The organism is Phreatobacter aquiterrae, assembly GCF_053471285.1.
This window is the reverse complement of record NZ_JBJPHW010000001.1, coordinates 450,071-505,428: the sequence shown is the minus strand read 5'-3', so window position 1 is coordinate 505,428 and position 55,358 is coordinate 450,071. Positions and strand designations below refer to the sequence as shown.

Genomic DNA, 55,358 nt, shown 5'->3' with positions numbered 1-55,358 from the left:
GAACAGTCCTGGCGCGAGCGGCCCGACCTGTGGATCGTCACCAACGGCGCGGAGAGCGTCGGCGGGCTTCAGAGCCTTTCCCTGCATCAGGCGCAAGTGCGTGGATTCGCACGCGTCGTGACATCCGAGCATGCGGAACTGAACACCCGCCTAGCGGATCTGAGCCCCGTGCCGGGTGCGACCGAACTCGCCGCCCTGGCGCGGCTCCTGATCGGCAGAGGCGCCGAGGACGATGTCGCGCTGCGCGGCGACCACATGTTCTTCAGCCGTGTCATTCCCCATCGCAACCGGCGCAGGACGGACGGAGAGACGACGGGCTTCCGGATCACCCGCGAAAGGCGAGCTCCGGATGGGTTGGTGTTCCGGGAAACGGCGGCCACCCCGCCTGGTCCCGGCCAGGTGCAGGTTCAGATGCGGGCTTCCGGCCTGAACTACAAGGACTTTGCGCGGCAGGTCGGCCTGCTTGAGGCCGGTTCCGACAGTCCCGGCCTGGAGGGTGCGGGCGTCGTCGTCGCGGTGGGACCGGGCGTGGACCGCCTGGCCCCTGGTGACAATTTTGTCGGGCTGATCGATGGTAGTCTGTCGAACCCCATCAATGCGGACGCACGGCTCCTTGTCCGCATGCCGGCGAACCTTTCGTTCGAGGATGCAGCGGGGCTCCCCGTCGTCTTCCTGACAGCCTATCAGGCACTGAAGCGGCAGGCACGGATCGCTCCCGGTGAGGCGGTGCTCGTGCACACGGCCGCGGGCGGCCTCGGACTGGCCGAAATCCAGGTCGCACGCGCCTTGGGCGCCAGAGTTTTCGCGACAGCAGGAAACGCCGAGAAGCGCGACTACCTCCACGCGCTCGGCATCGACTATGTCGGCGACTCCCGGACGACCCATTTCGCCGACGAGATTCTGGCGGCAACGGGTGGCCGCGGCGTTGATGTCATTCTCAACACGCTGTCAGCGGAGATGAACCGCGACAACCTCAGGCTGTTGCGGCCCGGCAGCGGACGCCTCGTCGATCTGAGGAACATGCATTATGGAGCGCAGCTGGATTATGCTGCCCTGCAGAGTGGTGTGATGTTCTCGGCCTTTGACCTCGGTGTGATGGCGGCCGCCGACCACGACTACATGACGGGACTGCTCGAAGAGATCGCGCCCCTGTTCGAAAACGATACGCTGCGGCCGGTTCCCTACCGCAGTGCGCCGGTGGAGCGGATCGGCGAAACCATTCGCAGCTTTCGCAAGGCCGCGCATATCGGGAAGTTCGTGGCGACCTTCACCGACAGCACGGTGGACATGGCTCCCGCGGCGGCGCCCGTCGCGCTGACGGATCAGGGAATCTATCTCATCTCGGGCGGACTTTCCGGATTCGGCCTGTCGACGGCGCGCTGGCTGGCTTCGAACGGCGCCAGGCATCTGGTTCTCGTTGGCCGCCGGGGCGCGGCGACCCCCGAAGCGCAGGACGCCCTCGCCGATCTGCGCGCGGCGGGCGTCCATGTCGAGACCGTGGCGGCCGACGTCTCGGATGCCGGACAGGTCGAGGCTCTCGTCCGCCGCTTCGGCAGCGAATGGCCGCGCCTGCATGGCATCGTCCATGCGGCGATGGTGCTGCGCGACGGCCCGATCCTGGGGATGACCTCCGAGCATATCCAGGCGGTCCTCAGGCCGAAGGTCGACGGGGCGTGGAACCTGCACCGGTTCACGCTCGACCAGCCACTGGACTTCTTCGTCTGCTACTCGTCGCTGTCGGCACTGGTCGGCAATCGCGACCAGGCGAACTACGCGGCTGCGAACGAATATCTTGAGGCTATCTGCCGCCATCGTCGCGCGAACGGGCTACCTGCTGTGTCGATCAGTTGGGGCGCCATCGCCGACATCGGCTACGTCGCCCGCGACGAAGGCGTACGGGACGTGCTCCGTCGCCAGGGCGCCTTCGACCTCAAGCTTGAGCAGGCCTGGATTGCCCTGTCGCACGGCTTGCGCGCGGGCGTGACCAATCTCTACGCCGCATCGATGGACTGGACGACGCTGAAGCAGTTCTCGCGGACGGTCTCGACATCGCCACGCTTCCAGTTCCTGGGGGCGAGCACGGCCAGCCCGGGCGTAGAGAAGGGCGCCACGAGCGAGTCCGAAAGCCGCCTCGACGGCAATGCGACGCCGGAAGAGCGGTACAGGCAGCTCCAGATCATCCTCGCGCGGGAGGTGTCCGGCGTCCTCGGAACGGATCCCGACACCCTCGACCTGAACCGGCCGTTGCAGAGCCTCGGCTTCGATTCGCTCATGGCCGTGGAACTCACGGTGGCCATCGAACGCGCCACCGGCTACGGCTTCTCGCGCATGTCGCTGCTGCGCGCCGACGCGACCACCGCCGAACTCGTGCGGGAGATCGCCGAGGTTCTGGGAGCGCGTGCGGGGGAGACCGCGCCGGAATCGGATGACGCCGAGGCGTCCCCTCAGCCGGCGAAGGCGCAGTCCGAACGGCGCAGCGTCGACGAACTGAACGACAACGAAGTCGACGCCCTGCTTCGGGAGCTCGTCACCGAAGAGATGGGCAATGGATGATCCCAGGAATGCGCTCGCTGCCCTCTCGGCGCAGCAGAAGCGTGCACTTCTCGAGAAGCTCCTGAGGGAGCGGAGCCAGGCGGGGTCGGCTACCCCGACGGGAAAATACGTCTTTCCGGCCGAGTACGATGCCCTCCGCCAGGTCTATGAGGCCGCCTCCGAAGAGGGGGTTGGAGACCTGATGTTCAGGAGCTTCGACGGCGTCAACAGCGCCATTGCGGAAGCGAACGGCGAAACGCTGACCAACTTCTGCAGCTACAACTACATCGGAATGTCCGGTGATCCCGCCGTCTCGCAAGCAGCGATCGACGCGATCCACACCTATGGAACCTCCGTGTCGGCGTCCCGCGTCGTTTCCGGCGAGCGACCGATCCACCGGCAGCTCGAGCAGGCGCTCGCCGAATGGGTCGGCGCGGAAGATTCCGTCGTCTTCGTGGGTGGCTTCACCTCGAACGTCGACACGATCGGTCACCTGTTCGGCAAGGACGATCTCATCGTCTACGATTCGCTGATCCATGCCAGCGTCCAGGAAGGCGCGAAGCTGTCGGGGGCGCTGACCGTGCCCTTTCCGCACAACAACCCGGATGCGCTCGACAACATCCTCCAGCGGCGGCGCAAGGACGCTCGACAGGCGCTGATCGTCGTCGAAGGCATCTACAGCATGGACGGCGACATCGCCGACCTTCCCCGCCTCATCGAGATCAAGAAGCGCCACAACGCCCTGCTGATGGTGGACGAAGCTCACTCGATCGGCGTCCTCGGGCCGAGCGGCCGCGGGATCGGCGAGCATTTCGGTACGCCGGGCAGCAGTGTCGACCTGTGGATGGGGACGCTGAGCAAGTCGTTCGCCAGTTGCGGCGGCTACATCGCCGGCGCGCGCGACCTGATCACCTATCTGCGGCGGACCGCTCCCGGTTTCGTCTACAGCGTCGGCATGACGCCGGCCAACGCGGGGGCCGCCCTGGGATCACTGCGGACTCTCCGGGACCGGCCCGAGCGCGTCGCCCTCCTCAGGGAGCGCACCCGGCTGTTCCACACGCTGGCGCAGGAACGCGGCCTCGATATCGGCGACGCACATCCGCACTCGGCGGTGATGCCGATCATCACGGGTGACGGGCGGCTGGCCGTCCAGCTGTCGAGGGCGCTGCTCGGCGAGGGGATTCTCGCCCTGCCCATCGGCTTCCCGGCCGTTCCCGAGAACAAGGCGCGGCTGCGCTTCTTCATCAGCAGCACGCATACGGAAGACCAGATCCGGCGGACGGTCGATGCGACCGCGCGCCATCTGGCGCACCTCACCCGGTCCTGACCCCCGGCAACGCCGGCCGCGGGCCGGCGCGTGTCAGCCGGCGCCCAGTTCCCGGTCGTAGAGACGCAGCGTCCGCGCGATCGAGAAGCCGTACTGCCGCAACAGCTTGCGCAGGGGCTCGTTGTTGTCGAGCACCCACCCCGCCTCGACCCACTTCAGATCGTTGTTGTAGTTGGTGAAGCGGGTGATGATCTCGTCCACCATGGCCATGGCGATCATGGCGCCTGTCACGCTCTGGCGGAACTCCGACAGCACGCCGAGCAGGATGATGCGACCGGTCGAGAACTTGTGGAAGAAGGTGCGATAGCCGAGCTTGGCCCAGCCGAGAACGCTCGGATCGGCGCCGAGGTCGGCGGTGATCTCGAAGAGATTGGGCAGGATCATCGCCACCGCCACCGTCTTGCCGGCCCGCTCGACGATCATGCCGAGTTCAGGCCGGACGAAGGGCTTCATGTCCCGGCTCAGGCCCGCGAGATCCTCGGGCTCGAGCGGCACGAAGCCCCAGTTGTCCTTCCAGGCGTCGTTGTAGACGAGACGCATGATCTCGATGTCGCCGGGAATGTCGCGCATGTTGAGCGGGCGGATGGTGATGGCGGCGGCGGTCATGGCACGGCGGCGCTCGTTCAGCGTGCGCAGGTGATCCTCGATGTGCTCCAGCCGCCAGTAGTGGAGATCGCGGCAGGCCGAAAAACCCGCAGCCAGGACGTGCCGCTCGAGATAGGGCGGATGCCAGGGCGCCATGATCAGGGGCGGCTGGTCGTGCCCGTCAACGAGTAGGCCGGGCTCCTCGTTCATCGACAGCAGGCAGGGGCCGACCGCCCGGGTCTTGCCCTGTTGCCGCAGCCAGTCGGTCGCGACCGCCAGCAGCGCCTCGACGACGGCCGGGTCATCGATCGCGTCGAGGCATCCGAACAGGCCGGCATCGCCGAAGGTCGCCGCCGGCTGGGCCTCGTCGATCTGGGCGGAGATGCGTCCGACGGCCGCGCCGCCGCGCCGGGCGATCCAGTACTGCGCCCGTCCATGCTTGAACAGCGGCGCCTTGGCCGGATCGAGGAACCCCTTCCGGTCCATCGTCAGGGGCGGCACATAGGCCGGAAAGTCGCGGTAGAGGCGGCCCGGAAGCCGGATGAACTCATTCAGGGCCGCCTTCGTGTTTACAGGCTCGATGACGACTGGCATTGTATTCGACTGCTGAGGGACCATGGGGCGGCAGACACGGCTCTGTTGTGCGCCCGCGGTTGACGGGCGACGATCGCCTGCGGTGTACAGCCCGGCGCGTCACCAGTCCACAAGGCGGCACGAACGGCATCTGCAAGGAAAGCCATGCAACATCCTGATACGGCCGGCGCGCGCACGCCGCAGGCGACCGAGCATGTGCTCATCACGGGCGCGACCAGTGGCCTGGGATGGGCTCTGGCGGAGCACTATGCGGCTCCCGGCATCCTGCTCTCGCTGGCCGGGCGCGACCCGGAACGGCTGGCTGCGATCCGGCAGCTCTGCGAGGCCAGGGGCGCGGTGGTCGAGGCGGGCCAGGTTGACGTCACCGATGCCGAAGCCATGGAGCAATGGCTGATCGCGCGCGACGATGCGCAGGAGGTCGACATCCTCATCGCCAATGCGGGAATGGGCGGCTCTGCCGTCGTTCCCGGAACTTCCGGCGAGGATGGTCCGCTCGCCCGCAGGATCGTCGCGGTCAATACGGTCGGGGTGATCAACTCCGTCACGCCGCTGCTGCCACGGATGACGGCGAGGAAGCGCGGCCGGATCGCGCTGATCGGCTCGATCTCCGGCGCCATCGGCCTGCCGCAGTCGCCGGTGTACTGCGCCTCGAAGGCGGCCGTGCAGATCTACGGCGACGCCCTGCGCCGCCTGGTGCGCCAGCACGGGGTCATGGTGACGAATGTCCTGCCCGGCTTCGTCGACACGCCGATGAGCCGGTCGCTGGACATGCCCCGGCCCTTCTGCTGGCCGGTGGAGAAGGCGGCCCGGCGCGTCGCCGGTGATATCGCCCGCGGCCGGCGCCAGTGCGTGTTCCCCTGGCAGTTGCGCCTGTCGATCGGCCTGCAGAACTACCTGCCGCTGGCGCTCACCGACTTCGTCATGGCCATGTCGAACCGGTCGGCGCGGTGACATCCTTCGCTGGGAGCCGGCGCGTTCTTGCGGGGGCGACGACCTGCGACGCGGGAGCCGGAGCCGCTCCATGCTGATGAAGGTCCGCAACGCCCTGATGCGGTTCAGGCGCATGACGCCGGCCCGCCTCTATCGCGACCACGCCCGCGCGCGTCAGCTGATCAACGGTGGCGGCAGCCCCCTCCGCCCGCCGTCTCCCCGGCCGGAGCGCATCGTCGTCTCCCTCACCACGGTGCCCGAGCGCATGGACCAGCTCGGCCCGGTCCTACGCAGCCTCTTGACTCAGACCGAGCCGGCCGACCGGATCGTCCTGGCGCGCCCGGAGGTGTCCTGGCGCTCCGGCAAGCCCTATCCCCCCTTCGCGCCGGCCATGCCCGGCATCGACGTGATCGCCGCGACCGACCAGGGTCCGGCGACCAAGCTGCTGCCCGCCCTGCTCGCCGAGCCCGATGCCGCCATTCTGGTGGTCGACGACGACGTCATCTATCCCGACGACTTCATCGCGCAGATGCTGGCCTGGCACAGACGGCTGCCGCATGCCGCGATCGGCTGGCGCGGGTGGAGGATCGTCGCCGACGCCCACCCCAAGGACTATCCGCACATCTTCGCAACGGCGCTGACCCGCCCGGAACCCGTCGACATCCTGCTCGGCACCTGGGGCTATCTGGTGCCGCCTGGAGCCTTCGATGCCGCCGTTCACGACTTTTCCGGCTTTCCGCCCTCGGTGCGTTTCGTCGACGACGTCTGGTTCTCGGGACATCTGGCACGGCGCGGCGTGCAGCGCCTCGTCATCCCGGGACGGGGGCTGCCGATCGAGACGCGCGCCTCGGGTCTGGCTGCTCTGACGTTCGGACCCAACAGTTCGGGCGCCAACGACCTCGAGGCCATCGCCGCGTTCCGCGAGTTCTGGTGACGCGCGGCGCGACGGGGTCGGGCCCTGTAGCCCTCCCCCTCGCCATGGAAATGCTCTAAGAGCACCGGCATGTCCGCTCCCTCCCCGCTGCGCGTCGCGCTCACCGTCGACATGGAACCCGACTGCCCGCCGTTCCTGTGGACCTGGCGGGGCGTGACGGAAGGCGCACCGCGCCTGCTCGAGCTGTTCGGGCGCGAGGCCATCCCGGTGACGTGGTTCACGACCGGCGAGACCGCCCGCCTGCACCCCGGTTCCGTCAGTTCCATCGTCGACGCGGGGCATGAACTGGCCTGCCACGGCGTCAGCCACCAGCGCTTCGACTGGATGTCGCGGGACAGCGCGCGCCGGGAGATCCAGGAATCGACCCGGCGTCTTCGCGACTTCGGCGAGATCACCTCGTTCCGCGCGCCATATCTGCGCTTTCCCGGACACTATCTCGATCTCTTGCAGGACGAGGGCTTCCTCCTTGATTCCTCCCAGGCCCTCTACAAGAAGGACGTGCCGGGCGAGGAGAATGCCCCCGGACTGATCCGCATTCCGGCCTCGATCACCTCCAGCGCCCTGCGCATTCCGCGCCTCTTGCGCGAGTACTTCCTCGGCCGCCTCGCCGATCCCGTCGTGCTGTTCGTCCATCCCTGGGAGTTCGTCGACTTCCGCCAGTCGACGCTGCGCTATGATTGCCGCTTTCGTACCGGCCAGCCGGCACTGGATGCGCTCGCCTCGGTGATCGGGTTCTTCAAGGCGCGCGGCGCCACCTTCATGACCATGCGCGAGATGGGCGCGCAGGCGCGAGGCAGCGGGGCATGACCTCGGCGGACACCTCGCCCACGCCGCCCCGACCGTCGCGCCGCATATGGTGGATCATCGGCTGGTCGGTCCTTGCCGCGTTTTTCGCCGTGGCCGCCTATGCGCTTCCCTGGACGGAGGTTCTCGCGGCGCTGGCCGGCGCGAAATGGCAATGGCTCGGGGTTGCGCTGATCGCCGCCGTCGCCGGCTGGCCGTTCTGGGTTCTGCAATGGTGGCTGCTCGCGCCCGCGGCGCACCGCCCCAGCCTCGACCGCATGGCCCAGGTCACCGCCCTGACGGGAACAGCCAACGTGTCACTTCCCATGGCCGGCGTCGTCGCCGCCGTCGGCTTTCTCATCATGCGCGGCGGCCTGCCGGCGACCGCCGCCGCATCGCTCTACACCGTCGACCAGCTGCTGACCGGCATCGCCAAGGTCGGCATTCTGGCCCTAGCCTCGGTCCTGGTGCCGGTTCCCGACTGGCTACGCACCGGGCTCCTGTCACTCTCCGGCGTCATGGTTCTCTTCACGTTGGCCCTTCTCGCTGCTGCTCATGGTGGCGCGCGTCTGAGGCGACTGGCCATCGGGCTGGGGGAGAAGCCCGCCCGGATCGTCCGGCTCCTCGCCGATTTCGTCGATCACCTGGAGCCGATGCGCCGTCCCTGGCTCGGCCTCGCCGTCGTCCTGCTGGCCTTCGCCAAGAAGGCGTCGGAAGTCGCCGTCGCATTGAGCGTTCAGATCGCCGTCGGGATGGAGCCGAGCCTGGCGGGTGCGGTTCTGGTCGTGGCGGCCCTGAGCCTTGCGACGCTTGCGCCGATCTCGCCGGGCAATCTCGGCGTGTTCGAGGCGACGGTGATTCTCTCCTATCAGTATCTCGGCGTACCGCTCCCTATCGCCGCAGCCGCCGCTTTCCTGCAGCATGGCGTGGCTTTCCTCACATCGCTGCTGATCGCCCTCTACCCGGCATGGGCCATACCGCGCGAGACCAGGTCCCCGGCGGCGCCCTGACGTCGGCGCCTCAGCCGACAGCCGTGATCGCAGACCGGTATTCCGCCTCGAAAAGGGGCGCTATATCCGTCCAGCCGACGCCCGGAAGGGGCCTTGATGCCGCCTCGGACAGTCTGCGGCGCAGGGGAACGTCGAGGATCACCCGCCGCAGATGATCGGCGAGTTCGCGATCATCCGAGGCCAGCAGCGCATCCTCTCCGGCGGTGAGAAAATCGCGCGCCCCCGACTGGACCATGGTGATGACCGGAAGTCCGGCTGCCCGCGCCTCGAGCGCGGCGATGCCGAAGGCTTCCAGCCGTGACGCGAGGACGAAGACGTCCGAGCGGTGCAACAGACCGCGAATGGCCTCGCGCGATTGCCGGCCGGCGAGCTTGACCTGACCGGCGAGCCCGGCGCGCCGGATAATGCCTGCGATCGCGCTCATCTCATCGCCGTCGCCGACAATGGTCAGCCGCGCGGCATCGGCCGGCAGGCCCTCGACCGCCCGGGCGAAGGCCTTCACCAGCCACCGGGCACGCTTCCGCTTCTGCAGGCGGGTCACCGAGATGAATTCGACCGGACCGGACGACGCCCCAGGGGCAGGCCCATCCTTTCGCCACCACGACAGATCGACACCGTTGGCGATCACCGTGACGGGCTTGTCCTTGACCAGCGGACGCAGCGCAGCCGCGGCGACCGTCGATACGGCGCCGAAGCAGATCGCCGACCGGCTGTAGCCGTGAAGCGCGTCGAGCAGCATGAGCGGGACGTCGTAGTATTTCAGAACCGAATGAAAGCTCGCCACACAGGCAATCCGCCGCCGGATGCAATGCTGCATGGCATGGTGGGCAATGGGCGCGACATTGCCGGCATGGACATGAACGACATCGTAGCCGCCCTCATCGATCGCGCGGCGAAGCGCGGCGAAGACGCCGGGCGTCACCGCGATGCCGAACCCCGGCAGCCGGAAGCCGCCCAGCCGGTGCACCGGCAGGCCGTCCACGACCGAATCGCCCGGAACCCCGCAGACGATGTGCACCTCATGCCCGCGGTCGGTCAGTACGCGCGCCAGATCGCGCATCTGCAATTCGATGCCGCCAAGGCGCGGCAGAAACCAGTCGCTGACAAAGGCGATCTTCACGGTGACGGTTCACTCCCGGAGGTCCGCGGCCCACAGCCATAGCCGCGCCGGCGCCGGCATGTCCACGCGCCCCGCTTGCCGTCCACCGACTCACCGCTCAATCCCCGCAAAGTGGACCAGACAGGCCTCGACCGATCGACCTGACGGCTCCGTCGCGCCCGCTCGCCCGCCCGGTTTTCGCTTGCAGGCCAGCTCTGCCGGAAAGGCCGGTTTTGCCTGTCATGATTCTGACGGAAACGCTTCAAATGGCGCGACAATGCAGTATAAGGAGCCGCGCTCGGCCGGACCCATCGGCGAGAGCTCTTGGAGATCGTTCGTGTCACAGTCCGCCATTCGTGTTGCCATCGTCGGTGTCGGAAATTGCGCATCAGCTCTGGTTCAGGGTCTTCACTTTTACCGGGATGCCGGGCGTGACGAGGTGGTTCCCGGCCTCATGAACGTGGTGGTCGGTCCCTATCATGTCCGTGACGTCGAGATCGTCGCCGCTTTCGATATCGATGACCGCAAGGTCGGTCAGGACGTGGCCGATGCGATCCTGGCGAAGCCCAACAACACCATCCAGTTCGCCAGGGTGCCGAAGACCGGGGTCACCGTGCAGCGCGGGCCGACGCTCGACGGAATCGGCAAGCACCTCATCGACGTCGTGATCGAATCCAGCACCAAGCCGGTCGACGTCACGGCCGCGCTGAAGGCGGCGAAGGCCGAGGTTATCATCTCCTACCTGCCGGTCGGCTCGCAGCAGGCCAGCGAGTTCTATGCCGAGAGGGCGCTCGAGGCCGGCTGCGGATACATCAACTGCGTGCCGGTGTTCATCGCTTCGGACCCGGACTGGGCGAAGCGCTTCGAGGACAAGGGCCTGCCGATCGTCGGCGACGACATCAAGAGCCAGGTCGGCGCGACCATCGTCCACCGGGTTCTGGCCCGTCTGTACGAGGATCGGGGCGTCAAGATCGATCGCACCTATCAGCTCAACGTCGGCGGCAATACCGACTTCCTCAACATGCTCGAGCGCGAGCGCCTGACATCGAAGAAGAAATCGAAGACGCAGGCTGTCTCCAGCCAGATCGATGTCCCGCTGCCCGCGGACTGCATCCACATCGGCCCGAGCGATTTCGTTCCGTTCCTCCACGACCGCAAGATCGCCTATATCCGCCTCGAGGGGACCGGCTTCGGCGGTGTCCCGCTCAACATGGAACTGAAGCTCGAGGTCTGGGATTCCCCCAATTCGGCCGGCGTGGTGATCGACGCCATCCGCTGCTGCCGGATCGCGCTGGACCGGAAGATCGGCGGGCCTATCGGTGGCCCCTCGAGCTATTTCATGAAATCGCCGCCCGAGCAGTTCACCGATCCGGAAGCCCGCGACCGCACCATCGCCTTCATCGAGGGCCGGACCTGAGGGGTCCTTCCGGAGCGGGTAGCCCATCGGCCCTTCGGAACCGAGATCGATGCTGATCGCCCGCCGGCTTGCCAAGGCACATGATGGCCGCCCGGTCGTCCGGGGTGTCGATCTTGCGCTGCGCCGCGGCGAGGTGGTGGGCCTGCTCGGCCCCAACGGCGCCGGCAAGACCACGACCTTCTCGATGATCGTCGGCATGCAGACGCCCGACAGCGGCGTCGTCCTGCTCGACGGCGAGAACATCACGCACCTGCCGCTGTTCATGCGCGCCAGACTGGGGCTCAGCTATCTGCCCCAGGAAGCCTCGATCTTCCGCGGCATGACGGTGGAGGACAACATCCTCATCGTCCTGGAATCGCTCATCTCTGGTCGCGGCGCCATCAAGGCGCGGCTCGATGCCCTGCTGGAGGAGTTCGGAATCGGTCACGTGCGACGGTCCCGGGCCGGCGCGCTGTCGGGAGGCGAGCGCCGGCGGCTGGAAATCGCCCGGACCCTTGCCAGCGCACCGTCCTTCGTCCTGCTGGATGAGCCCTTTGCGGGCGTTGACCCGATCGCGGTGACGGAAATCCGGCTCCTCGTCCGCAAGCTCTCCGCGGGGGGCATCGGCGTCCTCGTCACGGATCACAACGTGCGCGAGACGCTCAGCCTTGTCGACAGGGCCTATATCCTCGACGGAGGCCTCGTCCTCGCCTCGGGCAGCGTCGACGGCATCGTTTCCGATCCGCGCGTCAAGGCCGTCTATCTCGGCACCGATTTCGTGCTCTGAGCCGATGACGCGGCTCGGGCCGTGGCATCACCGCAACACCCCGTCGCCGGCCTCACCTTGCCTCCTGTCCGACACCTTCCTGCAACCGTCACGCCCCGATCGCGACATGCTTCCTTAACCATCTGGTGCGACGCTACCGGCTGAACCAGGAAGGTTTCGGGTCATGCAGCTCCTCGATGGAATGGGCATCGGATTCGCACTGGCCTGCGGTCTTCTCGCCATGCGCGCCCTGGTCGGCACATGAACCGCTAGAGCCAGCCAAAACGGGCCAGCGCCGCGACGGACGCCAGGGCGAAGACGGCCGCAACCGCATCATCCAGCATGATACCGAACCCGTGCCCGACCTTCCGGTCGATCAGGCCGATGGGCCAGGGTTTTGCGATGTCGAAAAAGCGGAAGGCCAGGAAGCCGGCCAGCACCGCAGTCATCCCGGCCGGCGCGAATGCGACGACCGTGGCCATCGCCCAGGTCTCGTCGAACACGATGGCGGGATGGTCGTGTACGCCGGCCTGACGGGCTGTGACCCCGCAGGCCCAGACGCCCGCCGCGAAGCCGGCTGCCAGCACCGCCAGCGCCGCAACCGGTGGGATCGTCGCCAGCCAGAGCCCCAGGGGAATGCCGGCGATCGCGCCCCATGTTCCCGGCGCGAGGGGAAGAAGTCCGACACCTCCGGTCAGGGCCACGACGGCGGCCGGGTGACGGACAAGGAATGCGGCGTTCACGGTCGCCTGCGGGGCATGGCCGGGTTCCGGACTCATCCGCCTGCGACCCCGAAACCAGGGGCCGGACGGGAGGGCGACGCCTGCAGGTGCGGTCTTCGACTTCCGGCAGCGCGACGCAGCCGACGAGCGGACACGCCCGCATGGGACCCTCGCGGTGCGCCGCCGAAGCGGTTAGGGTCGCCAGATGACCTTGCCTTTGCAGTCTTCAATCCAGCTTGCCTTTGACAGTGCGGAACGGACCGCTGTCCGCCGCTGTGAACGGGTAGCTGTCTACACCGATCCCCGTCCCCGGGCCAGCGCGAGCCCGATCAGGTGACCCGCCTGTCCAACCTGTTCCAGCGGCTCGCCGTGTCGTTCGATGCCAATGGACGATCGCGACGCTTCCCGGGCCAGCAGGCACGGCGCATCTCTCGCGACGTGGCTCTCCAGGTTGCCCTGGTGCTGCTGCTGATCGAGAGCATCTTCGTCATGGAACAGCTGATTTCGGGGCTCCTCGAACACCTCTTGAGCACCCGCGCCTCCCTTCCCAAGGCGCTCGGCCTGATGGCGGCCCAGCTTCCGCAGGTCTTCGAACTGGCTCTGCCGACAGCGATCCTCATCGCCGTCTATCGCGTCGCGCTCGGCCTCAGGGAGGATCGCGAGTTCCTGATGCTGTCGAGCCTCGGCATCCCGCCCCACGGGCTCATTCGTCTGGTGATCCGCATCGGCATTGCCGGCCAGATCACGGCCCTTCTCGTCGGCGGGTTCGTCGACCCTCTGTCGCGATATGCGTTTCGGCTGCTGATGTTCTCCACCAGCTATCAAGCCCTCATCGGCGGCCAGTCGACAACGACCCGGCTGTTCGAGACCCGCGCCGGGACCGTCGTCGTGTCGCCGCGCGACGACAGGGAGCCCACCCCCCGGCTTTTCGTGCGCCAGCTCAACCCGGACGGCAGCGAACGCATCGTGATGGCGAATGGCTCGCGGCTCGTCGGCCCCGATGACGACGGCCGCGTGGCGCTGCAACTTTTCGACTTCGCGGTGGACCAGTTCGCTCCAACCCCCGCGGGCGGCGGCGCGGAACGGCCCACGATCGGCTACCAGACCTCGCTCCGGGGCAACTCCACCCAGCAGAGCCTGGTGTTCAACGACATCATCCCCTTCGATCCGCGCGGGCGCAACATATCGGAGCTCATGCTCCCGGAGCTCATTGGCCCCGCGGCGAGCGATCCGGCCCACCGCGTCGAGATCGGCAAGCGGGTCGGCCGCGGATTGCTGTGCGTGATTGCGCCGCTGATCGCGCTGCTGGCCCTGTCGTTCACGACGCGCGCCAATCAGGCCATCGTCCTGCCTGTCGCATGCGCCGGACTGATGGCGACGGAGATCATCGGCACGATGGTCCTGTCCTCGGTGTCATCGGCTGGTCTGTCCGGCGTTCTGGCGCTCCTGTTCGCCGGTGGCCTCTTCCTCGGCGGTTGCCTGACCGCGGCGGTGGCCCTGCGGTCGTCCGCCATCGCCCGGCCGGGACTCGGCCGGACATGACGCTGCTCCTCGACGACCGGCGCGCAGGGGACCCGCAGCGGCGTTTTCGCCTCGTTCCCATCGGCACCTATACGCGCACCCTCATTCTCGCGCAGGCAGGCCATATCGGTACGGTCCTGACGGCGCTGCTGATCATCACGCTGACACTGGATCTGGCCCCGCGTGCGGAACGGGTCGTGGCCGAGGCCGGGCCGGTCGGCCCACTCGGGATCACCGCCCACCTCCTCTGGTATCTGGCGCTGCGCGCCTGCGATACGATCACCCTCGTGCTGCCTCTCGCGTGCTTCCTGGGACTCTGGTGGTCGGAGATCACCTTCACCCAGTCGCGCGAGCGCATCGCCATCTGGAACGGTGGACGGTCGCCCCTTCAATCGATCGTGCCCCTCCTGATTGTCGGCTCGGCCCTCGGCGCCCTGCAGGTCACGTCGCTCGCGGTCCTGCGGCCGGCGGCAGTCGCGATCCAGATCGAGAACGGGATCGGGGAGTACGGCAGGCGGTTCGATCGCGCGCTGAACCCGACCGAACGACGCTGGATCACGCTGCCCAACCACATGATCCAGGCCAGGATCGACTACCGCCACTCCCGGCTTGTCGATGTCCAGCTCTTCGAACTGTCGGGCGAGGGGCGCATGACCGGCCGCATCACCGCGGCGACGGCGGAACCCGACCCGGGCAGCGGCAACTGGCTGTTCCGAAACGGCAGCCGGTGGGTTCCCTCCGCCGAGGGCACGGTTCCCGATCCGACGACCCGCAACGAGCAGGCTTTCTCCGAAGAGCGGATTGCCCTTCCGCTGGACCCGCTCTGGTTGTCCACCCTCGGCATCGAGGCGAGATACCTTCCACAGTCAGTGCTGTCGGACCTCGCCGGCCGTCCGCTTGTCGACGATCCGTCCTACCGAACCTGGTGGCATGTCCGCCTGTCGCAGGCCTTGCTGCCGCTGGGAATGATGCTCATGGCCTCGGCGCTCGCCGCGCGCTTCTTTGCCCAGCGGATTGCCTTCAAGCCGACGATGCTGGTCGGCCTCGCCGGATACTTCATGCACGTCCTCAACAATACGGTGGTGTGGCTCGGCCACTATGGGCAATTGCCGCCCGCCCTGGCCGCCTGGCTCGTTCCGGTGGGACTGAACATCTGTGGCATGGTCCTGATGGTGCGTCTGGGGAGGCCCAGTCCACGCTGACGCGGCGAGACGGCTCAACCCATGTTCAGATTGAGCCTCTCGCGCACGGCCTCGCCGCTGGCGACATCGAAGCCATGGATGTCGACATAGTGGACCTTGGGAATGAGGCGGGTCTTTTCGGCCATGGCGTAGGCATAGACGATCCGGATGGTCCGGGCGCCGACGGCGAAGAGGGCCCGTGGCTTGCCGTCGGGGCCGATATCGACCGTGGCAGCGCGGTTCGGGTAGCCGGCGATCCGCACCGAATAGCGCGCTTCCGGCAGTGCTTCCGTCCTGACACCGAAGGCAAAGAGGCGCTCGAAGAACGAGATGGCCCGCCGGTTGCCGCCATCGTCGTTGTAGCGACGCCAGAACACCTCGACAGGCGCATCGGGATCGAGCGGGCCGTCCGGCCGCCGGCGCGCCGCATAGACCAGGATATTCCTGTCGATGGCCTGCTGGACATAGAAGAGCATCCCCGGATCGCTCGGAACCGGCAGGTCGGGGCGTGCGACGATGAGCGCCCGCGAGACGGTGATCTCCGAGCGGCGGATTGCGATGGGTGGCAGGCGCTCCTGGGCGTGCCCCTGCCCCCCAGCGATGACCGCAAGGGCCGGAGCGGCGATCAGGCTGCGCCGCGATAGATCGACCATACTCGGATCCTCGTTGCCTCGTTCACAGGGACGGCAGTCGATGGCGACGTCCTGCTGCACATCGAACATTAGATAGGGCAGGACGGCAGGTTTCGGAAGCGTCTGGCGTCACATCCGCCGCCGACTGGACATCGGCTGGCAATCATGCGAGGCAACGGCGATGAATCCTGAAGGTCCAAGAATGCCCGAGACAAGCACCCCCTTTGGCGATGATCAGTTGACCCGCGACCTCATCGAGGTGATCTCGAAGGAGGGCATGGTCGACATGGCCGGGGTCACCCCGCAGACCACGCTCGCCTCCCTCAACATCGCCAGCGTCGACTACATGATGATCCTGGCGGCGGTCGAAGAGAAGTTCTCTGTCTATATCCCCATGGACGAGAGCATGGCCGAGGTGACCGATGTCGGCGGTCTTCTGGAAGTGCTGAAGCAGCGCATTCTTGCCGACAAGAAGGCCTGACGTGACGCGCCGCAATGTCGTGGTCACTGGCCTGGGCGCCGTCACGGCCGCGGGCCTGGGAGCAGAGACGCTCTGGTCGGCCGCCTGGCAGGGCCTGTCCGGTGTCCGGCAAGTCACGTTGAACGAGGAGTACAGGCCGCTCATCCGGCACGCGGCCCAGGCTCCGGACGTCGACATCATCGCCCATCTGCCGGGGCGGAAGGCAGCCTTCTTCGATCGGGCCACCTCGCTGGCGATCGTCTCCGCGCTGGAGGCGGTCAAGGATGCCGGCCTCGATGCCGACACGCCCATGGGTTCCCGGACGGCGGTGATCGTCGGCACCGGTATCGGTAACTTCGCCACACTCGAGAACGGCGTGACGGCACTGGCCACCCACGTCCGGCGCCTCGATCCGCTGACGGTCCCGCGCGGCATGATCAGTGCGGCGGCATCTCACATCGGCATGGTCTTCGGATGCACCGGGCCGACCTTCGCCATCTCCAGCGCCTGCGCGTCGTCCGCACAGGCGCTCGGCATCGCGATGCAGATGATCCGGTCCGGCATGTGCGACCGCGCCATCGTCGCCGGCTGCGAGGCCATGGTCACGCCGGCCGGCATGAAGGCGTGGGAGGCGATGCGCGTTCTGTCCCCCGATCTGTGCCGCCCGTTCTCCAAGGGCCGCAACGGCCTTCTTCTCGGAGAGGGCGCGGCGGTGCTCGTGCTGGAAGACGAGGAGACGGCCAGGCAGCGCGGCGGGCGCGTCCGTGCGCGCCTCATGGGTTACGGCACGACGAGCGACGCCAAGGACATGCTGCGTCCGGATCTGGACGGCGCCGCCGAGGCGATGGCCGCCGCCCTGGTCGATGCCGGCGTGAGCGCCGATGCCATCGACTACGTCAACGCCCACGGCACGGGAACGACCCTGAACGACTCGACCGAGAGCGAGGCCGTGGCGCGGATTTTCGGACCGAAAACGGGTTCGCTGCCGGTCAGTTCGACCAAGCCGATCCATGGCCACACGCTTGGCGCCGCCGGCGCGATCGAGGCGGTCATCACCGTCCGGGCCATCGAGGAGGGCCGGGTGCCGCCGACGATCAATCACATGCAGGCGGACCCGCTCTGCCCGATCGACTGCGTGGCCAATGTCGGCCGGGAGCAGTCCATCCGGCACGCCATGACCAACTCCTTCGCCTTCGGCGGGATCAACGCCGTCCTGGTCTTCGGGCGCGGCGGGTGAACGGCCCGGGAGCGACCCGGACGGTCACCTGCACGGCGCGTGTCTCGGCGGCCGACATGGCGCGTTTCAGCGCCGGCATCGGGGCGGCCGATGGCGTCCGCTGGCCGACGACCCTGCCGATCGTGTGGCTGTCCCATCCGGATATCATCGCCGCTGTCAGGGAACTGGCGTCCGACCGGCCTTCCGCCCTGCCCGTACACGAGACGCAGACCATCGAGACGATGGAGACGCCGCCCCTCGACGAGCCCCTGACCGTCGATGCCCGGCTGTCGCGCAGCGATGCCGACCGCATCACCGTCGACACGCTGGTGAGCGATGGATCCGGGCGGGCCGTGGTGCGGCTCCACACCATCCTGCGGCTGGTGCAATGACCCCGCAGCCTGACAAGGGGCATGTGTTCCCCGACCACACCTGCGGCACGATCGACCAGGACCGCGTCCAGAGCTATGCGGATGTGTCGGGTGACGACAATCCCATTCACACCGATGCCGCCGTCGCGCGAAGCATCGGCCTCGACGGGACGATCATCCAGGGGATGCTCCTGATGGCGCTGGCCGATCAGGCGCTAGGCGTCTGGCTGCCCACGGCAACCTGCCGCCGTCTCGCGGTGCGCTTCGCCCGACCCGCCCCCACGGGCGCCTCGATCGTGGTCGGCGGCCGTGTGGTGCAGCGCGATGCGGCAGGCGGGACCGATACGGCCACGCTGCGCATCTTCGTCAAGGACGAGACGGGGACCGTCTTCGCGATGGCGGAAGCGCTGGTCGCCTTCTCTCCCGCCTGAGACCGGCCCAATTGCCAACCTGGGAGGTTCACAACTTCCCGAGGCATGAGGCCGTCGTCGCGCGGCACGGTCTGTATCGCGCGACAGCCTGTTCCAGCCTCCGGAGCGCCGCCGAGCCTGTTCCCTCAGGCGCAGCGGGCGGTCAGGCCGCCATCGACCGGCAGGCAGACGGCATTGATGTAGCCGGCCTCGTCGCTCGCCAGGAAGACGGCGGCGTTGGCGACATCCCAGCCGGTGCCCATGCGCCCCATGGGGGTTGCCTCATGGCGGGCCTTCACCATGTCGTCCGGCGAGGCGTACTGGACGGTGATCTGCTGGTAGATCAGCGGCGTGTCCATCAGGCCGGGCAGGATGGCGTTGCAGCGAATGCCATCGCGCGCATATTGCAGCGCCACGCCGACCGTGAACTGGTTCACCGCGCCCTTGGCTGCGTAGTAGCTGGTATAGGGGTAGCCGGTATAGCGGATGCCGGCCGAGGACGAGATATTGGTGATGACGCCCTTGCCGCGCGCCACCATGGTCGGGATCACCACCTTGCAGGCGAGGAACATGCCGGTGACGTTGAGGTCCATCTCGCGCCGCCATTCGTCCTCGGAGAGGTCCGGCGGACCGCCCATCTTCGCGTGGCCGACATTGTTGTGGAGGATGTCGACGGCGCCGAAGAGCGCGGTGGTGCGGGCGACCACGTCCTCCACCTCCATCAGCTTGGTGACGTCGCATGCGAGCGCCTCGGCCGTGCCGCCTTCGCCGCGGATGATGCCGACCGTCTCCTCGGCCGCCGAGCGGTTGATGTCGACGCAGACCACGCGGGCGCCCGCGCGCGCGTAGGCCACCGCGGACGCCTTGCCGTTGCCCCAGCCGGGTCCGACCGATCCGGCGCCGAAGACGAGTGCGACGCGGTCCTGAAGTCTATTCATGATCATGCTCCGGTGGATCAGCCCAGCACCAGCTTCGGCAGCCACAGGACGAGGCTGGGGAAATAGGTGATGAGGACAAGGACCAGGACGCCGACGGCGAGGAAGGGCAGGACCTCCCTCACTACGGCCTCGATCCGTACATTGGCGAAGTTGCCGCAGATGTAGAGGAGGATGCCGACCGGGGGGGTCAGGAGGCCGAGCATCAGGTTGAAGACCATGACCAGGCCGAAATGGACGAGGTCGATGCCGGCCGCCTCGACGATGGGAATGAGGACGGGAATGAGGATGATCATGGCGGCGATCGCCTCCATGAACAGTCCCACGACCAGCAGCAGGCCATTGATCATCAACAGGATGATCAGCGGATTGTCGGAGATGCTGGTGATGATGCCGGCCACTTGGCGCGGCAGCCCGCTCACCGCCATCAGCCAGCCGAATCCGGAGGCAAAGGCGATGATGATCATGACCACGGCGGTATCCAGCGCCGTCTGGACGAAGATCGGGCCGATGTTGCGCCAGTTGAGTTCGCGATGGATAGCCATGCCGACGAAGGCGGCATAGAGCACGGCGATCGCCGCGCTCTCGGTCACCGTCACGATGCCGCCGGTGATGCCGACGAGAATGAGCACCGGCATGAACAGGGCCCAGCCGGCCTGCCCCGCAGCGGAGACGAGCGCGCGGAAGGGCACGGCCTCGTGCTTCGGGTAGTTCCGCTTCTTGGCGATGATGTAGACGACGACGGATAGGCCGAGCGCCAGCAGCAGGCCCGGAATGACGCCGCCGAGGAAGAGGGCGGCGACCGACACGCCCTTGCCCACCGACAGGCCGTAGATGACGAGCGGGATCGAGGGCGGGATGATCGGCCCCATGACGGAGGCCGCAGCGGTGACGGATGCGGCGAACCCGCCGTGATAGCCCTGCCGCTTCATGCCGGGGATCAGGACCTTGCCGAGCGCCGAGGCGTCGGCGACGGCCGATCCCGAGACGCCGGAAAAGACCATGCAGGACATCACCGTGGTCAGGCCGAGCCCGCCGGTGAAGCGCCCGACGCAGGCATTGGCGAAGGTGATGATGCGTTCGGTGATGCCGCCGACATTCATCAGGTTGCCGGCGAGGATGAAGAACGGGATCGCCAGCAGCGAATAGGAATCAGCGCCGATCAGCGCCCGCTGCGCGAAGAGGGAGAAGGGAAGCGTCCCGTGCCAGGCGATCGCCAGGATGGTCGCAAGGCCCATGGCGAAGGCGATCGGCAGGCCGATCGTCAGCAGCACGAGGAAACCGATCATCAAAACGCTGGCCATGGCGACGCTCCGTCAGAGGTGGACGTCGCCCTGGGGGACGCGCTTGGAGGGATCGACGATCTTCTCGGCCCAGTAGAGAAGGATGAGCGCCGCCGAAACGGGAGCGGCCGCGTAGAAGCTGGACGGCGTGATCTCGAGGGCGCCGAAGGTCTGGCCGAGATTGTCGAGCGAGAGCTTGCCGCCATACCACAGCAGCATGGCGGCGAAGACGAAGATCAGCGCCTGGTTGATCCAGTAGATCACGCGCTGCAGGGGTTTCGGCAGCATCATCACCATCATGTCGATGGCGATGTGGATCATCCGGCGATAGAGCACCGCCGCGCCGAGGAAGGTCACCCAGACGAAGAGGATGCGGCTGATCTGCTCGGACCAGGACAGCGGTGCGCCGAGCACATAGCGGTACCAGACCGCGATCACCGTGATGGCGACGATGGCGGCGATGCAGGCGCCCGCGATGACGGCGCTGGCACGCTCCGTCGCGTCGCAGACGGCGCGCAAGGGTCCGGCCCTGGTGTCTTCCGGCGACATGGCGATTCCCTGATGAGAGACGAGGAGGCGGGGGGGGGGGGCGGGCGGGCGCGGGCTGGCGGGGGGGGGCCCGGCCCGGGCGGGGCCCCGCCGCCGCCCCGGGGCCGGGCGGGGTGATGGGCCGGCGCGTGGGCTTTCCCGTTTGTAGCCGGGGGGGGGGGGGGGGCGGGGGCCCCCCCCCCCCGCCATGGTCGTTCAGGCGATCGTCAGGCGATGGCGCCGATGCGCTGCACCCACTCCTTCACATGGGCGAACTCGTCCTCCATGCCGCGGAGCGTGGCGCGGAAGGCGTCCTTGTCGACCGGATTGATGGCGATATTCTTCGCCTTGACCAGTTCGAGGATGCGGTTGTCGTCGGCGATGACCTTCGGCCGCAGCTCGTTCTCCATGTCGCGGGCCGCCTGGTTGACGGCCTTGCGATGGGCCTCCGACAGGCCGGCATAGACCTGCTCGGACAGGACGATCTGGTTGTCCTGCATCATGTGCTCGGTCAGGGCGAAGTTCTTGTTCACGTCGAAGATGCCGGCATTGTAGGTCAGCGCCATGGGGTTCTCCTGCCCCTCGATGATGCCGGACTTCAGCGCCTGGAAGACCTCCGGCCAGGGCAGCGGCGTCGGCGAGGCGCCGAAGCGCTCGAAGGTCCGGCGCCACAGGGTCGTCTCCGGCACGCGGATCTTGAAGCCCCTGAGATCGGCCGGCGTGCGCACCACGCGGTTGGAGGAGAGCATGCGCGGCATGCGCGGGATCGAGCCGACCGGACGCAGCTTGGCGGCCTTGGCGACGTCGTCGCCATAGGCGCCGATCATCGAGGTCATCACCCGGTCCTTGTGGGCGACATCCTTGAACAGGTAGGGGTAGGTCCAGACGTCGGCCGGGCGGTACCAGCCCGCGAGGATCGAGGCGCCGGGCGAAGCGACCTGGACGGAGCCCTGCAGCAGGCCCTCGACATGCTCGCGCTCGCCGCCGAGCGAGCCGGCATGGTGCGTCGTGGTGGTGATCTGGCCCTGGGTCAGTTCGCCGAGGCGCTTGGCGAAGAAGTCCAGCGACTGGGCGATGAAGTCGGTCGGCGGCGTCGCGCTGGCGCCGATCCAGTTGAGCTTCTGGGCGCGCAGCACGGCTGGCATCGCGACGAGCGCGGAACCGGCGGCAAGGCCGCCCAGCACGGCGCGGCGGGATGCACTCTTGGTGTCGAAGGTCGTCATGTTGGTCCTCCTCAGGGGTCCAGCCCGCTGACCGGGCTCTGTTGGGTGTTTCCTCGGTGCCGGCTTCGCCGGTCTTGTGTCTGCCGCCGGCTTTGCCGGTCGTTCTTGCATGCTTTTGCGCCTCAGGCCGGCACTCCTGGCCCAGGGCGGAAACCGATCACGCCGCGCCGGCGTTGGGGCGGGCGAAGGCCGCCTCCATCTCGCGCCTGACCTTCACCGCGAGGCTGTTCGGGTCATATTCGACGTCGCTCCACTTCAGCCGCTGGCCGAGCTTCACGTCGGTCTTGAGCTTGACGTTATGCGCAAGTCCGAGCGGCAGATAGCCCTGTTCGAGCGAGGCGTCCGCCGGGGTCTGCTTGCCCCAAACGCAGAAGCCGCCTTCGCCGTCCAGCATCTCGCCGGCCTTGAGGTCGCGCTTGGCGGTGGCCACCACGTCCGAGTTGAAGCAGATGGGCGCTCCCGTCGGCTCCTTGCGCAGGGCGGCGGAGGCGACGGAATAGCCGAGTTCGAGGCCGATCATGTGGATCGGGCGATAGAGACAGGCGAACTTGCCGGATGAATCCTGCAGCATGGAATATTCGCGGAAGCACTCCTGGCTGTAGGCGCTGTCGCTCTCGAAGACGACATAGGTGCCCATGACGAGGGAGTGCGGCACGTCGGTGCCGTCGCGATAGACCGACGAGGTCACTTCGGTGACGCCGGCCTTCTCCAGAACACCGCCGGCCGAGCGCGGCTTGCAGATCTCGGCATGTTCGAAGCGGGTCGCCGGCGGGAAGGACAGGCCCTCCGACTGCGCATGCAGGCCGGTGGCATTGCACACCGCCGTCATCTCGATGCCGGACTTGGTGCCATCGACGAAGGAGTTGAACATCTTCGGGTTGATGGAGTTCCGGTCGCGGATCTTCATATATTTGTCGAGGATGTCCCACACCGTGTCGGGCGTCGACTGGTGGTAGGTCGGGTGGTAGCGCGTGCCCTTGCCGGCGGCGACGACGCGGAAGCCGCAGGCGCGGGCCCAGTCGACATGATCGGCGATGAGGGCGGGCTGGTCGCCCCAGGCGAGCGAATAGACGACGCCGGCGGCCTTCGCCTTGCGGGCGAGGATGGGGCCGGCCACCGCATCGGCCTCGACATTGACCATGACGATGTGCTTGCCGTTCTCGATCGCCTTGATGGCGAAGCGGATGCCGGCGCCGGGATCGCCCGTGGCCTCGATGATCACCTCGATGGCCGGGTGGGCGACCAGCAGGTCGGCATTGTCGAGAATGGCGGTGCGGCCGGTCATCAGCGCATCATCGATGGACGGCGCCGCATACTGCTCCTCGGGCCAGGAGCCGGCCTTGAGCTGCGAGCGGGCGCGGTCGGGATTGAGGTCCGCGACGCCGACGAGGTGCATGCCCTCGGTGAGACGGCACTGGCTGGCGAACATGGTGCCGAACTTGCCGGCGCCGATGAGGCCGACGGTGACCGGGCGGCCCGCCGCCTTCCGCTCGAGAAGCATCCGATGAAGGTTCATGCGACGATCGTCCTCCGACTGTTCGGACGTCGTGCCCCCCGCATGGAGAGCATGGGACCGCCTGGTGTCTCGGAAAATCGCGGGAACGTTGGGCCGAATGCACGCGCTCGCCGCACGCCGTGCCGCGTTCGCGCTGCGATGCCGCGTGACCGCGGCGCCCTGCCTTTCCTCCCCGCGGCTCCGTTGTCCGGGCCGTCGACGTCTGTTGCAGGAACGCTAACAAGGATGCCAAATTCATGGAAACGAAATAAACTGCTGAAATCGGTGAAAGGAATTCACACATGATCCGTGGCATGCCGCCCCTGAAATGCCTCCAGACCTTCTCGGCGGCGATGGAGACCGGCAGCTTCTCGCGGGCAGCAGAGCAGCTCAACGTCACGCCTTCGGCGGTCAGCCACCAGATCCGCGTGCTGGAGGACATTCTCGGCAAACCGCTGTTCGTGCGCCGCAACCGCACGGTCCAGCCGACCGAGGACGCCGTCGCCTATGCCAATGCGCTGGGCGAGAGCTTCACCCGCATCGCCGTGGCGACGAGCCGCTTCTCGTCGGAAGGATCGATCCAGCGCCTGATGCTGCATTCGGCGCCCAGCCTGGCCACACTCTGGCTGGTGCCGCGCCTCGGCTCCTTCCGCCGTCGCCATCCAGAGATCGACCTGACGCTGTTTGCCGGCCACGAACCCGCCAATCTGGGCGACGACGGCTTCATGATCGACATCCAGTACAACCGGCCGGTGCCCGAGGCCTGCGAGGGGATCGTGCTCGGCGAGGAAACGGTGGTGCCGCTGGCCAGTCCCGACTTCGTGGCGCGCCACAGGCTGGGCCGGGTCGAGGACATCAGTGCCGTGCCGCTGATCCATTCCGTGCGCAGCGTGGTGCAGTGGGACCAGTGGATCGCCCGGCACGCGCCGCATGTGATGCTGCCGGGCCGCGGCATGACATTCGACCGCGCCTATCTCGGGCTGATGGCGGCACGCGACGGCCTCGGCCTGATGCTGGAATCCAACCTCCAGGCCTCCGGCATGCTGCGCGCCGGCGAACTCGTCATGCCCTTCGGGCCGCTCGGCATCACAGCGGTGGCGCACCGCCTCGTCTATCGCCGCGAGGACAGGGCGCGGCCGCAGATCGAGGCCTTCATCGCCTGGATCACCGAGGAGATGGCGGCGGAACGGACGAGCGCCGATGGGCCTCAGCGTGTCAGGAGGGCCGCGAAGTAGAGGCCGAGGCCGAAGACGGTGTGGCCGAGGACGTTGAGCATGCGGATCTGCATGGCGTTCTCACGCTTCGAGGCGGCGATGCCGGCGCCCATGCCCGGCTGCAGGATGAACCAGCCGCAGCCGATCGTGACGTAGCCGACGATCAGCGCCGGGACGAGCGTCGGCACGCGCGCCCAGCCGAGGCCCCAGATGGCGAGCAGCGCGGCGGCGAAGACAACGCCCACCGCGTAGTGGAAGACCCAGCCGATGGCGCGTTCGTTCGGCACGGGCGCGGCCCTGCCGATGTCGTCGTGGACGTAGCGCCCCTGCGGCAGGTGGCCGACCCATCGCCCGACCATGGCCCAGTTCGGCGGCGCGATGGCGAAGGCGCGCTGGAGGAACAGCGCCCAGAGGTCGAGCAGGGCGGTGGCCGCGACGCCGAGCACGATGGATCGCCAGATGAATTCGAACATGGACGGAGCCTCTCCCTTCCGCGCTCTCGCGGCGCGGCGCATCGGGTCAATCTGAACGATTGAACCGGCGGCGGGAAGCCGGAGCGGCGCGGTTGGCAGGGTTGCGCGGGCGGGCGACCTGTTGGACGCCCCCCTCAGTCGAGGTGGCGCCGCATTTCGTTCCGCGCCTTCAGCGCCGCGCCCTGCCGCCCCAATATCTTCGCGATGCGCTCGGGTGCGAAGCCGAGATCGACGAAGGCGGGGCCGGTCTCGGCTACCTCGCGGTAGTCGGCGATCCTGCCGTCCTTGAGGCGGATGATGGCGACGCCCTCGAACATCGCCCGCGCGCCCTTCGCCTCGGGCAGCGTCGAGCGATAGGAGAAAGTGTAGCGGGCATAGAGGATGCGGCCGTCGCTCACGGGGTCATGGAAGTCCCAGCGGAAATCCTCGGCGGTCCGGTAGAAGACGTCCTCGATCATCGCCGCGAGGGCGTCCGGCCCGCGGAACTCGCCGTAGAAGACGTCGTGATAGACGCCGTCGGCGGTGAACAGGGCGGCGAAGGCGCGCCCGTCCCGGCGCGCCACCGCATCGCGAAAGGCCGCGAGAAGCGCCGTCGGTTCCATGTCAGCGCAAACCGGCGTTGATCTTCGCGAGGGCCGCGGCGCCCGGCACCAGATCGCGGTCGGTCATGGCGTTGAGCGGCTTCCTCGCCGTCCCGAGCCGGGCGTGCATGTCGCTTGCCGTCTCGTCGAGATAGATGAGGCCGGTGGCGATCTCGCCGCTGGTTGCGACCTCGTGCAGATAGGCCATGGCGGCGCCACGGTCGGTCACGTCGTAGTGCGAGGCGAGCTTGCGCAGCCGGATCACCGAGCCGTCGTGCAGGCGCACGTCCTGCGCCTCCCCTTCCGCATATTCGGCGGTGATCGGTGCGCGCGTCGTCACGAAATCCAGCGTGTTCAGCGCCTCGTTGTGGGCCCGCACATAGTCGAAGCTCCTGGTCGAGCCCTCGTGGTTGTTGAAGGCGACGCAGGGCGAGACGACGTCGATGAAGGCGGCGCCCTCATGCTCAAGGGCGGCCTTGATCAGCGGCACCAGCTGGTCCTTGTCGCCGGAGAAGGAGCGGGCGACGAAGCTCGCGCCGAGCTGCAGGGCCATGGCGGCGAGGTCGATGGCCGAATCCGGGTTGGCGACACCCTTCTTGCTCTTCGAGCCCTTGTCGGACGTCGCCGAGAACTGGCCCTTGGTGAGACCGTACACGCCGTTGTTCTCGACGATATAGACCATGTTCACGGCGCGGCGCATGGCATGGGCGAACTGGCCGAAGCCGATGGAGGCGCTGTCGCCGTCGCCGGAGACGCCGAGATAGATGAGGTCGCGGTTGGCAAGGTTGGCGCCCGTCAGCACCGAGGGCATGCGCCCGTGCACCGAGTTGAAGCCGTGGCTCTGGCCAAGGAAGTAGGTCGGCGTCTTCGACGAGCAGCCGATGCCGGACAGCTTGGCGATGCGGTGCGGCGGCAGCGACAGCTCGAAGCAGGCGCGCATGATCGCCGAGGAGATCGAATCGTGGCCGCACCCCGCGCAGAGCGTCGAGATGGCGCCCTCGTAGTCGCGATGGGTGAAGCCGAGCTCGTTGGTCTCGAGCTTCGGGTGATGGAACTTCGGCTTGGCGAGATAGGTCATGACGAAGGTTCCCGGATCAGGACAGGACCTGCCGCTTCTGCGGCGAGGAGACGACGGCGGCCTTGACCGCGATCTCCCTGCGGATGAAGCGTGCGGTGATGGGCGTGCCGTCGAAATGCAGCACGGGGACAAGCTGGGCCGGATCGATGCCGCACTCGATCATCAGCAGCGAGCGCAACTGGGCATCGCGATTCTGCTCCACCAAGAAGACGATCTCGTGGGCGGCGATGAAGTCGGTCACTTCGTGCGAGAAGGGGAAGCCGCGCACGCGCAGGGCGTCGACATGGACGCCGTCGGCGGCCAGCAGCTTCACCGCCTCGTCCATGGCAGGGCCGGTCGAGCCATAGTGGATGACGCCGATGCGGGTCGGCTGGGCGCCGCGCATCAGGACGGGCGCCGGCACGAGCGACTTCGCCGTTTCGAACTTCTTGAGGAGCCGTTCCATGTTGTCGACGTAGGGCCCGCCCTCCTCGGTGTACCGGGCGTAGCGATCGCGCGAGGTGCCGCGGGTGAAGAAAGCGCCGCGCGTCGGATGGGTGCCGGGATAGGTGCGGTAGGGGATGCCGTCGCCGTCGACGTCGAGATAGCGGCCGAAATCGCGGCCGGCCTCGAGTTCGGCCGCCGTCATCACCTTGCCGCGGTCGAGAACGCGGGAGTCGTCCCATTCCAGCGGCGCGCAGAGATGCTGGTTCATGCCGATGTCGAGATCGAGCATGACGAAGACCGGCGTCTGCAGCCGGTCGGCGAGGTCGAAGGCCTCCGCGCCGAAGACGAAGGCCTCGTGCGGGTCGCGCGGGAACAGCATGACGTGCTTGGTGTCGCCGTGCGAGGCATAGGCGCAGAGCAGCAGGTCCGACTGCTGGGTGCGCGTCGGCATGCCGGTGGACGGCCCGCCGCGCTGCACGTCGAAGAGCACCGCGGGGATCTCGGCGAAATAGGCGAGGCCGAGGAATTCCTGCATCAGCGAGATGCCGGGGCCGGAGGTTGCGGTGAAGGCGCGCGCGCCGTTCCACCCGGCGCCGATGACCATGCCGATGGAGGCGAGTTCGTCCTCCGCCTGGACGATGCCGAAGCGCTTCTCGCCTGTCTCCGGATCGACCCTCAGACGATTGCAGTAGCGCTCGAAGGCCTCGGCCAGCGAGGTGGACGGGGTGATCGGGTACCAGGCGCAGACGGTGGCGCCGCCATAGACGGCGCCGAGCCCGGCGGCGGCATTGCCTTCCATGAAGATGCGGTCGCCGATGCTGTCGGAGCGGCGCACCCTCAGGCCGATCGGACAGGAGAAGTGCTCCAGTGCGTAGGAGTGGCCGATATGCAGCGCCTTGATGTTCGGCGCGATCAGCTTGTCCTTGCCCTTGAACTGCTCCCCGATCAGCGTTTCCAACTCGTCGATGGCGATGTCGAGCAGCGCAGCGAGAGCCCCCACATAGATGATGTTCTTGAACAGCTGGCGCTGGCGCGGGTCGGTATAGGTGCGGTTGACGATGTCGGTCAGCGGCATGCCGAGGACGACGATGTCGTCGCGGAACTTCTCTGGCGGCATGGGACGGGAGGAATCGTAAAACAGATAGCCGCCGGGCTCGATGGCGGCGACGTCCTTGTCCCAGGTCTGCGGGTTCATCGCCACCATCATGTCGGTGCCGCCACGGGCGCCGAGATGGCCGGCCTCCGTCACCCTCACCTCGTACCAGGTCGGCAGGCCCTGGATGTTGGAGGGAAAGATGTTGCGCGGCGCGATCGCCACGCCCATCCGCATCACCGAGCGGGCGAAAAGCTCATTGGCGCTCGCCGAACCCGATCCGTTGACATTGGCGAACCGGATGACGAAATCATTCACACTCTCGATCGGCATCCGTGCCCCGCATGTGTCATTTCGATGAGGGATTTCTGCATGTCCCAGGCGCCCGTCGGGCAACGCTCCGCGCACATGCCGCAATGGAGACAGACGTCCTCGTCCTTGACCATGACGCGGCCGGTCTTGAGACCATCCTGGAGATAGAGCGCCTGGTCACGGTTCTCTGCGGGGGCATTCAGGCGGCCGCGCAGGTCCTCCTCCTCGCCGTCCTCGGTGAAGGTGATGCAGTCCATCGGGCAGATGTCGACGCAGGCGTCGCACTCGATGCAGAGTTTCGCCTCGAACACGGTCTGCACGTCGCAGTTCAGGCAGCGCTGCGCCTCGGCGTGGCCGAGCTTGAAGTCGAAGCCGAGTTCGACCTCCTGGCGGATGTCCTTGAGCGCCACCTCGTTGGCGACCATTGGAACCTTGTAGCGTTCGTCGAGCGCGATGGCGTTGTCATAGGACCATTCGTGGATGCCCATCTTCTGGCTGATGAGGTTCATCATCGGCGGCGGGCGGTCGCTGACCGGCGCGCCGCGGCAGAAGGCATCGATGGAGATCGCCGCCTCGTGGCCATGGGCCACGGCGGTGATGATGTTCTTCGGGCCGAAGGCGGAATCGCCGCCGAAGAAGACGTTCGGCAGCGACGACTGGAAGGTGTCCTTGCCGAGGACCGGCAGCCCCCATTTGTCGAAGGCGACACCGGCATCGGGCTCGATCCACGGGAAGGCGTTCTCCTGGCCGACGGCGATCAGCACGTCGTCGCAGGGCACCAGGAGGTCCGGCTCGCCGGTCGGAACCAGCTTGCGGTTGCCCTTGTCGTCATAGACGGCCTCGACCTTCTCGAAGGTCATGCCGGTCAGCCGCCCGCCCGCGTGCTCGAAGGTCTTCGGCACCATGAAGTTGAGGATCGGGATGCCCTCGTGCATCGCATCCTCCTTCTCCCAGGGAGAAGCCTTCATCTCGTCGAAGCCGGAGCGGACGATGACCTTGACCTCCTCGCCGCCGAGGCGGCGCGAGGAGCGGCAGCAGTCCATGGCGGTGTTGCCGCCGCCGAGCACGATGACGCGCCGGCCGATCTCCGTGACATGGCCGAAGGCGACCGAGGCCAGCCAGTCGATGCCGACATGGATGTTGGCGGCGGCCTCCCAGCGGCCGGGCAGATCGAGGTCGCGGCCGCGCGGCGCGCCGGTGCCGACGAAGATGGCGTCATAGCCCTCGGCCAGCAGGCCTTTCAGGCTGTCGATCCGGCGCCTGGCCTCGAAGACCGCACCCGCGGAGAGGGCAAATCCCACCTCCTCGTCGATGACGCTGTCCGGCAGGCGGAATTTCGGAATCTGCGAGCGCATGAAGCCACCGGCCTTCGCCTCGCCGTCGAAGACGGTGACCTCATAGCCGAGCGGCGAGAGGTCGCGGGCCACCGTCAGCGATGCGGGGCCGGCGCCGATGCAGGCGACGCGCTTGCCGTTCCGTTGCTCGGGTGGCTTCGGCAGGTAGGCGGCGACGCCGTTCTTGTTGTCGGCGGCGACCCGCTTCAGCCGGCAGATGGCGACCGGCTCCTCCTCGACCCGGACGCGGCGGCAGGCCGGCTCGCAGGGGCGATCACAGGTGCGGCCGAGGATCCCGGGGAAGACGTTGGACTTCCAGTTGATCAGGTAGGCGCCAGTATAGTCCCCCGCCGCGATCCGGCGGATATATTCCGGAACCGGCGTGTGCGCCGGGCAGGCCCACTGGCAATCGACGACTTTGTGAAAGTAGTTCGGATCGGCAATATCCGTCGGCTTCACGCATGTCCTCCCATTCCGAAAACGCCGATCGATCGACGCTCCAGCCCGGCAGGCACGGCGTGACGCAATGCGCGCATGCGCTGAACTTCCGATCGACGCAGGTTGGCCCGCTCTGCCGGCGGGTCTCCACCTTTGAACAAGTCTGAACAGAAATCGGTCAATATGTCGATGACCTTGCAGGAATTTTCCGCAAGGGTGCCGTCGCCGGAGCGGCCGTCGGCGCCCCGGATCGCATCGCGGCTGGAAGGCCCGCGACGCCCCGCCGCAGGGGCCGGCGAGGGTGCAGCGCAACCGGTGCGGCGACAGGTCGCCATCGTCCAGCGGGTTGCGGCGCAACACCACCTCGTCAGCGTTCCCTAGAAGGGAACGAGTCATCATGCTGCATGGCACAACAAATCGGTATGATACAAAAACATGAATATTGTGCAGCGCGGAATGATTTCTGAGCCTGCGTGAGTATCCGTATCTAGGACTAAATCGATTTTTGTCGTTTACTGCACCCAGCGCCCAAGCTGGCACGCGCTCCCCCGCCCCCGCCGGGACAGGGTTGCGACAGATGCACAACAAGCTCGGCACGGCGTCCAATCTGGGCGGCCTTCCGGCCGCAGCAGCCTTCGGGAGGATCAACCATGCGCAGACAATCCCTGAGCCGTCGCCGGTTCCTGGCGGCCACGGCGATCACCACCGCGGCGCTCTCGACGCCCTTCGTCCGCGGCGCCCATGCCGCCGGCAAGCTGACGATCGGCCTGTGGGACCACTGGGTCCCCGGCGCCAACAGGGCCTCGACCGAGGTTGCCCAGGCCTGGGCGGTGAAGGAGAAGGTCGAGCTGACGATCGACTACATCCCCTCGCAGGGGAACAAGAACCTCCTGACCATCGCGGCCGAGGCGCAGGCAAAGTCCGGCCACGACATCCTCGCCATGCCGACATGGTGGCCGCAGGCGCAGGCGGACCTTCTGGAGCCCTGCAACGACATCATGACCCAGCTCATCTCCCAGAACGGGCAGGTGAACGACACGGTGCAGTATCTGGGCCGCGCCGGCGACAAGTGGCTGGGCGTTCCCTCCACCATCGGCTCGCAGATCAAGGGGCCCTGCTCGCGCATCGACCTTCTGAAGCAGCATGCCGGCATCGACATCCAGGCGATGTATCCGGCCGGCGCCGCTCCCAAGGCGGACGCCTGGAACATGGACGCCTATATGAAAGCGGCGGAAGCCTGCCAGAAGGCGGGGGTCGCCTTTGGCGTCGGGCTCGGCGAGACGACGGACTCGGTCGACACGGCCGGTGCCTTCTTCCAGTCCTTCGGCGCCGCTCTGGTCGATGCCAAGGGCGAACTGACGGTGAAGTCGGACGCGGTGCGGCAGGCGCTCGAATATTGCGTCAAGGTCGCCAAGTTCTATCCGGCCGACGCGCCGGCCTGGGACGACGGCTCCAACAACCGCTGGCTGGTCTCCGGCCGCGGCGCCCTGATCATGAACCCGCCGAGCGCCTGGGCCGTTGCCAAGCGTGACGCGCCGCAGATCGCCGCCCAGTGCTGGACCCACGGCATGCCGGTGGGGCCGAAGGGCCGCTTCGCACCGTTCCTGCCCTATTTCTGGAACATCTGGTCGTTCTCGCGAAACAAGACGGCCGCCAAGAGCCTGCTCGTCGCGCTGTCGCAGCCGGACGCCGTGGCGAAGTTCGTCGCAGCCTCGGCAGGCTACGACATTCCCTCGTTCGAGAAGCTGACGACGCTTCCGACCTGGGCCGAGGAAGGGCCGCCGAAGGGCACGCTCTACCACTACCCGAACCCGCACAACCACCAGACCCTGTCGATCGCCGCCTCGCCGGCGCCGCCGAAGATCGCCCAGCAGATCTACAGCCAGGCGACGCTGACGAAGATGATCGTCCGGCACCTGCAGGGCGAGCCCATGGAGCGCACGCTGACCTGGGCCGAGAGCGAGGTGGAAGGCTTCCTGCGCGGCTGAGCCCGCGCGGAATTCCGCACCGGCTGAGGGGCGCCCCGGCGCCCCTCCGACATCGACGGCGGCGCGCCAGGCGTGCCGCCGCGCGGAAGCGTCACCTGTTCGATCCGAACGGCCAGCATGCGAGGCTTCGACCTGATGGCAGATGCAGTCCTTTCGACCAGCCCCCCGGCGCGCCGGGCCTCTGTCAAACCCAATGCGGTAAGACGATTCTTCCAGCGCAAGTCGACCATCGCCTTCCTGATGGCGCTGCCGCTGATCCTGCTGATCGCGGTCCTGGTGATCTATCCCGCCTTCTACGCCGTCTATCTTTCGACGCTCAGGAAGTCGATGACGAGCGTGGCCTGGATGCGCAACTGCTCCTGGCTTCCGGACGTGATCTGCACGCACATGCCCTTCGGCAACATGCAGTTCCTGTTCACGCGCGAGACCTTCTGGAAGGTCGTTTACCAGTCCTGCCTCTTCGCCATCACGGCGGTGATCTTCAAGGCGCTGCTCGGCTTCATCATCGCCCATTTCGTCCACAACATCCCGGCCAAGGGGCAGCGCAAGTGGCGCGGCATGCTGCTGATCCCCTGGGTCATCCCGCCGGCCATGTCGACGCTCGCCTGGCTCTGGCTGTTCGACCCCTCCTACAGCGCCTTCAACTACGTGCTGACCGGCATGGGCTTCGGCCGCATTCCCTGGACGGGAGACGCCAGTTGGGCGCGGTTCTCGGTGATCCTCGTCAACATCTGGGTCGGCGCGCCATTCTTCATGATCATGTATCTGGCGGCGCTGAAATCGGTGCCCGAGCAGCTCTACGAGGCGGCCGAGATCGACGGCGCCAACTGGTGGCAACGCATCTGGTACGTGACGCTGCCGATGATGCGGAACATCATCGCCATCACGGCGCTGTTCTCCACCATCGTCACCTTCGCCAATTTCGACATCGTCCGGGTGCTGACGGCGGGCGGTCCGCTCGACCAGACGCACCTGTTCGCGACCTGGGCGTTCCGGCTCGGCATCGAGGGCGGCGACATTCCTCTCGGCGCATCGGTCTCGCTCTTCATGGTGCCGATCCTCGCGATCGCCGCCGTCTTCATCCTGCGTGACATCAACCAGCGGGGGAACGAGGCATGACCGCGGCCACCATCACCCCCGACAAGGGCGCCCCGACCCGCAAGACCGGCTATGGCTCGATGAGCCGCGACCGGACCTGGGCGCTGCGCTGGTCCTACTTCTTCCTGGTCATCTTCGCGGCGTTCTTCCTGCTGCCGCCCATCTACATGTTCATCACCTCGCTGAAGACCAGTGCGGAGATCTCGGCCGCGACCAATCCGTGGTGGGTCTACAATCCCACCCTGGCGAACTATGTCGAGCTGCTGACGAAGCGCGAATACATCGTCTTCTTCCGCAATTCGGTGGTCGTCTCGGTCTTCGTGGTGACCATCACCATGCTGATCTCGATCCCCGCGGCCTTTGCGCTGTCGCGCATGCGCTTCTGGGGCTCGGCGACGCTCGCCACCGGCGTCTTCCTCACCTATCTCGTGCCGGACACGCTGCTGTTCATCCCGCTGTTCAAGATGTTCGCGGTGTTCCACGAGGTCACCGGCATCCAGCTGCTGAACCGCTGGTGGGTGCTGCTCGTCGTCTATCCGACGCTGACCGTGCCGTTCTGCACCTGGATCATGATCGGCTATTTCGCCTCCATTCCGAAGGAACTGGACGAGGCGGCGATCATCGACGGCGCGTCGTGGTTCCAGACGCTCACCCGCATCTTCGTGCCGGTGGCCCTGCCCGGCATCATCGCCGCGACGATCTTCGCCTTCACCGTGAGCTGGGCGCAGTTCCTCTATCCGCTGGCCTTCACCACGTCCGTGGACCAGTTGGTGCTGCCTGTGGGGATCATCACCACGCTGATCCGCGGCGACGTCTTCGCATGGGGCCAGATCATGACGGGGGCGCTGCTCGGCGCGCTGCCGCCGCTCATCATCTACGCCTTCCTCATGGACTACTACATCGCAGGCCTGACAGCCGGCGCGACCAAGGGCTGACGGGGGTTCACATGGCAGGCGTAACACTCAGGAACATCGTCAAGCGCTACGGCGACGTGGAGGCCGTCCGCGGCATCAATCTGGACATCGCCGACGAGGAATTCGTGGTGCTGGTCGGCCCCTCCGGCTGCGGCAAGTCGACAACGCTGCGCATGATCGCCGGGCTCGAGGACATCTCCGACGGCGACATCGCCATCGACGGCGACGTGGTCAACGACGTGCCGCCGAAAGACCGGGACATCGCCATGGTGTTCCAGAACTACGCGCTCTATCCGCACATGACAGTGGCCGAGAACATGAGCTTCGGCCTGCGCCTCAAGCGCTATCCGAAGGCCGAGATCAAGGCGCGGGTGGACGAGGCGGCACGCATCCTCGACATCCAGGAACTGCTCGAGCGCAAGCCCAAGGCGCTCTCCGGCGGCCAGCGCCAGCGCGTCGCCATGGGCCGCGCCATCGTCCGCAACCCGAAGGTGTTCCTGTTCGACGAGCCCCTGTCGAACCTCGACGCGAAACTTCGCGTGCAGATGCGCACCGAGATCAAGAAGGTGCATCTGAAGGTGCGCACCACCACGGTCTATGTCACCCACGACCAGGTGGAGGCGATGACGCTGGCCGACCGCGTCGTGGTCATGAACCACGGCCGGATCGAGCAGATCGGCCCGCCGAACGAACTCTACCACCATCCGAAGACGCGCTTCGTCGCCGGATTCATCGGTTCGCCAGCGATGAATTTCATTCCCGTGAAGGTCGAGCAGGCCTCGGGCGGCCTCAACCTGCACATCAACGGCTCGATCGTCCTGCCGGTGCCGGCGGCCCGGACGGAGCGCTACAAGGGGCTGGCCGGCAGGGACGGGCTGGTCCTCGGGCTCCGCCCCGAGCACATCACCGAGACCTCGCCGACGATGGAGCCGGGCGTCGCCCCGTTCGACATCACGCTCGACGTGATCGAGCCGATGGGCAACGAGACGCTGGTCTATTTCACGATAGCCGGAGAGGCGCTCTGCGGCCGCGTCAACCCCAATGCCGGAGCCGCCGACGGCCAGCCCATGCGGCTCGCCGCCAATCTCAACCACATGCACCTGATGGATGCCGACGGAAAGGTGCTGTGATCAGACGAACTGGTCGGCGATCATGGCGACGAGGATGCAGATGGCGAGGGCGAAATCGATCAGTCGTCGCCGGGGCGAATAGCGCATCAGCATGCCTGACAGGGCCACGCAGAAAGCGAGAAGGCCACTGATCGTCGAGAGGATGACCAGGCGCAGGTCGAGCAGAAGCGCGATGGCGAGGAAGCTCGCCACCGCGACGAGGCCGGAGATGACGACGGCGAACAGTCCGTAAGCCCCGGATACGTCCATGAAGCGCAGGAGCGCGCGACGCCAGGCCGGGATGTCGCGCGCCGGAACGCTGACATCGTAGAGCGCACCGAGAGCCCGCCCGCTGGCCAGAAAAGCGAGAGCGGCCGCGCCCGGCATCAGCGCCAGCAGCGCGAAGCGGCGGTCCATGGCGATCCTCTCGATGCCGACGACGCGCTCGACGAAGCCGAAGGCGGTGAGCAGCACCGAGCCGATCGTCAGGGCGCTGGCGACGATGACGCGGGCGACGTCGGTCAGCGCCTTGTCACGGTCGAACGGCGGCGGATCGGCAGACGCGGACATGGGCACGGGCCTCGGCTCGGCGGCGGCAGGGGACGTCGGGACCAACGGGTCCCGTCGCACCCTGCCCGTGCCGGCTTAAGGTCCGGTTTCCGTCAGGCTGGCGTGAAGGTCAGCGCAACACCGTTGATGCAGTAGCGCAGACCGGTCGGCGGCGGGCCGTCGGGGAAGACATGGCCGAGATGACCGCCGCAACTGGCGCAGTGCACCTCGGTACGCAGCATGCCCCAGGAGCGGTCGACCGTCTCCTCCACCGAGCCGGGCACCGGCTGGTCGAAGCTCGGCCAGCCGGTGCCGCTCTCGAACTTCTTGGCCGCCACGAAGAGGTCCTGGCCGCAGCCGGCACAGGAAAAGGTGCCGGCGCGCTTCTCGTGGTTGAGGGCGCAGCTTCCAGGCCGCTCCGTGCCGTGGCCGCGCAGCACCTCGTACTGCTCGGGGGTGAGAATGCGGCGCCATTCCTCGTCGGTCTTCATGACGGGGAAGGTCCTGGTGGCAACGGTCATCGTCTCGTCTCCCTTCAGTCCGAACAGGGCGGTCAGTTGCGTCAGCAGCGACATCGCTCCCTCCTCCTTCACTCGGCCGCGACAGCGGCGCGGCGCGAGCGCGGAGCCCCCTGCCGGCCGCGGACGAGCCTGACCAGCGCCAGCGCGAGCCCGGCAAGGGCGACCCACAGGGCCGGCCTCAGCCCGAAGGCGATGTCGAGATTGGCGGAGAGGATGCGCGAGGCCATGACGCCGGTCATGGTCCCGTACCACAGCGCCTCGAGCAGCGCGGTGGCGACGCCAGATATGAGGGCGAGAGCCGCAAGCTGCAACGGGGCGACGGCCACGCCGAGCCGGCGCATCAGCCGGAAGCCCATCAGCCAGAGGAAGAAGCCGAGCATGAGGACCGGCTGCGACACGTCGAGCCGCGTCTGCAGGAAGAAGTGCCAGATGGCGATGAAGGCGATGGGGTAGGTCAGGAGATGCAGCCGGTTCCACGCCGGGCCGCCGATGCGGCGGATCATGGCGTCGGTGGAGGTGGCCGTCAGGGCCAGCAGCCCGACGAGGCCGATGAAGCCGATGGTCAGGTAGAAGCGCAGCAGGATCTCGCTCGCCACCTTCTGCAGATCCCACGCCTGCTCGACCACGTAGAACAGGAGATGGAAGAGGGCATAGGCGGCGGCGGCGACCCCGACCATGCGGCGCACCAGGATCAGCTTCGGCCAGTCGGCGATGAAGCGCAGCGGCGTGACGAGCAGGGACAAGAGCAGCAGCCGAACCGCCCAGTCGCCGGACTGGTGGATGGCCGAGGTGATCGGCTTGGAGCCGAGCGTGCCCGTGGCAGCCTGCAGCGCGATCCAAGCGCCGGGCGCGAGAACCCCCAGGAAGACGATCAGCTTCAGGGCGGACAGGTTTCCCGCCCGGTCATTCCACGGCAGCATGCAGTACCCTCGATGAGCCTGATGTCATGCCATACGCGGTGGGACCGCAAGAGGTTACAGGCGACGGCCTCACGTTGAAGTGAGCCCGTCGCCCCGGGACGGCGGCGGCTCACTCCGCCGGTCCGCCCTCCAGCCAGATCTTTCCGCGCCGGTAGAGCGCCTCGACCTCCGGGCCGCGCAGGCCCGGCATGTCGCGCTTCACCGTGTAGCCGATCCTGGTCTGGATATAGGCGAGGTGGCGGTAGCCTTCGGGGAACTGCGCCAGCAGGTCGGGGTCGAGCGACAGCTTCGCGTCGGGCAGCACCGGGTCCAGCCGGTCCTTCTCGTAGATCGGCTGGCGCAGCACGACGCCCCAGCGGCCGTCGCGCTTCTCGATGAAGTCGTAGAAGCGGCCGGTGCAGACGACGTCGCAGAGGACGCCGTCCACCGGGCCGCGCTGCGAGATGGTCATCTTGGTCTGGGCGATGGCGCGGTTGCCCGCGCGGTCGATGGTGGTGCCGCCGAGGAAGTGCAGGATCGACACGCCCTTGGCCCAGCCCTCGCGGCTCGCCCGGATGAAATCCGCCGCCGGGCCCTGGTACCAGGTCGCCATCATCCGCCCGTCGTCATGCCAGCAGGTGAGGAAGCGGTCCCAGTCGCCGGCATCGCGCCACAGCGCCCAGTTCTCCACGAGGTCGCGGATGGCGAGGCACTCGATGATGTCTTCGGTCATGCAGGTCTCCGGCAGCAAGGCACTTCAGAACGGATAGTGGCGCGGACCGGTCTGGATGGTGATCCAGCGCAGCTCGGTGAAGGCGTCGATGCCGGCCTTGCCGCCGAAGCGGCCATAGCCCGAGGCCTTGACGCCGCCGAAGGGCATCTGCGGCTCGTCATGCACGGTCGGCCCGTTGATGTGGCAGATGCCGCTGTCGATGCGCTTCGCCACCCCCAGCGCCCGGCCGATGTCGCGCGAGAAGACGGCAGCCGACAGGCCGTATTCCGTGTCGTTGGCGACGCGGATGGCCTCCTCGTCGCCGTTGACGCGCACCACGGTGACGACGGGGCCGAAGCTCTCCTCGCCGTAGATGCGCATGGCCGGCGTCACCCTGTCGAGGATGGTCGCCGGCATGACCGTGCCCTCCAGCGAGCCGCCGGAGGCGAGCGTCGCGCCCCGGGCGGCGGCATCGTCGATCAGCGCCTTGACGCGCCGCGCCGCGTCAGCGGAGACCATCGACCCCAGCACGACATTGCCGGAGCGCGGATCGCCGAAGGGCAGCGACTTCGCCTTGGCGGCGAACCTCTCGACGAAGGCGTCGGCAACCTTCGCATCGACCACGATGCGCTCGGTCGACATGCAGATCTGGCCCTGGTTCATGAAGGCGCCGAAGGCCGCCGCATTCACGGCCTCGTCGAGATCGGCGTCGTCGAGGATGACGAGCGGCGCCTTGCCGCCGAGCTCGAGCAGGGCGGGCTTGAGGTAGCGCGCCGCAGTCTCGGCGATGATGCGGCCGACATGGGTGGAGCCGGTGAAGTTGACGCGCTTCACGGCGCGGTGGGCGATCAGCGTCTCGACCACCTTGGCCGCGTCGGCCGGCGCATTGGTGACGACATTGACGACACCGGGCGGCAGTCCCGCGTCGCGCATCACCTGGCCGATGAGCTGGTGCGTCGCAGGGCATTGCTCGGAGGCCTTGAAGACCACGGTGTTGCCGCAGGCGAGCGGCATGGCGATGGCCCGCACGCCGAGGATGACGGGGGCGTTCCACGGCGCAATGCCGAGGATGACACCCACCGGCTGGCGGATGGCGAGGGCGAGGTTGTGCGGCTTGTCGGTCGGGATGACGTCGCCGGTGATCTGCGTCGTCATCGCCGCGGCCTCGCGCAGCATGCCGGCGGCAAGCCCCACGTTGAACAGCGCCCAGCCCTTGGTCGAGCCGGTCTCGGTCATCATGGCGCTGGCGAAATCCTCGGCGCGCTTCTGCATGAGGTCGGCGGCGGCATTGAGCTTGGCGCGGCGTTCGTTGGGGCCGAGCGCCGACCAGGCCGGGAAGGCGGCGGCGGCCGCATCGACCGCGGCCACGGCATCCGACACGGTCGCGGCGGCAGCGCGGGTCGCGACCTCGCCGGTGACGGGGTCGATCCGGTCAAAGGTGCGGCCGTCGGCGGCGCCCATCTCGCGGGCATCGATCATCAGGTTGACGTGCTTCATGGAACTCTCCGGAGACGCGGGAACGGGAACGGCCGGGACGGCCGGGCTGGAGCGGGCGGCCGGCGGCGCGGCCATGGCATGAAGAGGCGCCTCGCCGCTGGCCGGCAGCGGCGGCGGCGAGAAGAGCGGCGGCGGGGCGACATCCGACCCGTCGTCATTGGCCGGAACGGCGCCGCCGAGATAGGCGGCGGCGACCTTGGGGTCATTGGCGAGGTCGCTCGCCAGGCCCTCGCCGACGATGCGTCCGTTGGCGATGAGATAGGCGCGGTCGGCGAGCTTCAGGCACCGCCTCGCATTCTGCTCGACGATGAGGATCGCCATGCCGCGCGCCTTGATGGCGGCGAGGCCCTTGAAGAGCTCGCCGGTCATCACCGGCGACAGGCCGAGCGAGGGCTCGTCCAGCATCAGGAGGTTCGGCCGGCTCATCAGCGCCCGGCCGATCGCCACCATCTGCTGCTCGCCGCCCGACATGGTGCGCACCTGCTGCGACAGCCGCTCGGCGAGGCGGGGGAACAGCGTCAGCACGTCGTCGAGGCTGGCCGCCTCATGGGCGCGGGCGCGCTTCGGGAAGGCGCCGAGCATGAGGTTCTCGCGCACGGTGAGGTCGCCGAAGATGCCGCGCCCCTCGGGGACGAGGGCGATGCCCTGCTCGACGATGCGGTGCGGATCTGCGGTGCGCAGCGGCAGCCCTTCGAAGGTGATCGAAGTCCCCTGCCCAGCGGGCATCAGCCCGGCGAGGGTCTTCAGGAGCGTCGTCTTGCCGGCGCCGTTGGCCCCGAGGATGGCGACCGTCTCGCCGCGGCCGACATGCAGCGCCACGTCGTCGACCGCCCGGTGCGGGCCGTATGAGGCGGAGAGGCGGGCGACATCAAGCATCGTCGTCGTCTCCGAGATAGGCCTTGATGACGCCGGGGTCGGCGAGCGCTTCCGCCGGCGACCCTTCCGCGATCTTGGCGCCGGCATTCATGACGATGCAGCGGGTGCAGAGCGCCCGGATCGCGTCCATCACATGCTCGACCATGACGATGGTCAGCCCGTCGCGGGCGAGCGAGGCGATCAGGGTGATGCCCTCCTTCAGCTCCGTCGGGTTGAGGCCGGCGAGCCATTCGTCGAGCAGCAGGAGCTGCGGGTGCGCCGCGAGCGCGCGGGCAAGTTCCAGCCGCTTCTGGTCGATATAGGTGAGGCTCGCGGCGCGTTCGTCGGCGCGAGCGGCAAGGCCGACGCGGGTGAGCAGCGGCAGGGCGCGCTCCTGCGCCTCCGCCGGGCCGCAAGCCCTCGCCCCGAACATGGCGCCGATGGCGACGTTCTCGGCCAGCGTCATGGTCGGCATGACCCGCACGAGCTGGAAGGTGCGGGCAATGCCGGCGCGGGTGATGCGGTGGGCCGCCGCCCGTTCGATGTTCTGGCCCTCGAAGACGATGGCGCCGGCATCGGCGGTGAGGTTGCCGGTAATGAGGTTGAGAGCCGTCGTCTTGCCGGAGCCGTTCGGCCCGACGAGACCGACCACCTCACCGCGGCGGATGCTGGCGGTCAGCCCGTCGACGGCCCTGAGGCCGCCGAAGCTCTTGGAGACGCCGTGGAGTTCGATCAGCGGCTGCATGGCTCTACTCCGCCGGATGGGGACGGCGGCGCGTCGCCCTGGCGATAACCCCGCGCCCCTGGTCGAGAAGGCCGACGATGCCGTTCGGCACGAAATAGACGATCACCAGGAAGGAGAGGCCGAGCAGGATGGAGAAGTAGTTGGGGAAGTTCGCCTGCAGGATCTCGAACAGGATGGCGAGCGGCACGACGCCGAGGATTGGCCCGTAGAGCCGCGCCGCGCCGCCGAGCAGCGCCATGATCAGCACCTGGAAGGAGAGGATCGGATTGAAGGCGATGGAGGGGTCGATATAGGTCCAGCGGGGCGCCATGATCGCCCCGACGACGGTCATGAAGGTGGCCGAGACGACGAAGACGGCAACCTTTGACACCGTGGTGTCGACGCCGGCGTGGCGGGCAACCGTCTCGTCCTCGCCGATGGCCCTCAGCGCCCAGCCGAGCCGCGAGCGCTGGATGGCGAAGCCGGTGAGGAGGATCAGCGCCAGCAGCCCCAGCAGCATCCAGTAGATGCCCTGCTGCGTGATATCGATGAAGACGAAGCGGCCGACGGTGCCGCCGAACTTCGCCTCGCCCCAGGTGACGAGCTGGCGGACGAGTTCCGCAAGGCCGAAGGTGAAGATGACGAAATAGACCCCCGACAGGCGCAACGTCGACAGGCCGACGACGGTTGCCACTACCGCTCCGATCAGCGCCGCCACCGGGTAGACCAGAGCCAGCGGCAGCTTCTCGCCGAGGAAGGCCATGGTGTAGGCGCCGAGCCCGAAGAAGGCGGCGGTGGCGAGGGACACGTAGTGGGTCGGGCCGGAGAACAGTGCCCAGGCGGTGGCGAGCGTCGCATACATCAGGATGTTGACGATGAGCGCCATCCAGTAGGAGCCGGCGACGACGGGCAGCGGCGCGAGAATCGCGGCGCAGGCCAGAACGACGATCGGCAGGGTCCAGTCTTTCAGGGTCATGTCCTTTCGCATCATCTGGCGGCCTTTCCGAACAGGCCGGTGGGCTTGACCAGCAGGATGACGAGGAACAGGGCGAAGTTGACGGCCAGCGTCAGGCCGCCGTCAAGGAAGGCGGCGGTGAGCGATTCCGCGAGGCCGAGGATCAGGCCGGCGATCAGCGCCCCGAAGATGTTGCCGACGCCGCCCATGATGACGACGATCAGCGCCTTCATGGTGAAGACGACGCCCATCGCCGCGTTGAAGGTGAAGAACATCGAGACAAGGACGCCCGAGGCGGCGACCAGCGCGCCGCCGAGGCCGAAGGCGAAGGCGGCATAGGCCGTCGTGTCGATGCCGACCAGGGGAGCAGCGGCCGGATTGACCGAGACGGCGCGGATGGCGGTGCCGATGCGGGTGCGCATGAGGAAGGCCGTGAGCGCCAGCGCGATGGCCACCGCGAGGCCTGCCGCCAGCAGGCGGTTCAGCGCCACCGTCGAGCCGATGATCTGCACGGGCACGGCGAGGTAGGAATAGCTGACATAGGAGCCGCCGAAGACGACCAGCAGGATGCCCTGCACGACAAAGAGCAGGCCGAAGGTGGCGAGGATGGAATCCACCTCCAGCGATCCCGGCGACTTGGCGCGGCGGACCAGCGGCGTCATCAGCACACGGTAGATGCCCCAGTTGAGGGCGAAGGAGAGCGGCATCGCCACCGCCAGCGACAGGATCGGGCTGACGCCGGCCACCGTGAACAGGACATAGGCAAGGAACGAGGCGGCGATGGTGAACTCGCCATAGGCGAGGTTCATGATCCGCGCGACGCCGTACTGGAGCGACAGCCCCATGGCGATCAGCGCATAGATGCCGCCGAGGATCAGGCCCGACAGGATGACGTCGACGAGGAACATTCAGCGTCTCCGGAAGTCGGCCCGCCGCGCAGGCGGCGGGCCGTATGCGTCCGATCAGGCCGTGGGCCAAGCGGGCTTCGGGAAGATCGGCGCCTTGGTGCCGCCGACCTTGGTCGGGGCCAGCGCGACGAACTCGCCCTGCTGCCACTGACCGACCCACCACTGGTCGACGCGCTGGTTGTCGACGAACTTGATGGGGCCGAGGATCGTGTCGAAGGACTGCGACCCGACATCCTTGACGATGGCCGCCTTGTCGAGGCCGACCCGCTCGATCGCCTGGGTCAGCACCTGCAGCGTCGAATAGGTCGTGGTCGAGGCCCAGCGGTCGGGCTCGCGCCCGACGATGCGGTTGTGGCGGGCGATGTAGTCCTTGATCTTCGGATTGGTGACGTCGACGCCGCCGATGCCCATGACGCCCTCGGCATTGGCGCCGAAGCGCTGCTTGTAGAGCGGGAAGGCGGTGCCGACAGCCGTGTAGAAGACCTTCGGATTGAGGCCGCCGATGCGCGCCTGCTCGGTCAGCGCCAGCGTGTCCGGCGGATAGGAGAAGGCGAGGAACATGTCGGGCTTCAGGCGCGCCGCCTCGGAGATGATCGGGGCGAGGTCCTGCGTGCCCGGCGGATATTGCCGGTCCATGACGATCTGGAAACCGGCCCTGGCGATGCCGGCGCGCGCGGCGCTAACGAGCTCGAGGCCGAACTGGTCCTGCACCGAGGCAAGCGCCACCGTGTTGCCGAGGCCCTTGTCCTTCAGCGTCGCCAGCAGGTCGGTGAGTGCGGTGATCGCCGTCGACGGGCGGTCGAGGAACAGGAACATGTTGGTCCAGCGCTTCACCAGTTCCGGCTGGCGCTCGACGAAGAAGGTGGAGGCGAGGTGCGGGAAGCCGCCGCGGTTGAACGAGGGCGCGACGGCGAGGTTCATCGCCGTGCCCCAGGGCGGCAGCAGCAGGTCCACCTTGTCCTGGTTGACGAGGCGCTCGATGTTGCGCACCGCCTCTTCCGACTGGGAGCGGTCGTCATACTCGACGAACTCGATCATGCGGCGCTGGCCGCCCGGCAGCTTGAGGCCGCCGGCCTCGTTCGTCTCCTTCATCCACATCTGGTAGTTCGGCAGCGTCGTGACATTTGCGCCGCCGGCATTGGGGCCGGTCTTGGAGATCGAGAAGCCGATCTTCACGGCGCCCGCCTGGGCGTGGACGGTTGGCGCGGCGAGTGTCGCGGCGGCGATGCCGCCGACGACAATGCGGCGGGTGGGCTTGAATGTGCTCATCATGGGCCTCCTCTGATGTCCCCGTCAGGGGGTTGGCGTTGTCTTCCCATTGGCGCGGGCGGCGTCTGCGGCCTCCTCGTGCGTCGTCTCACCCGCCGCAGGCGGCGGGCTCATGCACGTCAGCCAGCGATCTTGATGTCCGCGGCCCTGATCACCGGCTCCCAGAGCTTCACCTCCGCCTGCATGGCGGCGGCGAGTTCTTCCGGGGTCGAGCCGACCGGCGTGGTGCCGATGTCGGCGAGGCGCTTCACCACCGCCGGATCGTGCAGCGCCTTGTTCAGCCCGGACGACAGGCGCTGAACGATGTCCGGCGGCGTGCGGGCGGCGGTGAAGAAGGCGAACCAGGACTGCATCTCGTAGCCCGGCACGACGGAGGAGATGACCGGCACGCCCGGCAGTTCCGGCAGCGGCTGCTTCGTCGAGACGCCGAGCGGCCGGATGGTGCCGCCGCGGATCTGCGAGGCGGAAACGGTGAGCGTGTCGAACATGACGTCGAGACGCCCGCCGATCAGGTCGTTCATCGCCGGCCCCGCCCCGCGATAGGGCGCGTGGACCATGTGGACCTTGGCGAGATACTTGAACAGTTCGCCGGCCATGTGGATCGACGAGCCGATGCCGGCCGAGCCGTAGGTCAGCTTGCCGGGATTGGCGCGGGCGCGCGCCAGCAGGTCCGCGGCGGACCTGTCGGCCGAGGCCGCCGGCACGACCATGACGTTGGGCACAGTGATGCCCATGCCGACGGGCGCCAGGTCCTTGTAGGTGTCGAGCGGCATGCGCGCATAGAGCAGGTGGTTGATGGCCACCGCACTGGAGGTGATCAGCAGGGTGTGGCCGTCAGGCTCGGCGCGGGCGACTTCCGCGGAAGCAACGTTCCCCCCTGCCCCGCCGCGGTTCTCGACGATGACCGCCTGCCCCCATTCCTGCGTGAGCCGCTCGGTCAGGTGCCGCGTGACGATATCGGCCGCCCCACCCGGCGGGAAGGCGACGACGATACGGATGTTGCGGTTCGGCCAGTTCTGCGCCCGGACGATGCCGGGGCTCGCCAGCAGTGCGCCGATGCCGAGAGCGCCCCCCATCAACCGTCGGCGATCGGGGCGGGTCATAATCCCTGTCGTCATTCCTCGTTCCTCCCTGTCGTTCCGTCCGCGGTCGTTGAGCGCCGCCGGATCGGTCCCGTTTCGTCCCTAGCCTTCCATGAGATGGGGCAACCACACATCGAGAACAGCCGCCCGCTTCTCAACCTTCACGACATGCATGGCCTCCGCGATCGCGCCTTCGACCTCGTCCGGGTGCCTGACCTTGCGGGCATGGGCACCGCCGGCCGCGGCTGCGATTGCAGAATAGTCCGGCGGCGGATCGAAGGCGACGCCGATATCGTCCGAGCGGCTCGCATGGCCGGACGGGTGGACCGCGAGCGTCGAATAGCGCGGAGCGCGCCAGCCGCGGTTGTTGAAGACGACCTGCAGGAAGGGCGTGCCGTACTGACGCGCCATCCAGTGGACGGTCGAGGGCTGGGAGAACATGTAGGAGCCGTCACCGGTCAGGGCGATGACGGTCTTGGCGGGGTCGGCGAGCTTGGCGCCGATTGCGGCGCCCCCGGTCCAGCCAAGATTGCCGCCGCCGGAATTGAGCATCTGGCCGGGCCGGGTCGGGGCGATGTGGTTCACCACGACGGGATAGTTGGTGATGCCCTCGTTGAGGACAATCGTGTCGGCATCGACATGGGCGCGGACGCAGGCCGTCACGTATTCCGCGGTCAGGACATCACCGGTCGGCTTGCGCTCGGCGGCGGCAAGCGCGGCTTTCCGTTCCTCGTGCAGGCGGCTGTAGTGGGCGCGCCGCTCGCCGATGCGGGCGACGTCGAGCGCGATGCGATCGAGGCCGGCATTGAGCTGCGCGAGCGCCGTCTCGGCGTGGACGCGGAAGACCCGGCGCGCAGGAATGGACCACAGCGGCATGTCCTGCTTCAGAGGATCGACGTCGAGGTGCCAGATTTTCGCGCCCGAGCGCGGTCTGGACACGGTCGGGATCCACGGCACGTCGGAATCGATGACGACGACCACATCGGCGGCGGCCAGCAGCGGGTTCTGGCGCGGCTCGTTCCACTGGCAGCCCTGATACATCGGGTCGTCGTGCGGCAGGTTTACCGCATTCGGCACGCTCTCCAGCACGGCGATGCCGAGCGGGCCGACGAGGCGCTGCAATTCCCTCACCGCCTGCGGGTTGCGGCCGAGATAGGAGGTGACGATCAGCGGCCGGTGGGCCTGCGCCAGATCAGTGAGCAGCGCGTGGACCGCCTCCTGCGGCATCGCCGCCGGGGCGATCGGCGCGAAATCCGCGACGTCCATGCCCGCCTGCCCCGCCGGGTCGAGCGCCTCCTCCATGACCTCGCGGGCACCCATCAGATAGACCGGGCCCTTGGGGTCGGAATGGGCGAATTGCATGGCACGGAAGGTCATCTGCCTGATGTTGCGCCCCGTCCGCAGCTCCGCGTCGTAGCGCATGTAGCCGCGGACGATGCCGCGCTGGTCGTGGACGTCCTGGATCCACTGGATGAACTCGTTGCGGCTGCCCTTCATCTCCCCGAACTGGGTGAAAGGCGAGGCGCCGGCGAAGATCAGCACCGGCACCCGTCCCTTCGAGACATTGTGAACAGCCCCCGCAAGCGATTGCGTCCCGCATTCGACATGGACGATGACGGCCTGTGCCCGGCCGGTGACCTGCGCGTAGCCCTGGGCCGCCGTCAGCGCCACCATCTCGTTCGGGCAGGTGATGACCTTCGGCATCCGCTGGCCGGCGGCGCGGGCCTCGGCCAGGGCCTCGATCAGTGCGGGATGGTCGCTGCCGAAATTCGAGAACAGGTAGTCCACGCCGGCTTCGGCGAGCGCTTCGAGGAAGGCGGTGGACGCTGTGTACATCGGGGTCCTGTACCGTGACGGGCAATTAGTTGGATATCCAACTGTTAGAGTCAACACCATCTTGTGAGCCCTCGCCCGCCATGCGACATTCACGGTGAACGAGGCGCTTCATCCGCCTGGACGAAGACTCATGTCAGACGCCCTCACCAATGCACCCGGCAAGGCCGCCCCTGAAGGCCGCGCGGACGACGCCGCCCGCCTCGGTCCGCTGTCGAATTTCATCGGCTTTCACCTGAGGATCGCCCAGGAGGCGTCGTTTCGGGCCTTCGCCCAGCGCGTCGGGGATCCCGACCTCAAGCCGCGGCGCTTCGCCGTGCTGACGCTGATCGCCGAAAACCCGGGCATGACCCAGACTGCCCTCGGCAAGGCGGCGGGACGGGACAAGTCGACGCTCACCTCGACCCTCGACGATCTCGTCAAGCGCGGCCTCGTGCTGCGCGAGCGGGCGCCGAAAGACCGGCGGAGCTACACGCTGACCCTGACGTCGGCCGGATGCGCCCTGCACCAGCGCCTCATGGCCTCGGCGCGGGAGCACGACCGCGAACTCGACCGCATTGTCGGTGCCGACAGGAAGGCGGAATTCCTCGCCCTGCTGCGCCGGATCGCGACCGAACTCGGCTGAGCCGGCACCCCTTTGTTGCTGCACTGCAAAAGACGTGGCTTTTTCCGCAGGAAAGGCCTAGGGAGACGGCCAGCATTCCGTCGCCGCCATGTCCGCCGTTCCCTGACCGGCCATCTTCAGCCGGCGCGGACCCATTCAGGACAATCCGCCACGTGACCGAACTCCTCATTCCGCCCCAGCTTGCCGCGGCTCTCTCCGCCCGGGACTATGTCGACCTCACGCCCGTCCAGAGCGCCGTTCTGGCGCCCGCCGCGACAGGCCGAGACCTGCTCGTGTCCGCCCAGACCGGCTCCGGCAAGACGGTCGCCTATGGCCTCGCCCTCGTCGACACGCTCATGGGCGATGCCGAGCGTCTGCACCGCACCGCCGCGCCGCTGGCGCTGATCGTCGCGCCGACGCGCGAACTGGCGCTGCAGGTGCAGCGCGAACTGACCTGGCTCTATGCCGACACCGGGGCGCGCATCATCGCCTGCGTCGGCGGCATGGATGCCCGCCGCGAGCGGCGACTGCTCGAGGACGGCGCCCATATCGTCGTCGGCACGCCGGGCCGCCTGCGCGACCATATCGAGCGCGGCGCTCTCGAACCTTTCAAGGCCAAGGCCGTGGTGCTGGACGAGGCCGACGAGATGCTCGACCTCGGCTTTCGCGATGACCTCGAGTTCATCCTCAACGCGACCCCCGAGGACCGCCGCACGCTGCTGTTCTCTGCCACCATCCCGTCCGCCATCGCGACGCTGGCCAAGCGCTACCAGCGCAACGCCCTGCGCATCGAATCGGGTGCCGGCGAGCGCGGCCACCAGGACATCGAATACCGCGTCATCCGCGTCTTTCCGAACGAGGTGGAACACGCCGTCGTCAACATCCTGCGCCAGCTCGAGCCGAAGACGACCATCATTTTCGCCAATACGCGCAATGCCGTGCGCCACCTCCAGGCGACGCTGGTCGAGCGCGGCTTCTCGGCCGTCTTCCTGTCCGGCGAACTCGGCCAGCACGAGCGCAACCTCGCCCTGCAGTCGCTGCGCGACGGGCGCGCCCGCATCTGCGTCGCCACCGACGTCGCCGCCCGCGGCATCGACCTTCCGAATCTCGCCCTCGTCATCCACGCCGAACTGCCGCACGATGCCGAGGTGATGCAGCATCGCTCCGGCCGCACCGGCCGCGCCGGCAACAAGGGTGTCAGCGTCCTGCTGGTGCCGACCACCCGACGCCGTCGCGCCGAGAGCCTCCTGGCGGAAGCCGGCATCCGCGCCGAATGGGCCGGACCGCCGACGGCCGACGACATCCGCGCCCTCGACCGCGAGCGCATCTTCGCCGACCCGCTCCTGACCGAGGAACCCAGCGAGGAGGATCGTCAGGTCGCCGCGGTGCTGATGGAACGCAAGGCTCCCGAAGATATCGCGGTTGCGCTGGCGCGGGTTCTGCGTTCGCGCCTGCCCGAGCCCGAGGAGGTCTCCGATCCGGGCTTTGCCCGCAGCGCCACCGCCGGCCCGCGCGGCCGGGCCGAGCGCGACCTGAAGGTGACCGGCGACATGGCCTGGTTCCGGGCCGATGTCGGCCGGCAGAACCGTGCCGATCCCAAGTGGCTGCTGCCCATGCTCTGCCGCCGCGGCAAGGTCATGCGCGACGACATCGGCGCGATCCGTATCCAGGACACGACGACGGAGTTCCAGGTTTCGGCGGCCCTCGCCGAGACCTTCATCGTCAATGCCCGCAAGGCCAACGCAGACGACGTGTTCATCACGCCGATCCAGGAAGGCGAGGGCGGTGCTCCGCCGCCGCGCTTCCGCCAGAGGCCGGAGGCGGGACGCGAGGACCGTGACAGCAAGCCCTTCGCCAAGAAGCGTCCGCCGCCGCATGCCACCAAGGGCAAGGCCGAGCGCGGCGGCTTCAAGCATCGCAAGAACCGCGACCGCACCTGATCCATGAGCGGCCTCTCCCCGATCGTCGTCTATGTCGATGCCGATGCCTGCCCGGTGAAGGACGAGATCTACCGGGTGGCGCAGCGCTATGGCCTCACCGTCAAGGTCGTCGCCAACAGTCCGATTGCCGTGCCGCGCGAACCTTGGATCGAACGAGTGGTGGTGAGTGAAGGGCCGGATGTCGCGGACGACTGGATCGCCGGGCGGGTGGGACCCGGCAGCCTCGTCATCACCGCCGACATCCCGCTGGCGGCGCGTGCGGTGAAGGCGGGCGCGACGACCTTGGCGCCGAACGGCAAGCTCTTCGACTCCGGCGCCATTGGCATGGCGCTGGCCACCCGCAACCTGATGGATGACATCCGCTCGGCGGGCGGCACGACACGCGGGCCGAACGCCTTCTCAGCCCGCGACCGGTCGAGCTTCCTCTCGGCCATGGATCTCGCCGTGAACCGCCTGAAGCGCGCTGGCCACGGCGGCTAGACGAACGACTCGCCGAAGCCGACGCGCCCGATCGCCGGCAGCTTGATCGCCGGCCGCCGGATGTCGATCCCCAGCACCGCGCCGAAAACGCTGATCTCGAGGCCCTCGGACCAGCCGACCGTCAGGCCGAGATAGCCGCCGAGCGTGGCGCGAAACCCGAGGAGGCCGGTCGCAGGCGCGAGCCAGCGGCCGTCATGCGGAAAGTCCTTGCCGATGGCGGTCGGCGGCAGGCTCGCCTGCAGTTCGGGCGCCGCGGCCAGCGCCGCCGCCACGAAGGTGTTCGAGTTCGGACCCGGCCAGGCGCGGTAGTCGCCGCGGTCGGCATGGGCATAGCCGGCGATGGCCGCCCTGATTTTCGAAATGGCGCGGGCGGCCACCTCCCCGTCAGCGGCGAAGACGAGGACCGGATCCTGGCCGAACCAGCGCCCGTCTGGCGGGAAGCCGTTGGTCCGGATCGGATCGCCCCAGGCCGTATAGTCGAAGCGGTCGTAGCGGGCGGCGCCCGCATCCTTGAGGACGATCCAGGTATGGGTCGCGAAGATGCCGCGCCAACGCACGGTGCGGGCCGCATAGACGCGAATCATGGCCTCGGGGGCCGCTGCGGGAGGGGGCAGAAGGCCGGCGCTGGCCCGCCCCGCCATCGACCAGTCCGGACCCGGATAGCCGATGGCATGGTCGGTCGCCGACCAGCCGATCGGCACGAGGAACATCAGCACGACGGCGAGGACGAGGAGGCGCGCACGGCCCGTCCTAGAACTCGACATCGAGCTCCTCGATCTCCTCGGGCTCGGCCTTGGCGGCGGCGATCCACTCCTTGAGCGGCGCCCAGTCCAGGATGGTGCGGCAATAGGCGGCCGCGCCTGCATCGATCGGCACGTCGTAGGTGGCGAAGCGCATGCAGACCGGCGCGTACATCGCGTCCGCGACCGTCGGGGTGGCGCCGAACAGCCAGGGGCCGCCATGCGCATTGAGGCATTCCGACCAGATCGACAGGATACGCTCGATGTCCGGCTGCGCCCCGGCCCACACCTTGAAGCCGGAATAGCGCGCCTTGAGGTTCATCGGCAGGGCGGAGCGCAGGTTCTGGAAGCCGGAATGCATCTCCCCCGAGATCGAGCGGCAATGGGCGCGCGCCAGACGATCATCCGGAAACAGTCCGGCCTTGGGAAATTTCTCGTGGAGATATTCGGCAATGGCCCAGGTGCCCCAGATCTTGGCCCCGTCATCCATCAGCGCGGGAACCAGGAACGAGGGCGACAGGAGCAGGAGTTCGGCCCGCTGCCCCGGATCGTCGATGGAGACGGGAACCTCCTCGAAGGCAAGGCCCGCCATGCGGCAGAGCAACCAGCCGCGCAGCGACCAGGACGAATAGTTCTTGCTCGAAATGGTGAGCTTGGCCTTGGCCATTCCGAACCTCCCTGACCGAAGGCCGCCGCCGCGCAGCAACCCTTCCAGAAGAATACTCTCGCAGCGCAGCAAAAAGTGCACTAGCTTTTTTTTGATCCATGCCAATGTGGCATGACGACCCAGCCCGGACGGCCCATGATGTATCGCGCGTTCGAGTTTCAGAGCAGGCTTTTCGAGCCCGTGCGCGACGCGGCGCGGATGGCCCTGGCCGCCTTCGGGCCGTCCCTCGAGTCTTCCGAGGCCCGGCTCGGACGGGAGATCATGGCGACCTGGTCCCTGGTGGCCAATGCGGGCTTCTCCCACGCACGGCCGGACTACGGGATCGCCAGCGTCATGGTCGGCAACCGCGAGGCCGAGGTGACCGAGGTCCCGGTCCACACGACGCCCTTCGGCACCCTGCTGAACTTTCGCAAGGACATCGCCATCAACCAGCCGAAGGTGCTGCTGGTCGCCCCTCTCTCCGGCCACTTCGCCACGCTTCTGCGCAACACGGCGAAGACGCTGCTGCAGGACCACGACGTCTTCATCACCGACTGGCACAACGCCCGCGACGTTCCCTGGACCGCGGGGCGCTTCGGCTTCGACGAATATGTCGAGCACCTGATCGAATTCCTGCACGTCATGGGGCCGGGCTCCCACGTGGTCGCGGTCTGCCAGCCCTGCGTCCAGGCTCTGGCGGCGGCCGCCGTCATGGCCCAGGCCGACGACCCCGCCCAGCCGCGCAGCCTGACGCTGATGGCCGGCCCGGTCGATGTGCGCATCAACCCCACCAAGGTCAACGAACTTGCCTTCAACCACCCCTACGAGTGGTTCGAGAAGAACCTGATCAGCACTGTGCCGCTGCCCCATGCCGGCGCCGGGCGGCGGGTCTATCCGGGCTTCCTCCAGCTCACCGCCTTCCTGGCGATGAACCGCGACCGCCATATCCGCTCGCATCTCGACATGCACGGCCATATCGCCCGCGGCGAGACGGAGAAGGCGGAGGCGATCCGCGTCTTCTACGAGGAGTATTTCGCCGTCCTCGACCTGACGGCGGAGTTCTATCTGGAAACCATCGACATGGTCTTCCAGCGCGCGCTGTTGCCCAAAGGGGAACTGACCTACAAGGGGCGGCCGGTCGATCCCTCGGCCATCCGCCGCACGGCGCTGCTGACCGTCGAGGGCGAGCGCGACGACATCTGCTCCATCGGCCAGACGGTGGCCGCCCACGATCTCGTTCCCAAGCTGAAGCCCTTCCGCAAGCGCCATCACATGCAGGCGGGCGTCGGCCACTACGGCGTTTTCTCGGGCCGCAGGTGGGAGGGGCAGGTCTATCCCATCGTTCGCAACATGATCCTGGCGAGCGAATAGGCCGCTCCGGACGCCGGTGTCTGCACACCACCCGCCCGAGGCAAGGGGGTGCCTTCCCGAACGTGAGCCGCTATAGCCTTTGGCGGGGACGATTCACCGGCTCCGGCAGGGCCGGGGCTCGCCGACGAGGATGATTTTCGCCATGACGTTGACCCGCATGCTGCGCGGTGCCCTGATCGCCGCCACGCTCTCCTTAGCCGCGCCGGCCCTTGCAGACGACATCCGCGACGCCATCGAGGAAGCGCGCCGCGCCTATCAGTCCAACGACCTCGTGGCGGCAAAGGCGGCCCTCGACGTCGCCTCGCAGCTCATCGCTCAGCGCAGCGCCACCGGCCTGTCGCGCTTCCTTCCCCCCGCCCCGCGCGGCTGGACCGCCGACGAGGCGGAGACCGACGCCAGCGCGGCCGCCATGTTCGGCGGCGGCCTCATCGCCAAGCGCCGCTATTCCAACGGCGACCGCCACGTGACGGTGCAGGTGCTTGCCAACTCGCCGATGATCGCCCAGATGGCACCGCTCTTCTCCAATGCCCAGATGCTCGGCGCCATGGGCCGCGTCTTCCGCATCAAGGGCAAGACGGCGGTCCTCGCCCGCGACGGCAACATCCAGGTCCTGCTCGGACGCACCCTCATCATCATCGAGGGCTCGGGCAACGAGGCGGAGAAGCGCGCGCTGCTCGACGCCCTCGACCTTGCCGCCATCGAATCCTTCAACGGCTGATCCGGAGCCCGCCATGTCCCTCGGTTTCCAGGTCCTGCCGAAGCCCCTTCCCAACGATACGGCCCTGCTGGCGCTGCTCGCCGGCGTGCCGACGCCACTCATCAGCGACAACATGGCGAGGCTTTTCGCCGCCGGACCGGCGCTGAGGCCCATGCATGACGGGACGCCGATGCTCGGCTTCGCACTGACGGTCAGAACGCGGCCCGGAGACAATCTCCTCGTCCACAAGGCGATCGACATGGCAGGGTCCGGCGACGTCATCGTGGTCGATGCCGGCGGTGATCTGACCAACGCCATCATCGGCGAGATCATGGCGCGGCTCGCGCTGAAGCGCGGCGCGGCCGGCATCGTCATCGACGGCGCCATCCGCGACAGCGACGCCCTCGTCACCATGAGCCTGCCGGTGTTTGCGGCCGGCGTCACCCATCGCGGCCCCTACAAAGACGGCCCCGGCGAGATCAACACGGGTGCCGTGATCGGCGGGCAGTACATTGCCCCCGGCGACATCGTCGTCGGCGATGCGGATGGCGTTCTGGCGGTGCCACGGGCCGAGGTTGCGGCCGTCGCCGCGCTCGCCCGCAAGCAACTGGCTGCCGAGGACGCGACGATGAAGGCCATCGCCGAGGGCACGCTCGACCGCAGCTGGGTGGACGAGACGCTGAAGGCCAGGGGCGCCGCCTTCGGCACCGGCTCGGCCTACTAGGGTCCTGTCATCGCATTGTCGGAACGCGAGCCGGGAACCACGTCGCTCGAAAAGGCCCTACGGCCCGCCGATCAGCCTTGCCGCGCCGCCGTCGATGAGTACTTCGGCGGGCGCGGGATGGCTGAGGAAGCCGGCCGGGCTTGCAGTCGGGCCATAGGCGCCCGATTGCAGCACGGCGACGAGGTCGCCGGCCACCAGGTCCGGCATCTCCACCTTGCGCGCCAGCGTGTCGAGCGGCGTGCAGAGCGGGCCGACGACGCTGGCCGGTCCGGTCGCGGCCTCGCTCATGCGCGAAGCGGCGAGGACCGGATAGTCCCGCTTGATGACCTGCCCGAGATTCCCCGAAGCGGCGAGGTGATGG

General features: G+C 67.7%; 53 protein-coding genes and 1 pseudogene (2 of these 54 running past the window's edge). 25 read left to right on the top strand and 29 right to left on the bottom strand.

Annotated elements, in window-relative coordinates; translation table 11 throughout:
• Both ACJ4V0_RS02395 and ACJ4V0_RS02390 read left to right on the top strand, forming a co-directional pair.
• Positions 1–2,553, top strand: partial view of an SDR family NAD(P)-dependent oxidoreductase gene (locus tag ACJ4V0_RS02395; protein WP_448297938.1) — the 3' end only. Its footprint begins 5,118 nt before the window's first position; the window shows 2,553 of its 7,671 coding nt (coding positions 5,119–7,671); its start codon lies beyond the left edge, outside the window; the stop codon is at positions 2,551–2,553.
• A complete protein-coding gene (locus ACJ4V0_RS02390; RefSeq protein ID WP_448297937.1) occupies positions 2,546–3,859 on the top strand; it encodes an aminotransferase class I/II-fold pyridoxal phosphate-dependent enzyme in 1,314 nt (437 codons plus the stop codon). The genes ACJ4V0_RS02395 and ACJ4V0_RS02390 overlap by 8 nt, the downstream gene beginning before the upstream one ends.
• Before the next feature lie 33 nt (positions 3,860–3,892).
• Here ACJ4V0_RS02390 and ACJ4V0_RS02385 read toward each other — a convergent pair whose 3' ends face one another.
• Positions 3,893–5,038, bottom strand: coding sequence for a hypothetical protein (locus ACJ4V0_RS02385; RefSeq protein WP_448297936.1), 1,146 nt, complete (start codon positions 5,036–5,038; stop codon positions 3,893–3,895).
• A gap of 144 nt (positions 5,039–5,182) precedes the next feature.
• Here ACJ4V0_RS02385 and ACJ4V0_RS02380 point away from each other — a divergent pair, with 144 nt between their 5' ends.
• The 4 genes from ACJ4V0_RS02380 to ACJ4V0_RS02365 all read left to right on the top strand — a co-directional run bounded on the left by ACJ4V0_RS02380 (position 5,183) and on the right by ACJ4V0_RS02365 (position 8,695).
• Positions 5,183–5,989, top strand: coding sequence for an SDR family NAD(P)-dependent oxidoreductase (locus ACJ4V0_RS02380; RefSeq protein ID WP_448297935.1), 807 nt, complete (start codon positions 5,183–5,185; stop codon positions 5,987–5,989).
• A 70-nt stretch (positions 5,990–6,059) separates the two neighbouring features.
• Positions 6,060–6,902, top strand: a complete 843-nt coding sequence (locus ACJ4V0_RS02375; protein WP_448297934.1) for a hypothetical protein — start codon at positions 6,060–6,062, stop codon at positions 6,900–6,902.
• 69 nt (positions 6,903–6,971) lie between these two features.
• Positions 6,972–7,709 (top strand): polysaccharide deacetylase family protein, encoded by a 738-nt coding sequence (locus tag ACJ4V0_RS02370; RefSeq protein WP_448297933.1) that lies wholly within the window; start codon positions 6,972–6,974, stop codon positions 7,707–7,709.
• Positions 7,706–8,695: a lysylphosphatidylglycerol synthase transmembrane domain-containing protein gene (locus tag ACJ4V0_RS02365; protein WP_448297932.1), complete on the top strand. Its 990-nt coding sequence runs from the start codon at positions 7,706–7,708 to the stop codon at positions 8,693–8,695. The genes ACJ4V0_RS02370 and ACJ4V0_RS02365 overlap by 4 nt, the downstream gene beginning before the upstream one ends.
• A 10-nt stretch (positions 8,696–8,705) precedes the next feature.
• Here the strand turns inward: ACJ4V0_RS02365 and ACJ4V0_RS02360 are convergent, their stop codons facing one another.
• A complete protein-coding gene (locus ACJ4V0_RS02360; RefSeq protein ID WP_448297931.1) occupies positions 8,706–9,815 on the bottom strand; it encodes a glycosyltransferase family 4 protein in 1,110 nt (369 codons plus the stop codon).
• Between the two features lie 316 nt (positions 9,816–10,131).
• On the opposite strand from ACJ4V0_RS02360, the gene ACJ4V0_RS02355 reads away from it, so the two are divergent.
• Positions 10,132–11,211, top strand: a complete 1,080-nt coding sequence (locus tag ACJ4V0_RS02355) for an inositol-3-phosphate synthase (RefSeq protein WP_448297930.1) — start codon at positions 10,132–10,134, stop codon at positions 11,209–11,211.
• Between the two features lie 49 nt (positions 11,212–11,260).
• Entirely contained in the window at positions 11,261–11,977 is a 717-nt protein-coding gene (gene lptB / locus ACJ4V0_RS02350) for an LPS export ABC transporter ATP-binding protein (protein WP_448297929.1), read from the top strand.
• 248 nt (positions 11,978–12,225) lie between these two features.
• Here the strand turns inward: lptB and ACJ4V0_RS02345 are convergent, their stop codons facing one another.
• Entirely contained in the window at positions 12,226–12,699 is a 474-nt protein-coding gene (locus ACJ4V0_RS02345; RefSeq protein ID WP_448297928.1) for a phosphatidylglycerophosphatase A family protein, read from the bottom strand.
• A 312-nt stretch (positions 12,700–13,011) separates the two neighbouring features.
• Between ACJ4V0_RS02345 and ACJ4V0_RS02340 the strand changes: the two genes are divergently transcribed.
• Both ACJ4V0_RS02340 and ACJ4V0_RS02335 read left to right on the top strand, forming a co-directional pair.
• The gene (locus ACJ4V0_RS02340; RefSeq protein ID WP_448297927.1) at positions 13,012–14,220 is read left to right on the top strand and encodes an LptF/LptG family permease; all 1,209 of its coding nucleotides are present in this window, start codon (positions 13,012–13,014) and stop codon (positions 14,218–14,220) included.
• A complete protein-coding gene (locus ACJ4V0_RS02335; protein WP_448297926.1) occupies positions 14,217–15,401 on the top strand; it encodes an LptF/LptG family permease in 1,185 nt (394 codons plus the stop codon). The genes ACJ4V0_RS02340 and ACJ4V0_RS02335 overlap by 4 nt, the downstream gene beginning before the upstream one ends.
• Before the next feature lie 14 nt (positions 15,402–15,415).
• Here the strand turns inward: ACJ4V0_RS02335 and ACJ4V0_RS02330 are convergent, their stop codons facing one another.
• Positions 15,416–16,033: a DUF4833 domain-containing protein gene (locus ACJ4V0_RS02330; protein WP_448297925.1), complete on the bottom strand. Its 618-nt coding sequence runs from the start codon at positions 16,031–16,033 to the stop codon at positions 15,416–15,418.
• A 181-nt stretch (positions 16,034–16,214) separates the two neighbouring features.
• On the opposite strand from ACJ4V0_RS02330, the gene ACJ4V0_RS02325 reads away from it, so the two are divergent.
• From ACJ4V0_RS02325 to ACJ4V0_RS02310, 4 genes are read left to right on the top strand one after another with little or no spacing between them, the layout of a single operon-like run.
• The gene (locus tag ACJ4V0_RS02325) at positions 16,215–16,493 is read left to right on the top strand and encodes an acyl carrier protein (RefSeq protein ID WP_448297924.1); all 279 of its coding nucleotides are present in this window, start codon (positions 16,215–16,217) and stop codon (positions 16,491–16,493) included.
• Between the two features lies 1 nt (position 16,494).
• Positions 16,495–17,709 (top strand): beta-ketoacyl-[acyl-carrier-protein] synthase family protein, encoded by a 1,215-nt coding sequence (locus ACJ4V0_RS02320; protein WP_448297923.1) that lies wholly within the window; start codon positions 16,495–16,497, stop codon positions 17,707–17,709.
• 56 nt (positions 17,710–17,765) lie between these two features.
• A complete protein-coding gene (locus ACJ4V0_RS02315) occupies positions 17,766–18,080 on the top strand; it encodes a hotdog family protein (RefSeq protein WP_448297922.1) in 315 nt (104 codons plus the stop codon).
• A complete protein-coding gene (locus ACJ4V0_RS02310; RefSeq protein ID WP_448297921.1) occupies positions 18,077–18,490 on the top strand; it encodes a MaoC family dehydratase in 414 nt (137 codons plus the stop codon). Before ACJ4V0_RS02315 ends, ACJ4V0_RS02310 begins: the two co-directional genes overlap by 4 nt.
• 125 nt (positions 18,491–18,615) lie before the next feature.
• Here the strand turns inward: ACJ4V0_RS02310 and ACJ4V0_RS02305 are convergent, their stop codons facing one another.
• The 5 genes from ACJ4V0_RS02305 to ACJ4V0_RS02285 form a co-directional block, all read right to left on the bottom strand.
• Entirely contained in the window at positions 18,616–19,410 is a 795-nt protein-coding gene (locus ACJ4V0_RS02305) for an SDR family NAD(P)-dependent oxidoreductase (RefSeq protein WP_448297975.1), read from the bottom strand.
• A gap of 14 nt (positions 19,411–19,424) precedes the next feature.
• Complete coding sequence (locus ACJ4V0_RS02300) at positions 19,425–20,708, bottom strand: TRAP transporter large permease (RefSeq protein WP_448297920.1); 1,284 nt, start codon at positions 20,706–20,708, stop codon at positions 19,425–19,427.
• Positions 20,709–20,720: 12 nt separating this feature from the next.
• Positions 20,721–21,236, bottom strand: coding sequence for a TRAP transporter small permease (locus ACJ4V0_RS02295; RefSeq protein WP_448297919.1), 516 nt, complete (start codon positions 21,234–21,236; stop codon positions 20,721–20,723).
• 206 nt (positions 21,237–21,442) lie between these two features.
• Positions 21,443–22,438, bottom strand: a complete 996-nt coding sequence (locus ACJ4V0_RS02290; RefSeq protein WP_448297918.1) for a TRAP transporter substrate-binding protein — start codon at positions 22,436–22,438, stop codon at positions 21,443–21,445.
• Between the two features lie 157 nt (positions 22,439–22,595).
• Positions 22,596–23,954, bottom strand: coding sequence for an NAD(P)H-dependent oxidoreductase (locus ACJ4V0_RS02285; protein WP_448297917.1), 1,359 nt, complete (start codon positions 23,952–23,954; stop codon positions 22,596–22,598).
• Between the two features lie 281 nt (positions 23,955–24,235).
• Here ACJ4V0_RS02285 and ACJ4V0_RS02280 point away from each other — a divergent pair, with 281 nt between their 5' ends.
• Positions 24,236–25,168 (top strand): LysR substrate-binding domain-containing protein, encoded by a 933-nt coding sequence (locus ACJ4V0_RS02280; RefSeq protein ID WP_448297916.1) that lies wholly within the window; start codon positions 24,236–24,238, stop codon positions 25,166–25,168.
• Here ACJ4V0_RS02280 and ACJ4V0_RS02275 read toward each other — a convergent pair.
• From ACJ4V0_RS02275 to ACJ4V0_RS02255, 5 genes are all read right to left on the bottom strand, one after another.
• Entirely contained in the window at positions 25,141–25,620 is a 480-nt protein-coding gene (locus ACJ4V0_RS02275) for a DUF2938 domain-containing protein (RefSeq protein ID WP_448297915.1), read from the bottom strand. The genes ACJ4V0_RS02280 and ACJ4V0_RS02275 overlap by 28 nt on opposite strands.
• Positions 25,621–25,754: 134 nt before the next feature.
• Positions 25,755–26,222, bottom strand: a complete 468-nt coding sequence (locus ACJ4V0_RS02270) for a nuclear transport factor 2 family protein (RefSeq protein ID WP_448297914.1) — start codon at positions 26,220–26,222, stop codon at positions 25,755–25,757.
• 1 nt (position 26,223) lies between these two features.
• A complete protein-coding gene (locus tag ACJ4V0_RS02265; protein WP_448297913.1) occupies positions 26,224–27,279 on the bottom strand; it encodes a 2-oxoacid:ferredoxin oxidoreductase subunit beta in 1,056 nt (351 codons plus the stop codon).
• Positions 27,280–27,295: 16 nt separating this feature from the next.
• Positions 27,296–29,131 carry a 2-oxoacid:acceptor oxidoreductase subunit alpha gene (locus ACJ4V0_RS02260; protein ID WP_448297912.1) on the bottom strand — a complete coding sequence of 612 codons (1,836 nt, stop codon included), beginning with the start codon at positions 29,129–29,131 and terminating at the stop codon, positions 27,296–27,298.
• Positions 29,113–30,903 carry an FAD-dependent oxidoreductase gene (locus tag ACJ4V0_RS02255; RefSeq protein WP_448297911.1) on the bottom strand — a complete coding sequence of 597 codons (1,791 nt, stop codon included), beginning with the start codon at positions 30,901–30,903 and terminating at the stop codon, positions 29,113–29,115. The genes ACJ4V0_RS02260 and ACJ4V0_RS02255 overlap by 19 nt, the downstream gene beginning before the upstream one ends.
• A 629-nt stretch (positions 30,904–31,532) precedes the next feature.
• Between ACJ4V0_RS02255 and ACJ4V0_RS02250 the strand changes: the two genes are divergently transcribed.
• From ACJ4V0_RS02250 to ACJ4V0_RS02235, 4 genes are all read left to right on the top strand, one after another.
• Positions 31,533–32,870, top strand: a complete 1,338-nt coding sequence (locus tag ACJ4V0_RS02250) for an ABC transporter substrate-binding protein (protein ID WP_448297910.1) — start codon at positions 31,533–31,535, stop codon at positions 32,868–32,870.
• A gap of 135 nt (positions 32,871–33,005) precedes the next feature.
• Positions 33,006–33,989 (top strand): carbohydrate ABC transporter permease, encoded by a 984-nt coding sequence (locus ACJ4V0_RS02245; RefSeq protein ID WP_448297909.1) that lies wholly within the window; start codon positions 33,006–33,008, stop codon positions 33,987–33,989.
• Positions 33,986–34,903, top strand: coding sequence for a carbohydrate ABC transporter permease (locus ACJ4V0_RS02240; RefSeq protein WP_448297908.1), 918 nt, complete (start codon positions 33,986–33,988; stop codon positions 34,901–34,903). Before ACJ4V0_RS02245 ends, ACJ4V0_RS02240 begins: the two co-directional genes overlap by 4 nt.
• An 11-nt stretch (positions 34,904–34,914) precedes the next feature.
• Positions 34,915–36,012 carry an ABC transporter ATP-binding protein gene (locus ACJ4V0_RS02235; RefSeq protein WP_448297907.1) on the top strand — a complete coding sequence of 366 codons (1,098 nt, stop codon included), beginning with the start codon at positions 34,915–34,917 and terminating at the stop codon, positions 36,010–36,012.
• Here the strand turns inward: ACJ4V0_RS02235 and ACJ4V0_RS02230 are convergent, their stop codons facing one another.
• The 12 genes and pseudogenes from ACJ4V0_RS02230 to ACJ4V0_RS02175 form a co-directional block, all read right to left on the bottom strand.
• A complete protein-coding gene (locus ACJ4V0_RS02230; RefSeq protein ID WP_448297906.1) occupies positions 36,013–36,561 on the bottom strand; it encodes a hypothetical protein in 549 nt (182 codons plus the stop codon).
• 92 nt (positions 36,562–36,653) lie between these two features.
• Positions 36,654–37,061, bottom strand: coding sequence for a peptide-methionine (R)-S-oxide reductase MsrB (gene msrB / locus ACJ4V0_RS02225; protein WP_448297974.1), 408 nt, complete (start codon positions 37,059–37,061; stop codon positions 36,654–36,656).
• Between the two features lie 68 nt (positions 37,062–37,129).
• Positions 37,130–37,981 carry a protein-methionine-sulfoxide reductase heme-binding subunit MsrQ gene (locus ACJ4V0_RS02220; RefSeq protein WP_448297905.1) on the bottom strand — a complete coding sequence of 284 codons (852 nt, stop codon included), beginning with the start codon at positions 37,979–37,981 and terminating at the stop codon, positions 37,130–37,132.
• A 109-nt stretch (positions 37,982–38,090) separates the two neighbouring features.
• A complete protein-coding gene (locus ACJ4V0_RS02215) occupies positions 38,091–38,693 on the bottom strand; it encodes a nuclear transport factor 2 family protein (protein WP_448297904.1) in 603 nt (200 codons plus the stop codon).
• A 24-nt stretch (positions 38,694–38,717) separates the two neighbouring features.
• Positions 38,718–40,169, bottom strand: coding sequence for an aldehyde dehydrogenase (locus ACJ4V0_RS02210; protein ID WP_448297973.1), 1,452 nt, complete (start codon positions 40,167–40,169; stop codon positions 38,718–38,720).
• A gap of 399 nt (positions 40,170–40,568) precedes the next feature.
• Positions 40,569–41,045 (bottom strand): annotated as a pseudogene (locus tag ACJ4V0_RS02205) (ABC transporter ATP-binding protein); the annotation flags it as partial.
• Complete coding sequence (locus ACJ4V0_RS02200; RefSeq protein ID WP_448297903.1) at positions 41,038–41,769, bottom strand: ABC transporter ATP-binding protein; 732 nt, start codon at positions 41,767–41,769, stop codon at positions 41,038–41,040. The gene ACJ4V0_RS02200 and the pseudogene ACJ4V0_RS02205, both read right to left, overlap by 8 nt.
• A gap of 4 nt (positions 41,770–41,773) precedes the next feature.
• Entirely contained in the window at positions 41,774–42,724 is a 951-nt protein-coding gene (locus ACJ4V0_RS02195) for a branched-chain amino acid ABC transporter permease (protein WP_448297902.1), read from the bottom strand.
• Between the two features lie 11 nt (positions 42,725–42,735).
• Positions 42,736–43,611: a branched-chain amino acid ABC transporter permease gene (locus tag ACJ4V0_RS02190; RefSeq protein WP_448297901.1), complete on the bottom strand. Its 876-nt coding sequence runs from the start codon at positions 43,609–43,611 to the stop codon at positions 42,736–42,738.
• 54 nt (positions 43,612–43,665) lie between these two features.
• The gene (locus ACJ4V0_RS02185; protein ID WP_448297900.1) at positions 43,666–44,880 is read right to left on the bottom strand and encodes an amino acid ABC transporter substrate-binding protein; all 1,215 of its coding nucleotides are present in this window, start codon (positions 44,878–44,880) and stop codon (positions 43,666–43,668) included.
• A gap of 119 nt (positions 44,881–44,999) precedes the next feature.
• The gene (locus ACJ4V0_RS02180) at positions 45,000–45,998 is read right to left on the bottom strand and encodes a Bug family tripartite tricarboxylate transporter substrate binding protein (protein WP_448297899.1); all 999 of its coding nucleotides are present in this window, start codon (positions 45,996–45,998) and stop codon (positions 45,000–45,002) included.
• A 66-nt stretch (positions 45,999–46,064) separates the two neighbouring features.
• Positions 46,065–47,798 carry a thiamine pyrophosphate-requiring protein gene (locus ACJ4V0_RS02175; protein WP_448297898.1) on the bottom strand — a complete coding sequence of 578 codons (1,734 nt, stop codon included), beginning with the start codon at positions 47,796–47,798 and terminating at the stop codon, positions 46,065–46,067.
• A gap of 130 nt (positions 47,799–47,928) precedes the next feature.
• Here ACJ4V0_RS02175 and ACJ4V0_RS02170 point away from each other — a divergent pair, with 130 nt between their 5' ends.
• The 3 genes from ACJ4V0_RS02170 (at position 47,929) to ACJ4V0_RS02160 (ending at position 50,819) form a co-directional block, all read left to right on the top strand.
• Positions 47,929–48,420, top strand: coding sequence for a MarR family winged helix-turn-helix transcriptional regulator (locus tag ACJ4V0_RS02170; protein WP_448297897.1), 492 nt, complete (start codon positions 47,929–47,931; stop codon positions 48,418–48,420).
• Between the two features lie 152 nt (positions 48,421–48,572).
• A complete protein-coding gene (locus ACJ4V0_RS02165) occupies positions 48,573–50,339 on the top strand; it encodes a DEAD/DEAH box helicase (RefSeq protein WP_448297896.1) in 1,767 nt (588 codons plus the stop codon).
• 3 nt (positions 50,340–50,342) lie between these two features.
• A complete protein-coding gene (locus tag ACJ4V0_RS02160) occupies positions 50,343–50,819 on the top strand; it encodes a YaiI/YqxD family protein (RefSeq protein WP_448297895.1) in 477 nt (158 codons plus the stop codon).
• Here ACJ4V0_RS02160 and ACJ4V0_RS02155 read toward each other — a convergent pair.
• The gene (locus ACJ4V0_RS02155; RefSeq protein ID WP_448297894.1) at positions 50,816–51,583 is read right to left on the bottom strand and encodes a DUF3750 domain-containing protein; all 768 of its coding nucleotides are present in this window, start codon (positions 51,581–51,583) and stop codon (positions 50,816–50,818) included. The two genes, ACJ4V0_RS02160 and ACJ4V0_RS02155, sit on opposite strands and share 4 nt — an antisense overlap.
• Positions 51,570–52,226 (bottom strand): glutathione S-transferase family protein, encoded by a 657-nt coding sequence (locus tag ACJ4V0_RS02150; RefSeq protein WP_448297893.1) that lies wholly within the window; start codon positions 52,224–52,226, stop codon positions 51,570–51,572. Before ACJ4V0_RS02150 ends, ACJ4V0_RS02155 begins: the two co-directional genes overlap by 14 nt.
• Positions 52,227–52,361: 135 nt before the next feature.
• Between ACJ4V0_RS02150 and ACJ4V0_RS02145 the strand changes: the two genes are divergently transcribed.
• From ACJ4V0_RS02145 to ACJ4V0_RS02135, 3 genes are all read left to right on the top strand, one after another.
• Positions 52,362–53,576, top strand: coding sequence for a polyhydroxyalkanoate depolymerase (locus ACJ4V0_RS02145; protein ID WP_448297892.1), 1,215 nt, complete (start codon positions 52,362–52,364; stop codon positions 53,574–53,576).
• Between the two features lie 142 nt (positions 53,577–53,718).
• Positions 53,719–54,294: a hypothetical protein gene (locus ACJ4V0_RS02140; protein ID WP_448297891.1), complete on the top strand. Its 576-nt coding sequence runs from the start codon at positions 53,719–53,721 to the stop codon at positions 54,292–54,294.
• Positions 54,295–54,307: 13 nt separating this feature from the next.
• Complete coding sequence (locus ACJ4V0_RS02135) at positions 54,308–54,997, top strand: RraA family protein (RefSeq protein WP_448297890.1); 690 nt, start codon at positions 54,308–54,310, stop codon at positions 54,995–54,997.
• Positions 54,998–55,054: 57 nt separating this feature from the next.
• Here the strand turns inward: ACJ4V0_RS02135 and ACJ4V0_RS02130 are convergent, their stop codons facing one another.
• Positions 55,055–55,358 carry the end of a type III PLP-dependent enzyme gene (locus ACJ4V0_RS02130; RefSeq protein ID WP_448297889.1) on the bottom strand. Its footprint extends 986 nt past the window's final position, so only the last 304 of its 1,290 coding nucleotides appear in the window; the start codon falls outside the window, past its right edge; its stop codon occupies positions 55,055–55,057.

Excerpts from the sequence above, each read along its gene's own strand:
- ACJ4V0_RS02295 (WP_448297919.1), bottom strand. The coding sequence starts at position 21,236 with ATGTCGCCGGAAGACACCAGGGCCGGACCCTTGCGCGCCGTCTGCGAC.
- ACJ4V0_RS02215 (WP_448297904.1), bottom strand. The coding sequence starts at position 38,693 with ATGACCGAAGACATCATCGAGTGCCTCGCCATCCGCGACCTCGTGGAG.
- ACJ4V0_RS02315 (WP_448297922.1), top strand. The coding sequence starts at position 17,766 with ATGGCGCGTTTCAGCGCCGGCATCGGGGCGGCCGATGGCGTCCGCTGG.
- ACJ4V0_RS02235 (WP_448297907.1), top strand. The coding sequence starts at position 34,915 with ATGGCAGGCGTAACACTCAGGAACATCGTCAAGCGCTACGGCGACGTG.
- ACJ4V0_RS02220 (WP_448297905.1), bottom strand. The coding sequence starts at position 37,981 with ATGCTGCCGTGGAATGACCGGGCGGGAAACCTGTCCGCCCTGAAGCTG.
- ACJ4V0_RS02185 (WP_448297900.1), bottom strand. The coding sequence starts at position 44,880 with ATGAGCACATTCAAGCCCACCCGCCGCATTGTCGTCGGCGGCATCGCC.
- ACJ4V0_RS02180 (WP_448297899.1), bottom strand. The coding sequence starts at position 45,998 with ATGACGACAGGGATTATGACCCGCCCCGATCGCCGACGGTTGATGGGG.
- ACJ4V0_RS02260 (WP_448297912.1), bottom strand. The coding sequence starts at position 29,131 with ATGCCGATCGAGAGTGTGAATGATTTCGTCATCCGGTTCGCCAATGTC.
- ACJ4V0_RS02160 (WP_448297895.1), top strand. The coding sequence starts at position 50,343 with ATGAGCGGCCTCTCCCCGATCGTCGTCTATGTCGATGCCGATGCCTGC.
- ACJ4V0_RS02200 (WP_448297903.1), bottom strand. The coding sequence starts at position 41,769 with ATGCAGCCGCTGATCGAACTCCACGGCGTCTCCAAGAGCTTCGGCGGC.
- ACJ4V0_RS02370 (WP_448297933.1), top strand. The coding sequence starts at position 6,972 with ATGTCCGCTCCCTCCCCGCTGCGCGTCGCGCTCACCGTCGACATGGAA.
- ACJ4V0_RS02390 (WP_448297937.1), top strand. The coding sequence starts at position 2,546 with ATGGATGATCCCAGGAATGCGCTCGCTGCCCTCTCGGCGCAGCAGAAG.
- ACJ4V0_RS02170 (WP_448297897.1), top strand. The coding sequence starts at position 47,929 with ATGTCAGACGCCCTCACCAATGCACCCGGCAAGGCCGCCCCTGAAGGC.
- ACJ4V0_RS02150 (WP_448297893.1), bottom strand. The coding sequence starts at position 52,226 with ATGGCCAAGGCCAAGCTCACCATTTCGAGCAAGAACTATTCGTCCTGG.
- ACJ4V0_RS02330 (WP_448297925.1), bottom strand. The coding sequence starts at position 16,033 with ATGGTCGATCTATCGCGGCGCAGCCTGATCGCCGCTCCGGCCCTTGCG.
- ACJ4V0_RS02265 (WP_448297913.1), bottom strand. The coding sequence starts at position 27,279 with ATGACCTATCTCGCCAAGCCGAAGTTCCATCACCCGAAGCTCGAGACC.
- ACJ4V0_RS02300 (WP_448297920.1), bottom strand. The coding sequence starts at position 20,708 with ATGGCCAGCGTTTTGATGATCGGTTTCCTCGTGCTGCTGACGATCGGC.
- ACJ4V0_RS02310 (WP_448297921.1), top strand. The coding sequence starts at position 18,077 with ATGACCCCGCAGCCTGACAAGGGGCATGTGTTCCCCGACCACACCTGC.
- ACJ4V0_RS02325 (WP_448297924.1), top strand. The coding sequence starts at position 16,215 with ATGCCCGAGACAAGCACCCCCTTTGGCGATGATCAGTTGACCCGCGAC.
- ACJ4V0_RS02135 (WP_448297890.1), top strand. The coding sequence starts at position 54,308 with ATGTCCCTCGGTTTCCAGGTCCTGCCGAAGCCCCTTCCCAACGATACG.
- ACJ4V0_RS02190 (WP_448297901.1), bottom strand. The coding sequence starts at position 43,611 with ATGTTCCTCGTCGACGTCATCCTGTCGGGCCTGATCCTCGGCGGCATC.
- ACJ4V0_RS02230 (WP_448297906.1), bottom strand. The coding sequence starts at position 36,561 with ATGTCCGCGTCTGCCGATCCGCCGCCGTTCGACCGTGACAAGGCGCTG.
- ACJ4V0_RS02380 (WP_448297935.1), top strand. The coding sequence starts at position 5,183 with ATGCAACATCCTGATACGGCCGGCGCGCGCACGCCGCAGGCGACCGAG.
- ACJ4V0_RS02365 (WP_448297932.1), top strand. The coding sequence starts at position 7,706 with ATGACCTCGGCGGACACCTCGCCCACGCCGCCCCGACCGTCGCGCCGC.
- ACJ4V0_RS02280 (WP_448297916.1), top strand. The coding sequence starts at position 24,236 with ATGATCCGTGGCATGCCGCCCCTGAAATGCCTCCAGACCTTCTCGGCG.
- ACJ4V0_RS02240 (WP_448297908.1), top strand. The coding sequence starts at position 33,986 with ATGACCGCGGCCACCATCACCCCCGACAAGGGCGCCCCGACCCGCAAG.
- msrB (WP_448297974.1), bottom strand. The coding sequence starts at position 37,061 with ATGACCGTTGCCACCAGGACCTTCCCCGTCATGAAGACCGACGAGGAA.
- lptB (WP_448297929.1), top strand. The coding sequence starts at position 11,261 with ATGCTGATCGCCCGCCGGCTTGCCAAGGCACATGATGGCCGCCCGGTC.
- ACJ4V0_RS02145 (WP_448297892.1), top strand. The coding sequence starts at position 52,362 with ATGATGTATCGCGCGTTCGAGTTTCAGAGCAGGCTTTTCGAGCCCGTG.
- ACJ4V0_RS02245 (WP_448297909.1), top strand. The coding sequence starts at position 33,006 with ATGGCAGATGCAGTCCTTTCGACCAGCCCCCCGGCGCGCCGGGCCTCT.
- ACJ4V0_RS02155 (WP_448297894.1), bottom strand. The coding sequence starts at position 51,583 with ATGTCGAGTTCTAGGACGGGCCGTGCGCGCCTCCTCGTCCTCGCCGTC.
- ACJ4V0_RS02175 (WP_448297898.1), bottom strand. The coding sequence starts at position 47,798 with ATGTACACAGCGTCCACCGCCTTCCTCGAAGCGCTCGCCGAAGCCGGC.
- ACJ4V0_RS02210 (WP_448297973.1), bottom strand. The coding sequence starts at position 40,169 with ATGAAGCACGTCAACCTGATGATCGATGCCCGCGAGATGGGCGCCGCC.
- ACJ4V0_RS02250 (WP_448297910.1), top strand. The coding sequence starts at position 31,533 with ATGCGCAGACAATCCCTGAGCCGTCGCCGGTTCCTGGCGGCCACGGCG.
- ACJ4V0_RS02335 (WP_448297926.1), top strand. The coding sequence starts at position 14,217 with ATGACGCTGCTCCTCGACGACCGGCGCGCAGGGGACCCGCAGCGGCGT.
- ACJ4V0_RS02195 (WP_448297902.1), bottom strand. The coding sequence starts at position 42,724 with ATGACCCTGAAAGACTGGACCCTGCCGATCGTCGTTCTGGCCTGCGCC.
- ACJ4V0_RS02285 (WP_448297917.1), bottom strand. The coding sequence starts at position 23,954 with ATGAACCTTCATCGGATGCTTCTCGAGCGGAAGGCGGCGGGCCGCCCG.
- ACJ4V0_RS02140 (WP_448297891.1), top strand. The coding sequence starts at position 53,719 with ATGACGTTGACCCGCATGCTGCGCGGTGCCCTGATCGCCGCCACGCTC.
- ACJ4V0_RS02375 (WP_448297934.1), top strand. The coding sequence starts at position 6,060 with ATGCTGATGAAGGTCCGCAACGCCCTGATGCGGTTCAGGCGCATGACG.
- ACJ4V0_RS02275 (WP_448297915.1), bottom strand. The coding sequence starts at position 25,620 with ATGTTCGAATTCATCTGGCGATCCATCGTGCTCGGCGTCGCGGCCACC.
- ACJ4V0_RS02290 (WP_448297918.1), bottom strand. The coding sequence starts at position 22,438 with ATGACGACCTTCGACACCAAGAGTGCATCCCGCCGCGCCGTGCTGGGC.
- ACJ4V0_RS02270 (WP_448297914.1), bottom strand. The coding sequence starts at position 26,222 with ATGGAACCGACGGCGCTTCTCGCGGCCTTTCGCGATGCGGTGGCGCGC.
- ACJ4V0_RS02385 (WP_448297936.1), bottom strand. The coding sequence starts at position 5,038 with ATGCCAGTCGTCATCGAGCCTGTAAACACGAAGGCGGCCCTGAATGAG.